Below are 41,924 nucleotides of genomic sequence, written 5' to 3' on the forward strand. Positions count from 1 at the left end.
GAAGACAAGAGACAAAAGCCTCATCGGCAGCATTTCAACAGAAACCGGAATTCCAACCATCATAAAATATATCATCAGGTACGGCAAATAAACATGGGTACCAAAAAGATTATAGGACGTGAAAGTAGTTGCAAAGACAACAACAAAGGTCAATATGCATCCAAAGATAGTCAAAGGATTATTCAAAAACGATGTAATGCCTAACACCAAGAGCAATAACAGTATTTTAATAAAAGAAGATTTTGCTTTAAATGACAAATCATTACCCAGATTCATGAACGCCGCCATGACTACCATCATACCGATTACTGCATTTTGACTTCCAAACAGCACCATATAAACAATCATGAACAACATCATTGAGACAAACATGATAATTTTTGATTTTATTGCCCTATTCATAATTACTCTAATAATATATTTTATTAAGAATTAAAATAAGTTAATTATTTTTAAACAGAATGAAAAAATTTTAATGAAAAAATTTCAAATCAACAAAATTTTTGAAAGAGTGCATAATATTCAAACTGGTACGATTACAGTTTTAAAAAAAGATACTGCTCAAAAAGATTATACAATACAGGAGCATGATATATCAAAGCCAAAACTATTAAAATAAATATTGAAGCCCAACCGAAATTACTGCGGACTTTTTTTGAAGATAATGGCGCAAATATTTTTATTCCTGCCGGAGTAAATGAGTCCAGTACGATATGTGAAAACAGTCCCAAAAATATTGCCACTATGATTTCAATATAGTTAACCTCACCAGTGTTGAAAATGAATAAACTAACAAAAAACACCGGTAAAAATATCATCAGCACCTTTTTGTTTAAAAATAAAAAGCTTAAAAGTGCAATTAGAATTGCCATTAGCAAATAATAATTTTGCAAATCAGTGAGGTTTGTAACCAGCTGAAATGCCCAAATTAGTATTAGACTAATAGCGGAGGTCAATATAATTGCACCAAAAATGGAGTGAGTGAAGCTCCTGTGTTCTGAAAAGTAAAAGCATGCTCCCAGAAACACAATGATTAAACCAATCAAATAAGGTAATTTAAGGATGTATAGTGATATAAACACTACTAATCCCAAAATAATCAACTTATAAACATTATCCTTTTTGAATTTATGGTCAAAATCAGGGACATTTGCACCAATCAGACTTAAAGCAAGTAACAGAGGACTATGAAAAAACATCAATGAAATAATCAATGCAAATATCGAATGTCCTTTATAAGTTGACATCTCATCACCTTACTAGTACATATAAAAAATATATTAAAAGTAATTTATCCGAGAGCATTTGATAAGTAATAGTGTGAAAAAATTAAGGTAATTTAACTCCAAAATAAGTTAAAAAACTTTTCATCTGTGCCAGAGATTTATCAATACTGCCAAAGGCCACATTACAGAATGGTGACAGCACTTCCCCTGTTATTGCAGGAGTTCCACGTAAATTACAGACATCTTCAACAGCACCTTTATATGAAGAGCCCGCAAAGTCAAATGAAATTATTTCAGACCCCATATCTTTTGAAATATAATTTGCTATTAAAAAGCTTTCAGGAGATGGAGATTTTGATGAAAAAATAGATTCAAATCCGGGATTCGCATTAAATGAAGTTGAATGAAAATCACCAACAAAATCAATTTCCAAACAGGCAACAGCTTTAACTATCAGATTGCTGACAGAATTTTTCATATGGGCAGACCTGTTCAAATCCATTGAATTGAAAGTTCGCTCATTGTTCATGGTTGCATTAGGAGCTGCAAACGGAATAAAATAAATAGTATGAGATAAGTCTTTACCAAGCATTTCATTCATTAACCTTAAGTTTGCACACTGAGGAGGCAGTTCATTGCCATGAATACCTGATAAGATTAATAATTTGGATTTGCCATCGCCCATTTTAAAAATTGGTGTTCCAAAAACAGATTTTTCTAAAATAAATTGATTAAATTTGTTTAGCTCGATGTGTTCAAAGATCTGTCGGTTTCTTGAAACATAACCTCCTGAAAAATTACAGACATAAGCCATTTCAAGATTTTCAAATTCATCAATTTTTTTAAAATGCATAATTAATTATACAGTGACGCTCTTATTTAAAACTAGGGATTGGATGAAAAAATATATAAAAAATTTAATAAGATTAGTCAATTACGAAAGAGATGCGGAAATTGAGCTGATGAGATTTGAAATAGCTCATATGTCCGGACAGAAAAGAGAAGAATTAGGCCGTGCCATCAATAAAGTTAAAGGAAAATATATTGGTGAGGAATTAGGCTTAAAAATTGTCCAGTTTGGAAGATCAGAAGTTATTGACACTGAAATTTCAGTGGGAGATATGGTTTTGGTAAGTACAGATAATCCTTTAAAAAGTGATTTTACAGGAACAGTTACCGAAAAAGGAGCCAGATTCATTAAAGTGGCTTTTGATAAAAGAATTCCAAAATGGGTAGTAAAAAAGAAAGTCCGACTTGATTTATATGCAAATGACGTTACTTTCAGAAGAATGGAAGACAATCTTAAACATTTAAGCTTAAAAGGAAAAAATGCTCTGGAATACATTTTAAATGAAAGAAACCCCAAGCCAAACCGTTCAACACCTTATATTAGCTATATTGATGAAAATTTAAATGAATCCCAAAAATCCGCTATTGAAAATGCTCTTTCATGTGAAAACTTCTTTTTAATACATGGTCCGTTCGGAACCGGAAAAACAAGAACTTTAGTTGAACTAATCTCACAGGAAACCCGTCAGAATCACAAAGTGCTGGCTACAGCCGAAAGCAATGCCGCTGTAGACAATATTTTAGAAAGGCTGATGGACAACAAAAAGTTAAATCTCACAAGACTCGGACATCCCCAAAGAGTTTCAAAACACAATATTACACAGACTTTAGCATATAAAGTTGAAAATCACAAATTAAACAAGAAAATATCCAAAATTCACAAAAAGATTGATAATCTGATTGAGAAAAGAAAAGTTTATACCAAACCGACACCACAATACCGCAGAGGCTTTGGAGATTATGATATTCTCTACAATGCTTCTAAAGGAAAAGGCGGACGGGGAATTAGTCCTGATAAAATGAAGTCAATGGCAAAGTGGATTGAATATAATCAGGAAATCGATGAACTGCATGATGAAATAAAAAGAATAGAAAACAAGATGATCAGAGATATAATTGAAACCAGTGATGTTATTTTGTCTACAAATTCATCAGCAGCCCTTGAATCAATTTCCAGAACAAAATTCGATGTTGCAATTATTGATGAAGCTTCACAGGCAACAATTCCAAGCGTTTTAATACCTATTGCGAAGGCCCATAGATTTATCCTTGCAGGAGACCATAAACAGCTTCCACCAACTATAATAAGCGATAAAGCTCAGAATTTGGAAAAAACATTATTTGAAGAGTTGATTAGAATATACCCATTTAAATCACAACTTTTGAATGTTCAATACCGTATGAATTCACTGTTAATGAAGTTTCCAAATGCTGAATTCTACAATAACGGCCTTAAAAGCGATTCAAGTGTTGATGACATTACCATTAACGACATTATAAATTCTAATGAAAAAGAAGAAGCAATATTATTTATTAATACTTCAAACAAAGATTTGGACGGTGAAAAACACCTGAAAGATTCAAAATCCATAATTAACCAGCTCGAGGCAGATATTGCAGTCAGTGTTGCCAATGATTATCTGCAGGCAGGACTTGAAGAGGACGACATCGGAATAATCAGCCCTTATGCAGACCAGGTGAAAATTATCCAGGACAGAACACCTGTTGAAGTTAAAACAGTTGACGGTTTTCAGGGAAGAGAAAAGGAAATTATTATAATTTCCACAGTCAGAAGTAATGAAAATGGAAATATTGGATTTTTAAGAGATTTAAGAAGATTAAACGTTGCAATCACAAGAGCTAAAAGAAAACTGATTATTATCGGCAACAAGGAGACATTGAAAAACAATCCGACATACCTGCGACTTATAGAATTTGTTGAAGAAAGAAAGTTATTGAGAAATATTTAGGCAAACCTAAACTTTTATATACTATGAAAAACTAACTAATAATCAAGACTCTTAATTGATGTTTCAATTTTTAAAGCCCATATAACTTTTCAACCTCAATTATATTCTTCAATTAAGAGTTTTCTTCTGTCTTATTTTCAAAATTATAAATACTATAAACTATAAAATAATTAACATAACTTATTTTTATATATGGTGATTAAATGACTGATAAAGTACTTTTAGCATTTAGTGGAGGATTAGATACCTCTGTTTGTGTTAAATTATTAGAAGAAAAATACAATGTAGAAGTTATTACAGCATGTGTAGATGTAGGACAAGGCGAAGAAGAAATGGAAAAAGCAAAAAATAGTGCAGCTAAAATTGGTGGATTAAAACACTACAATATAGATGCTAAAGAAGAATTTGCTAACGAATACATCGCACGTGGAATCAAAGCAAACGCAGAATACGAAGGATACCCATTAAGTACTGCTTTTGCAAGACCATTAATTGCTCAAAAACTTATAGAAGTAGCTGAAAAAGAAGGAGCAACTGCAATTGCACACGGTTGTACTGGAAAAGGAAACGACCAGTTCAGATTTGAAGCTATTATCCTTGCAATGTCCGATTTGGATATCATTGCACCAATCAGAGAAATGAACCTGACAAGAACTGAAGAAAAAGCATATGCAGAATCCAAAGGAATTGAGCTAAATTACGATAAAATTTACAGTATTGACGAAAACCTCTGGGGAAGAGCAATTGAAGGAGATGTCCTAGAAGACCCTGCAAATGAACCTCCGGAAGACATCTACGAATGGACTGCATCCTGGCAAGACGCTAAAGATGAGCCTGAAAAAGTATCTATCGAATTTGAAGAAGGTATTCCAGTAGCCATCAACGGCGAAATGATGCCGTTAATCGACATCATCCAAAAATCCAATGAAATTGCAGGATCACACGGTATCGGTAGAGTAGATACCATTGAAAACAGAATGATTGGTATTAAAAGTAGGGAAATCTACGAAACCCCTGGTGCAAAATTATTAATTGCAGCTCACCAGGCATTAGAAGAATTAGTCTTAACAACTGACGAGTTAAGATTTGCTGAATACATGTCCAGACTTTATGCTGACCTTGTATACAGAGCACTCTGGCAGGAACCTCTAAGAGAAGACCTTGACCAGGCAATCGACAATATGCAGGAAAGAGTAAGCGGAGAAGTTGTAATGAAACTATTTAAAGGTTCAATCCACCCAATTTCAAGAAAATCTCCATTCAGCTTACACAGCATAGAACAGATTACATTTGAAGACAAAGAAACTGACCAAAGAGACGTTGAAGGTATGATTAAGTACCACGGTCTTCAAGCTGCAAATTACCAAAAATTAAACAGATAGCTTTAACGCTATCACTTTACTTCTTTTTTTGAACAGCTTCAATGAAATATTCATTGAAAAATCCACGATTATAATCAAACAATTGTTTAAAGCTAGAATCGATTATATACATCACACACCAGTCATCGTGGTCCCTAATACCCCTACCATATGCCTGCATCAATGCCATAACAGTCTGATAATAGAACCATTTAGGATCAAGGTCACGACGATATTTTACCTGCTCATTCAGTTGAGGATAAGGAATCTTAAATACAATCTGGAAGCGGCACAAATCACCCTTAAAATCAACTCCATCTTTAATGGAAGCGCCGATAAGAACAATATCTTCATCAGATTCACTGAATTCCTTTAATGTATAATTCCTATCTTCACCGCCGACAAATACCAAATTGTAATCTTTTAATTTTTCAATTATCCAGAATGCCTGTGCATTGCTTGAGGTGTGAATAACTCCTTTCTGGCCATGATGCTTATCAAGCAAGTCTTTAATTTTTTGAATAGCCCTTTTACTTTTCCAATTGGGAATGCCCCTCCTAAAACCACTCATACGACCAACGAAATCCACATAAATCGGCCTGTTAGCTACTTCAAAAGGACTTTTTTCATAAATATAATATGTCTTTTCAGGGTCGATGTTATTCCATTCACAGAATTTATCCTTGCTTCCCAGAGTTCCTGTTAAAAAAATGCAGATATTTCCCATAGAAAGCAGTTTTTGAGTGTCATCAGATACTGAGAAAGGCTTGAATTCAGCAGAGATATCCATTTTTCCATCCAGAATGATTTTTCTGTCCGGTAAATCAATAATCAAATCATTATCCGCCAATCCCAATCCTATTGAAGCAAAATTTTTCACATCCTGTTCCAGATTCTGCTTTTCTACATAATCGTAATTGGAATACTTTGAAGGGTCGCTTTCAAATTCATCCAGACTAACCTGAACACTTTTGTTGGCATCGCCCTCAATTTTTTTAATTCTTTTCTTGCATTCTTTAATCAAATCATTGCACAGCTCAGTCCAGTACTTGGAGTTTCTCTTCAGCTCATTGATTGATTTTGTTGCATGCATTAAAGGTTCAAAAATATCGATTCCGAATTTTGTTGAAATATATTCCCGATTTAACTCTGAAGAAGACAGCATTAACATTTTACGTTCCAGATTATGAGCCTCATCCAAGATAAGCAATTCACGAGAGTCCAGAAGAGGATTTGCTACACCTGCATAGTACAGGTAATCATAATTTGTAATAACGTTTTTAGCTTCCTGAGCTTTTCTGAAAGCCAGATTATAGTCACAGTCACTGCATCGCCTTAAATTATACTCAGCTTTAATACAAAAATCACAGCTGCCCTTGTAGTTGCATTTATAATTGCCACGACCTTTAATTTCAACAAGCATGTCTGAAAAATCATCCAGATACTGTTCCTGAAGCTGTTTTGTCATTGTTAAAATATACGAGTCATCATACATGTTGGCGATAGTTGTAGCTATTGCAGACTTTCCAATACCAGTTCCGGCTTCGAGAATTATATATTTGTAACCGTTTTTTATGGCTACATTTATTTCATTAATTAGTTTAATTTGACTATTTCTGGGATTATACTTTGGCAGTGACCAGTACACCATCCAATCAAGATTAGAATTATTATTTTCCAAATTAAACCACACCTATTTGAAACAACATTATAATAATTAATATATTAAACAATTATATTTAAAAGTTTATACATAGAGTTAAACATGTCTAAAATTACCCAATTACAGGAAATAATCGATTCTTCAGACAATATTGTATTTTTTGGAGGAGCGGGAGTTTCAACAGAAAGCGGAATTCCGGATTTCAGGTCTGAAAGCGGAATCTTTAAAAGTCTGGAAAAATACGGAGACACCCCTGAAAATCTGGTTTCTCATAGCTATTACCTTGACCATACTGAGGAATTTTTTAACTATTACAAGGACAATCTCGTCTTTAATGATGCAGAACCCAATCCGGCACATATTAAACTGGCAGAACTTGAAAAAGCAGGAAAATTAAAAGCAGTGATTACTCAAAATGTTGACGGCCTGCATCAAAAAGCAGGAAGCAAAGAAGTTCTGGAACTTCACGGAAGCATTCATAGAAATTACTGCCAGATTTGCAATAAGGAGTACTCTCTGGAATATATTTTGGAAAGTGACGGAATTCCAAAATGTGAATGCGGAGGAACCGTTAAGCCCGATGTCGTACTATATGAAGAACCTTTAAACAATGCAGTCTTAAGCTTTGCAATAGATTATATTTCAAATGCAGATACATTAATCATCGGAGGAACATCACTTGTCGTATATCCTGCAGCAGGACTTATAAATTACTTTAACGGTACAAATCTTGTTCTAATCAACAAAAGTGAAACTCCATATGACAATCTTGCAAGCCTAGTCATCAACGATGCTATCGGAGAAACTCTTTCCCAAATCAAAGTCTAGAGATTCGGGAATTAAATCTATTCCATCCAGACGGTTATCACATCTATAGACCAGGATTTCCACACCTTTATCATAAGCTTCATTTAAGGTTTCGCTGAATTTTGGGTCATTTTCCCAGTTAGGTCTGAAAAATTTGCCTGCAGGATGCTGTATCAGGAAAAAGACAACACAGCGATTTCCATCTTTTTTAAGTTTTATTAGCTCCTTTAGATGTTTTGCCCCACGTTCTGTAGGAGCATCAGGAAATCTTGCCTCACCATCTACAATAAGTGTTACGCCCTTAACTTCAACAAAACATGAATCAACCAGAAAGTCAATCCCGCAACAATCGTCTTCATGGTTGGCCAAGTATATATCTATCCGTGAGTTATCAACAGTTTTTTCTCGCTGATGATAATCATAGCCGGAAAGTTCCTTTATCTGACCATTTACTATTGCATCATATACAATACTGTTAGCTTGTTGAGAGTAAAGTGATACCAGCTCACCATTGTTCTCAACAAAATGAAGTGAAAACTTGGTTTTGCGGTTGGGATTGTCTGAAGGTTTCAGCCATACCACAGCATCATCGACCAAAAGTTCCCTGCATCTTCCCGTATTTGGCACATGAGCTATTTCCAGATTTCCATCAACTTCAACTTCTGCAATGAATCTGTTTGGACGATTTTTAAAGATTCCTCTAACATAATCCATTTTTAATCACACTGCCAATGTATGAAACCAGATCTGTTGCTGAAAAACCGTTTCCTTTTACTTTAAAAGCCTCATCACCTGCAATACCATTGATGAACACACCTAAACAGGCACTGTCAAATGAATTCAATCCCTGTGAGAGAAGACTTGCGCAGATTCCGGCTAAGGCATCACCTGTTCCGCCAACAGTCATTCCTGCATTTCCACTTTTATTGATTCTGAACCGTGTGCCGTTTAAGATTAAATCATATTGTCCTTTAACAATGACACTGCCTTTAATCTGGCGGGAAATACGCTGAAACTCAGTAATGTTTTCATCGACTTTTTCAAAATCATATGAATCAATATCCAGTTTCAGGCTATCTTTAACATTGAAAAATGATTTGAACTCGAAAATATGTGGAGTCAGTATAATATCTTCACGGTTTTTAATTAATGATAAATCAACCTGTTTTAAGGCATCTGCATCTAAAACTACAGGCTTTTTGATTTTTGCAACAAGAACATTAAACAGTTTTGATGTATCTTCATCAATTCCCGCACCGGAACCAATCAGTACAGCATCGACTTTATCCGCAAGTGTTAAAATATCATTTAAATGTGTTAAAGAGAGTTTTTCACCTTCAAGTGAATTTACAATTAAATCAGGAGATGTAAATTTGATAGCCTGAGCCGCATCATATGGTGATGCAACATAAACTAGATCCGCTCCGGCACCGATAGCCGCCATTCCAGCAATTGCAGGAGCTCCTGAATAATCCTTGCTTCCGCCGACAATTAACAAACTGCCATTATTTCCCTTATGAGAAGACTTATCCCTGTTATTCAGCCTTAAAAAATCACCATAGCTGACAAAGTATTCCGCTTCAAAAGGTATTCCGATATCTGCAGTTACAAGTCCTCCGACAATTTCCTCTTCAGCCTGGCGAACACCGGTTTTAATTTTATGAAAACTTATTGTATAATCAGGAACCACAGCCAAATCATCTACATCGCCTGTTAACGGATCCATTCCTGAAGGCACATCCACACTGATTTTTACCCCACCTGCATCATTTATAATTTCAATAGCTCTTCTGATATTGGTCTGAAGTTTTCCTTTTATCCCCGTACCCAGAAGACCGTCAACAATGATATATTCTCCTTTTTCGTTTTTGGCCAATTCACAATTGTTAATGTCTTCCAATGTTTTCAAATTGAAAATCTTTAATCTGGATAAACGTGGCTTCATATTCTTCAATATTTCAAGATTGGTTTTTGCCTCTTTTGAGTGGATATTATCTTTAAGCATATATACATCCACATCATAGCCCCTGTTTAACAAGTATCTGGCTGCAACAAAACCGTCACCGCCGTTTCCCCCTGAACCTGTAAAAATTACTACCTTAACAGGTTTGGAAAATGTATAAACAGCAATTTTTCCCACTTCTTCTGCCAGAGACTTTCCGGCAGATTCCATTAAACATAAACGAGATAAACCTAAATATTCACAGTTATAGTCTGTTACCATCATATCAATTGGATTCAAAAAATCACCTTTAAATTAAAATATAACCACTTAAATAAATATAATTATCTTAATTTAAGGAAAATTTCTATGAGAAAAATTACATTAAAACTATTAACTGAACTGCCTCAAAAATACATTACAACGGGGCTTATTTTAGTAATCATATTATACATTTACGGAATCCTCGGGTCTTATTTTATAATGGATTTGAATCTGCTTGATTCAATTTATTATGCTACAATCACAATGGCAACAGTAGGTTATGGAGATTACATTCCAACCACAGGGGTTGAAAAGATATTTGCAACCACACTGGCACTTTCAGGAGTTGCACTGCTTGCTTATGTATTCAATGTTATACTGTCAACATTCCAGGAGCGAATGATTCTATATTCAAAGGGAGCTCGAAAAATGAAATCAATAGAAAGAATGGAAGATTATTATATTATTTGCGGTTACGGAAGAGTGGGAAAAGTTGTTTTCAAAGAATTAACCGAAAGAAATCAAAATGTTATCATTATCGATAAAGATGAAAAAATCACTGAAAAAATTGAGGACAGCAGTTCTGTTGTCGTTCTCAATAAAGATGCAACAGACAATGATTTAATCTCAAAATTAGCCGGAGAGAAATGCAGAAGCGTAATTCTATGTACAGGAGATGATGTGATTAACATTTTCATCGTTTTAACAATACGTGAAACCAATCCTAATGCATGGATTGTAACCAGATCAAGCAAATCAGAAAACGTTTCAAGATTAAAAAAAGCAGGTGCAAACAAAGTCATATCCCCTGAAGTGATTGGAGGACAGGGACTTTACTATGAATCCGCAAGACCTCACCTTTTAAGCATAACAGTAAAACACGATCTTGAGGGAATATTTCCGGAATTTAAATTGATTTCAAAACACGGATGCACTTTAGAAAATATCCAATACCATTTGCCGGGAATTGAAACACCATTTATTCGTGAAATTAAGAAAAAAGACTACGTAGACGGTGAAAACTACAAGAATTACTTAAACAGCAATGATGACAAAAGAGAAGCACTTGAAAATCTATATAAAACTGTCAATCATATCCACACTCATGTTATTTCAGGTCCAGACAATTCCACATTCGATGAATTAATCAAAGATTTGGAAAAAATAGAAACAGTCATCGGAATCAATTTAACACATGCGCAAATCGCTGAAATAACTAAAAAAGAAATGGAAAGTAAAATTACACAATAGTAATCTTACTTTTACCTGAAATCAGATATTTGTTAGTAGCAGGAGCTAAAACAACATTATAAGTTCCAGCGGACAAATCTTTTGTATCCAGTTTTGCCACACCCTTAGTGTCTGTTTTAACAGTGTAAGTTTTTGTTATTCCATTTGCTGTTAGTTTAACTTTAACTTTAAGTTTAGCTACTGCCTTAGCTGTGTTTTTATTTTTAATTGTAACTTTAAAGTATCCAGTGTTATTGAAAGTATTGGTAACACTTGGAGCTTTGATTGTTGTTGGAATTTTAACAAACTTATCAACGTTTCCAAAGCTGTGAGATCCCAGATATTTCATGTTTGGAACTTTTGGAAGTTTATGACTGCTTACAAATTTACCTTTGAACACTACATGATCAACACGCCAGCCTGAAGACACACCCACATACCTTCCGTTATCGTTTGCAGCATAAGCTTTTATTGATGAAGTAGATTTGAAGTTTTTATCTGTTTTAAGGTTCCAGTGAAGAACAACAACCTGTCTTCTGTTAACTCCATAACGGTCTGTAGCACCAACCTTGATTGCTGCTTTAGCAGGATTTGAGCTGTATTTTCCATAGGTACTGTGACGATAATACTCTTTAAAGTTAGGAGAACAGCTGAATTCACCAGGTTTCAATTTACCTGTGATAATCTTGTTTTTCCACACAACAGCATATCTTCCGTCCGGTGCCTTAATTGAAAAGTGACCGAAGTTTATGCTTCTTTTATAGCTGTAAATCTTTTTCAGGGAAGACATTTTTATTTTGTTGGATTTTACCATATCAACAGCTAATTTTTCCATTGAATTGATAAAGTCATGTGAATCAAGTCCTCCGTTACCAACTATCCAACCGTTAGCAAATACAATCAGGTGCACAAAACCATTGGCATTTGTATGTTTTATTACTGGTATACCACCTAATTTATAGTCTTTAACAGTAATAGTGGTCATAGCAACATTATCCCTTCTAAAACCTGCAACTGATTCAGTGTCACTTACCTGCAGGAAGAATGAACAGCAGTCTTCACCAGGAGAAGATTTCACTTTCATTGTTATCTTGTTATTAGAATCTTTATAAGAAATATAATTCTTATTTTTAGAGTCTTTAATCTGTGCAGCAATCTTATAAGTTCCCACTTTCAGATTTTTATTTAAAGTAACTACACCTTTGCTGTCAGTTGTTGCATAATAATTAGTGTATTTTTTAGTTTTAGTTGAATAAACTTTAAATAAAACCCTAATTCCACTGACAGGATTTCCAGTATTTTTGTTGTATACTTTTGCTTTAAGATATAATCCTGATTTATAATAAGTATTGAAATTGCTCATCTTAATAGCCAGAGGAGCCTTTTTAACTTTAACATAAGAATCAGATTCACATGAAGTGAAATTATCATCACCACTGAACTTGAATGTCAGTTTATAAGTGCTTGGCTTTAAATTGCTGTAAGACAAGATAAATTTACCATTAGAATCAGTAGTTTTATTATTTATTTTTCCATTAAAAATTACGCTGACGCTTTTATTTTCCAATGCAGCATTATTTGAATCTTTCAGCTGAACTTCAACATCTATTTTTTCCTTATAGTAAGAAGTAACGTTTTTTACTTCAAATTTACTTTGAATTTTTGAAGATTCCTGTTCGGCAGAATCATCATAACCATCATCAATTTCATCTATTTCTCCTTGAGATGAAACATCATCCAATATAACGTCAGAAGTTACATTTTCAGAAGCTGAAACGAAACTGAAACTCAACGTTATAATTGCAAGAATCATCAAGAATAAAAGAATTCCCTTATACGACTTTTTCATTAATCAAACCCCCATAAACCCCATGATTTTAGCAAAGTTAATTAATAATTTTAATAGTACTTTTAGCCGAAATCAAATATTTGTTAGTAACAGGATATACAACTACTTTGTGAGCACCAAGTAATAAATTTTTAGTATTGAATTTTGCAAGACCATTTTTATCAGTTTTAATTAAGTATGTTTTAGATTTATTTCCAGAGGTTATTTTTAGTTTAATTTTTAGATTAACAACTGCCTTACCTGTTTTTTTATTTTTAACAGTTACTTTGAAGTATTTTGTCTGATTAAACTGATTTGTTACAGCAGGAACTTTAATGACAGTTGGAACTTTAACCAGTTTATCTATATTTCCGAACTTATGAATTCCAAGATATTTCATGTTAGGACTGCTTGGAAGCTTATATTTGCTGATAAACATATTTTTATAATATATATTGTCCTTTAAAGCAGCTGTTGACCTTCCAACCAGTTTACCATTATCATTTGAAGCATAAGTCTTTACAACAGAAGTTATTTTGAAATTTTTATCCTCTGTTGACTTCCAGTGGAAAACAGTTATATCCCTTCTGTTAACACCATACACATCAGTTGCGCCTACTTTAACAGCCGCCTTCACTGGATCAGAAGAAAACTTGTCATAAGTGCCATGACGATAACAGGACTTCACGTTAGGAACGCTGATGTATTCTCCAGGCTTTAATTTACCAGTCCAGTAACCGTTTAACCATACAACTGCATATCTTCCATCAGGTGCCTTAATTGAAAAGTGTCCAAGGCCTAAACATTTTTCATAGTTTTGAATCTTTTTTAGATAAGATGATTTTATTTTGTTTGCCTTAACAATCTGCCCTGCAAGATTTTCAATTGCTCTGTTGATGGCAGGATTGTCAATTCCCCCTGTCCCAATCATCCAGCCGTCAGAGGTAGTTATTGAATGGAAAAAGTAGGAGTTACCTAATTTGTATTGTTTTATGGCAGTTCTACCATGCCATTTTACATTTTTTATGTAGATATTAAGGGCATTTGTAGCATCACGCCTGAATCCAGCCACACTTTCTGTTGCGCTAACCTGCAGATAGAATGAACAGCAGCCGGTCTCTGCAGTAGGCTTTACCTTCATGGTGACTTTTTTATTAGAGTTTTTATAGGAAATATACGGCTTATTTTTGGAATCATGGACATATGCAGAGATTTTATATGATCCTACTTTAAAGTTTTTATTCAATGTTGCAATACCATTTTTATCCGTTATTCGATAGAAATAATAATATTTTTTAGTTTTTGTAGAATAAACTTTAAATTTAACTTTGATTCCGGATATTGCGATGCCTGTGATGACATTATATACTTTGACTTTAAAAAACAAATCAGAATCAACATAAGTATTGTAATTGCTCATTTTAATAGCCACTGAAGCTTTTTTAACATTTACAAGAGATGATGATTCACTTGAAGTAAAATTTTCATCACCATCGAATTTTACAGTTAATTTATATGTATTCGGCTTCAAATTGCAGGATATTGAAATCTTACCAGAATCATCTGTAGTTTTATTGTACTTATTTCCATCTAAAAATACAGTTAACTGTTTGTTTTTAATAGGGGTGCCGTTAACATCCTTAAGATAAGTTATAACATTATTATCCTCATTATAATAAAAATCAGAATTATCCAGATCTATTTGACTTGTAATTTGAGAATCAGAAACCAAATCATAATTACCATCAATATCCATTTCATTTTCTAATTGCGATGAAATTAATTCCTCCGAAATCACCTCAGTGGTATTTTCCTGAGCTGAAACCATGCTCAGACTAACGGTTAAAATTAAAAGTACCAATACCAGATAAAAACTTTTTTTAAAATCTAACTTCAATATACCACCCAACACATAGATAACACTGTTAATATATTAAATAATATATAATTCATCATATAAAAATGAATATTTTTAAAAAAAGAATATTTAATGAAAAATAAGTAAAAAAAGAAAGTAAAAGAGAGTCAGACTCTCTAGAATAAGTCTTGTAAGTGGATTTGATAAGGTCCTAAGCTTCCGCCGTAGTTACCAGCACCGATTTCAAGAACACCAGGTACTTGGCAAGCAGCTTCGATACCTGCTTTCATAGCAGCTTTAACAGATTCTTCGTCAACACCGTCAATAACGATTTCCATGTTTCCGAATACGTTTTCTGGTAATTCAGTGTCCACTTGGTCTTTTAAGGTTACGCATTCTTTTTCATTGGTAGATGCACTCATGAAAGAGTATTTAGAACCGGTTTTGGAACCAGAAGCAACCATACCTCCGGAGAAAGGAGTGATTACACCAGCAACTGCGTGAATAGCATCTACAGCAGCTTCAGCAGCAACAATGGAAGCCATTTGACTGTCAGCCATGATGAAGAAGTTTCCACCAGCTACACCGTCTTTGTATCCCATTTCATCTTCTACTAAGAAGTCACCAGACATAATAGGAATTACGTGCATTTTTTTACCGTTTACTTCTTTTTCAGTTTCGTATCCGTCACCGAAGAATTTGAGTTGTTTTCCGGTTGGGAATGCTTCTTCACTTTCAAGAGCGTTGAATGCTGCAGCAGTAGGAGCAGTTAAAACACATTGACCGATTCTGTCCATAATTTGTCCGCCTAAAGCTTTTTTGGACATGTGACAAATCATAATTGCATAACCAGGTCTTCCATCTGGAGTTTCAGTTGGAGGAACATATTGGTCAATACCTGCTTCTGCAGGACATCCGATAACTGAAGTAGCAAATCCGGTAGCTTCAGTAGCTGCAATTTTAGCTAAATGTTTTTTCCATTTTTTCACCATTAAGTTGTTAAAAATTAGATTTAAAAAATAATTTAAAAATTATTAATTAAACTAATTTCTATACATTTAAAAATTATATTTTATTATTAAAATAAAGTTTTCTATTTAATTATTTAAGTATTGAAAAAGAGAATTAAAAGAAATTATTTCTTTATTCCACTTAGCAGTTTTATCAATTCAGCCTTATTATTGGATTCAAATTTTAAATTTCGGTTTATAATCGCATTTTCATTAATTCCAAAGAAAATATAATGGACCACCGGATGTAAAACGGAGCAGAATTTAGTATTTTTTAAATTTTTATTTTTAAGATAATAACCCAAATCAAAAATATCACTGTTTAAAAGATTATACAACCGAAGATTATCTCCTATGCTTTCATGAGATGAAATAGATTTAAAAACAATATATGCTTTAGAATTAAAACCTCTAAATAACCTATTAAAAGAAGACAAACTGGAATAATACTCAATTTCAAGATCTTTTTCATTTAACTTAGTTCTGAGATTTCTATTATGTTTTCTTGTTTTTTGAAATTCCTTTTTTATTTTACCCATTTTTTTCTCATCAAATCTCCTGTTGACATAATCGATTGAATCTTTTTTGTCCATATGCTGGTGATTGTCAATCGGCCTGATAACCAGTTTAATATTGTTTTCATTGTCATTTATTTGGAATATATTATACAAATCACCAATGAACTGAAGATACTGAGTATCAATGTCATAAGGACGGCAGCTTATAAATATCTGAGCATCAGGAACATAATTTTCCTTTTTCATCAATTCCATGAATGAAAATTTATAATTAACCTTAGAAAGTTCCTCTTCGGAGTATTGGCTATAAAGCTTGCCCAAGACTTTATTTGTAAAATGGCCAAAATTAAGTAGATACAACTGAGGAAGATCCGCCATAACCATTGAATCCCTAATCATTGTTCCGAGCATTAAAGAAGTGAAACCTCCCATACTGCTTCCATAAAATAGAATGTTATCATGAGAAAAATTAAAGAAATCTGAAATTTTGACAATCATGTCTGCAATATTTCTTAAAAAATAATCATCATAGGTCCCTACACTCCAACCGCCCTGCAAATCTTTTGTAAAATCATCATCAACATCAATATAACGTGTAGGGTCATTGAATAAAATTGTTGACTGCCTGAATTTCCAGGATAACCTATGAAACAGAGGTTTTTTGTGGAATTTTTCCAAATCATCAACTTTTAAAACACTTGAACTAAGACATAATAATTCATCTACATCCTTTTTGATGTTTAATAGAAATTCATATTTTGTGTCATTGTAATGCACAATAAGGCCAGTTTTTGTATCGTATTGTATTTTGCTTAATGCATCTCTCAAGCCATCGTAGTCAGTTTCAATTATGTCTTCTGCAATATCCTTCATCAATCTTCCCCAACAGATTTTACATTTAAATTTTAATCATGATTTTATATATATTTTAAGTAAAAAAAATACATTAGCAAAATTGTCTTAAAAAATAGAAAAGATTGTTATTCGGATTCTTCTTTAAGAGATTCTTCAATTTCTTCATCAGAAGATCCAAATGAAATCTTATCCAAAACGGATGAACCGAAGTACGGCAAAATAACCATACCTATGATAGTAGGCATCCAGTATGAAATTAATCTCTCGACAACAGTAGCCGCAGCACTGATTGAAGCAGTTATTCCTGCAGCAGAGTAAAAAACAATCATTACACTGTCAATTGCTCCGATACCTCCAGGTAAAAGAGGAATCATTCCAACAAGACAAGCAAGGATAAATACTTCACCTATTACAATCAGATTTACATTAGCTCCGAATGCCAAAAAGACCAGATAAACTCTGACAATTTCAGAAATCCATATGATGAAAGACAGTGAAATGGTTAATACCAATCCTTTTTTATTTGAAATCAGGATTTTCATTGTATCCTGAAATCCGAAAATGGCATCATGAATCTGTGCTTCCAAATTTTCAGAGTTTTTCTTATAAAATCTTCTTACAAGACCTATAATCCATCCTTCAACACGACCTCCAAAACTTGGATTAATACACATATAGATTAATATCACTAAAACTGCAACAATTCCTATTACAGCAACAATCATAACTGCAATCAACCATATAGGGAAGTCGAAAAACAATGCCATTGATGCAATTGTAACAGCCGCCAATACAACAAACGGGAATGTGTCTAAAGCCCTATCTGCCACAACTGTTGCAAATGTTTCTTCAAAACGATATTTATCGTTGTCCTGAGATAAAATATATGCCCTTACCGGTTCTCCTCCACCACGTCCAGAGGGAGTAATATTGTTTACTGCAAGACCGACCAATACCATAGGAAACAGTTTTTTGATTCCCACATTCATATCAGCCAGATTGTTAAGAATTTGCCACCTTAAAGTGTATAATACATAAGTAATTAACTGAGTTACGACAGCTAATGCGATAATATATATGTTTGCAATCTTTAAAGCATTGATAACATTATCAATCCCTACGAACCATAACATTACGGCCAAAATAAGCAAACTTATTCCTAATAAAATTATTGTTTTACGATCCATATTATCAACTATTAATTTAACTTATGTACTTTCTTAATATAAATTTATATAGATATTTATTCAAATTTATTAAACGATGAGATATATAACTAAAACAGATTTATTGATTGTTGCAAGAAACTCCGGATACATCATGATATGTATAGGAGTTATGTGCTTAATACCATTAATATTTGATTTAGTTTATTTTGAATTTGATATAATAAGTTTTATTATTCCAGCAGCCATTTCAATACTTTTAGGCTATGGTCTTTTAAAATATCTTGAAGATAAAGCTAAAAAAACAATACGGCTGAAACATGGAATGATGATATCATCTTTTGCATGGTTATGGGCAAGCCTTATCGGAGGACTTGTTTTTATGCTTGCCACACACATGCCTGCGATTGATGCAGTTTTTGAAAGTATGTCTGCATTAACCGGAACAGGAATAACCATGTTTGAAGACGTTGAAGTATTACCTCACAGCATACTATTTTTCAGATCAATAGAACAATGGATTGGAGGTTTAGGGGTTGTTGTTATGGTTTTAGGAGTATTGACAAAACCTGGATCAGTATCCTCAAAATTATACCAGTCCGAAGCGCGTGATGAACGTATAAAACCGAGTATTAAAACCACACTTGAAAAAACATTGCAGATTTATGTAATATATACCATTGCCGGAATAATCCTATATTTACTTGCGGGAATGCCTGTTTTTGATTCAATATGTAACACATTCAGCATCATTTCTACCGGAGGAATGAGTATTAAAAATGCAAATATGGGTTTTTACCAGAACGATTTGATTTATTTTATTTCAATAGTTTTGATGATACTGGGAGCGACAAGCTTTTTTGTCCATTATAAAGTTATTAAAACAAGAGGAAAATCACTGATTCAAGATCTTCAATTTAAAATCATTATCACAGTTATTGCATGCGTTACATTAATGCTTTATTTTGTATCAAATATTGTTCCAATCGATTTGCTTTTTACAGTAGTGTCTGCAATTACAACAACAGGAGCCAGTGTTGCATCACCGTTAGCCATGGGAAACTGGCCATCCTTTGTCATAATATGCATAATGTGTCTAATGATAACTGGAGGTTCCAACGGATCAACTGTAGGTGCGATAAAACTCGTGAGAATGATAACATTCTTTAAAGGAATCTACAGACACATCAGAGAAATTTTATCCCCTGAAGGCAGAGTAGTTCCAGTTAAATTGCACGGACATAAAATACCTGAAAAGGCAATATCACAGGCAGGAAACTACATTACACTTTATATGATGTTTATTATGTTTACATGGGCATTGTTCTGTTTGTTTGGATACGATCCTTTCAGAAGCCTGTTTGCAGCGATGTCCCTTCAGGGAAACAACGGTTTGGAACTTGGAGTTATAAATCATACATTACATCCTGCACTAAAATTAGTCAGCATGTTTGATATGTGGACAGGCAGACTTGAAATATATCCGGTTCTCATTACATTAAGAGCAGGATTCGAAATTTTTAAAAGATAAGTTTATATTATCCTAAACTAAATATTGATTATCAATTGTTAATGAGGCGATTTAATGTATGCAATTATTATGGGAGGAGGTCGTGTAGGACTTGCTCTTGCTAATTTATTAATAGATTCAGGAGCTGATATAACTTTAATCGAAAATGACGAATCATTATGTAATGAAATTGCATCAGAACTTGATGCTCTCGTTATCCACGGTAACGGGACAAATTCAAAAATGCTTGAAGAAATTAATATTGAAGATGCGGATTATTTTATAGCGACTACTGGTAACGACGAAGCAAACCTGCTTTCATGTATTTTAGTAAGAAAATATGATGTTCAGCACATTATTGCACGTGTAAGTAATCCTGACCACGAAGAGGCATTTAAAGAAGTCGGAATTGACAAAGTAATCAGTCCGGAAATAAGTGCTGCAAGGGAACTTGCACAGTATGTAATGAATCCGAATGTTTCCACATTGACCACACTTGGAGAAGGAGATGCTGAAATAAAAGAAATGACAATAACAAATGATAAAGTTGTTGGAAAACGTTTTAAAGACATCTCACCAACAAAAGACTACATCATAATTGCCAGTTACCAAAGCGGAAAATTTGTTATTCCACAACCGGACGACGTGATTTCCCGTGGAGAAAAAATATCCGTTGTAGTAAAAAGAGGAACATTCAATAAAGTTTCCAAAAAATTAGAAAAATAAAATTATAAATAGGAATAAGACAATTTAATATGGTCTTTTCCATTATTTTCCACTATTGGACCGTGGCCAGGGTAGATATTTTTAACATCCAGCTCAGTTAATCTGGATACACTTTTTTTCATATCTTCATAGCTTCCGCCAATGTCCATTCTACCAACACCACCACCTGCAAAAATTGTATCGCCACTAATCAGATTTTCACCGTCCCACAAACAGATTCCGCCAGCAGTATGGCCAGGAGTGTGAATTACTTTAAAACCTGCAATTTCATCACCGTCTTCAAGCTCGATATCCACTCTAGTGTTATCTTTATTGCCAAAAGCAGACATGGAAGTTCCTAAAGTGTCTTCATTTCTCATGGATATTGCATCCAATCTATGAACAGCAATTTTTGCATTTGGGAAAAAACAATTTCCACCAATATGGTCAAAATGACAATGAGTATTAACTATAAATTCAATATCCTCAGGTTCCACGCCATTTTCACGAAGTTTTGAAAACAAATAATCCTTATTTTGACCTGCACCAGTATCAACTAAAGTATTTCCATTAATTAAAAAACAATTTGAATCATAGTTGAATCCTATAATAAAAACAATATCTGACATGAAAAATAATATAATTAAGAAAGTTATTAAAAGTTTTGAAAAAAAGTTTAATATGAAAATGGGGTCACAGGGATTTGAACCCCGATCCTGGGATTTCTCTTGCCTCAGTACTCCAATTGATCATCACAACGGATACTGTTCAGTTACGCGTATATTTCTTCAAAGACAACTGGAGTCCCAGATGATGCCAGGTTACACCATAACCCCACATATAATATACATTATTAAATATATTTTAATGGTATATAAAGATTACCATTTATTCAAATTTCATTTGCTTATCGATACCGGCAATCTCATCAATTTCCAAACCTTTTTCCAGTGCATAATCCTTTTCAACCTTATAATTTCCATTCCTAGTTCTAGGAGTATTTTCTGGTTCCAAAAAAAGCCATTTTGTGTATTTGAACCTAACACCAATATATGGCTTTGCACCAAATATTTTTGAAAAATCGCATAATGCTAAAATCTGTGCCTCATCAATGTAAACTTTATCTTTGGTAGTGGTTTTAACTTCAATTGCCAGATAAATCTTTCCATTGCCTGCAACAACGTCAGGAAGCGGATTTTTAGTAGCTCCACCAGATGCCGGAGCCCTCATAGCTGCAAAATTCCTATCCCATAATTTATGCACCAAATCTCTTTCTTCAGCAGATCCTTTTTTAGCCATATTAACACTCAAAATTTCAGTAATATAATATAATTTTAAAATGATATATAAAATGAATGAGAGAGCATTTGAAAAGTAATATTAAAAAAAAAGTTTTATAAATAGGGCCGGGGCCGAGATTCGAACCCGAGTCCCGGGATCCACAGTCCCGGAGGATGACCACCTACCCTACCCCGGCATGATAGTATATAAAAAAATTGTTAAAGTGCGGGAGCAGGGATTCGAACCCTGGAAGACCTGCGTCAACAGGTCCTAAGCCTGTCCCCTTTGGCCTCTCGGGCACCCCCGCTTATAAAAAAAACAAAGGATACGTAGAAACCATGAAAAATCTTAACAAATTTTTAAAATGCTCCGGCCGGGATTTGAACCCGAGTCTTCGGCTCGAAAGGCCGAAATGATTGGCCGGACTACACCACCGGAGCAAACAAATACATATTTTTTTAATTAACATGGGCCCAATGGGCTTCGAACCCATGACCTTCCGGTTATGAGCCGGACGCTCTACCTGGCTAAGCTATGGGCCCAATTCAAGCGCCATCGACAGGGCTCGAACCTGTGACCAATCGGTTAACAGCCGAACGCTCTACCTACTGAGCTACGATGGCATAAGATACCCATCGAACTTAACCAAATAAAACCCATGTTTAAAAATCAAAAGACTTTAAACAGTAATTATGATTATGACTTTAATCATATATAAAGCTTTTGGTATTTTGTAATTTTAACAAAAAAATTCAAAATTCTATAAAATAATTTACTACGAACTAGTATATAAACTTTAAGAAAGTTAGGAAAAAATACCCCCCAAAATTTCAAGAAACAAAAAAAATATATAATAAAATAAATATAAAATAATCATAAAAGAGACATGAATTATATACCAATACCATAAATTAACCAAAATCAGTCACCATTCATAATAATCAACCAACACTGGAATGTCGAAAATGAAATTAACAATAGATTTACTTAAAAAAGAAGCTATTAATTTTTGTAAACGTGAAAGTAATATATCTCACGAAGAATTAGTCGGAATTACAGACGGCAAAGCTGTAGGAACATATATAGAACATAAATTTGAAGAATATATTAAAAATAAATATGAAGTTACAATAGGATCTAGTGCAAAAGGAATTGATTTACCAGATGAAAATATAAACACAGACATCAAAGTTACATCCATTACAAAGCCTCAAAGCTCTTCACCATTTAAAAATCTTGAACAAAAAATTTATGGACTGGGGCATAATCTGTTAATATTCATATATGAAAAAACTGACTACAACGATAAATGTTATATTGATTTTAAAAATTGTATCTTCCTTAAATCAGAAAATACAGGAGATTATAATTTAACAAAAGCATTACGTGAATTAAACGACTATACCTTTACAGAAGAAGAAATCATGAAAATTCTCAAAAAGACAAATATCCCTGGAGATACTCAAACATTGAAAAATCTTGCAAAAAAAATTATCTTAAATCCTCCACAACAAGGCTACTTAACAATATCAAACGCTTTTCAGTGGAGATTGAGATATAATAATCTTATACATTTAGAAAACAGAACAGATGAAATTTATTCTAATGAAAAAAATACAAATGAAACAAAAACTCCATTATATCTTACAGACAGTATTTTTGAATATTTGAAAAATGATTTAAAAATACTTCCAGATATCATTATTGAACCAATATTTAAAACAGATAACTTTTTAAAAAGTGCTAATAAAATTTTCCCAAATGCGACCTTTTTTAGGAAAAATAATAATCAACAACATTCAGATAAAACATATACGTCAACATTTGAATTTAAAATGAATGATGAAAATAGGAATTTGGAATTAGATACTCTTGATAAAGAAAAATCCTATTTAATCATTGAAAATTGTACTCAAATAAAAAATGTCGAATCATTTAAATTTTCAGATAAAATCATCGAAAAAATTAAAATGATAAAAAATAATAATGCAACATTAACATTATTATGTACAAACATTTTTTCTAGAGACATTTTTATAGATTTAATTAAAAATAATGTCCCTTACAGTTTTATAAAACAATTAAATTTTAATTTTTCAATTGATAAAAATAATGATATCTGTTTATTAATAATACAATTTGGTGGAAAAGCATTAATAAACAAAATTTGTGAAGTTTCAGAAATTTCAAATCCATCTAAAGTAATCAGAAAGTTCGGATTTGTAAAAAACCTATTTTATTTAGATATTGACAACATTACAAAAATTGATGGCAAATGTCCAGTTGAATGGAAAAACGGTATAAAACATGATTGTTCCAAAATAATGGAACTGACACAGGAAAATAAACAATTATTTAATAAGAATAATGAAAAAGTTTTTATTGAAAACACTTTATTATACCCCTTTTTAAAAGGAAGTCAACTTAAAGAACCAATAATCAATAAAACATCCAAATATACCATAGTTACTCAAGAAAAAATAAAACAGGACACAAACTCCATGAAAAATTATGCTCCAAAAACTTGGCAATATTTACAGGAACATGAAGAGTATTTTGAAAAAAGAAAAAGTGCAATATATAAAAATACACCCAAATTTAGTATTTTTGGCATTGGAAAGTATTCTTTTAAAAAATTCAAAGTAGCCATATATGGTTTTAATAAAAAACCTATTTTTTCATTAGTATACCATGAAAAACCAGTTATGTTAGATGATACTTGTTATTATTTGCCTTTTGACGATTATGATGAAGCATACCTAACCATGTTAATTTTAAATAGTTCATTAGTTAGAAAATTCCTTAAAAATATTGTTTTTCTTGATTCTAAAAGACCATTTTCAAAAAAGATATTAAAACGACTCGACATCGGCAAATGTTTAAAATATTTATCTTTCAGTGACTTAACTGAAACTGAAAAAAAATTAGGCCTTGATAACTATATCAGTCTTAAAAAATTTAGTGAATATGAGAAGAAATATATTGAAAAAAAAGTTTGACAACAATTCAAACTTATATAAACTTTAAAAAACTATATAAAACCATGGACTCTAACATATTTGACTTAATAAAAGATGCCAATGATATCACTTTAAAAAAACATGGAAATCTGATTACTCTTGAAAGAGCAGTATTCTTATCATGGTGGTGTGATAAGGGAGACTGTGCTTTTTGTTACATGTCAACACAGAAAGAAAAGATAAAAGATCCAAAAAAGGCCAGACGAAACATCAGCAACATTTATGCTGAAGCTGAAATGTGCAAACGTCTGGATTGGAATATTGAATTTCTATCCGGAGGATATGAATCTTTCACAACTCAGGAAATTAAAGAAATTGCCACTACAATTAAAAATATCACTGGCGACGGAGTCTGGTTAAATACTGGAATTACAGAGGAATTAAATGAATACGGCTCTGAAATTAAAGGAATAACAGGTGCAGTTGAAGTGGCAAATCCGCAGATTCATGAAAAAGTCTGTCCTTCCAAAAAACTTGATGATATAAGCAATATGTTAGATGTTGCCGGAGATTTAGGTTTTAAAAAAGCGATTACAATAATATTAGGTCTTGGAGAAACCCTAGATGATGTCCAATACATTATAGATTATATTAAAGATCATAAAATTGACAGAGTAATATTTTATTCCTTAAATCCTCACAAGGAAACAATTTATGCGAACTCCTCACAGCCGGCATCTCTTTACTATGCCCAGGTTGTAGCTCAGGTAAGACTGGCTTTCCCCGATATTGAAATTATTTGCGGAACCTGGATAGATAATTTAGCCAATATAGGAATATTGATTTTAAGCGGAGCTAACGGAATTACGAAATTCCCATTGTTCAAGATGTTTGGAACCAAATACGGAAAAAGAGTTGAAGAAGAAGTCAAATGGGCAGGCCGTGATTTAAAAGGAACATTCACTGATAAAGACATGTTAGGACCTCAGAAAAGTGAAGTTTCACCGGAACTTGATAAATTCATTAAAAGGTATATTAAAGAATCTTTAAAGAACAAATATTAGATTTACGTGATAACATGCTATTTTACATATTAAAAGAAAAAGGAAATATTAAAAAGGCTTATAAAATCTATAAAGCTTCTAAAAAAATTAAACAGCAAGATTTATTTAGCCCTGAATTTTACCTGAAAAAATATCCTAATATTAAAGATGCAAGAATAAGTCCTTTAAATCATTATTTGTATCATGGTTACAAGGAAGGAAAACAGCCTGGAAAATTATTTGACAACGATTATTATTTAAAGCAAAACCCTGACGTGAAGGAATCCGGAGAAAACCCTCTAGTCCATTATGTTTTGTACGGGAAAAGAGAAGGCAGACTTCCAATTAAACGCTCCAATAACAAAGAAGTTAATAAATTAAATAAAAGAATCAAAAACTACAAAAAAATAATTGATCGACAAGACCGCCAAATAAAAAGACTACAAAAAAATGTCACCAACCAGTTCTCAATTCTGGAGGCATATAATAAATTATTTAATGATTTATATATTTTTCACGAAACATTCCCTAAAGGACCTTTAAAAGACATTCAGGAGTTATGTATAGAACTGTTATTGTTTTTTGATAAGGTTTGTGAAAAATATGACATACCTTACTGGCTAGATTATGGAACTTTACTCGGGCCAGTCCGTCATGGCGGATTTCTGCCTTGGGATGATGACATTGATTTGGGAATGTTAAAGAATGATTTTGACAGATTTATTGAAGTCATGAACAAAGAAATTAAGGAATATGGCCTGGATGACGTCATAACAATTCTTGAAAAAAAGAAATATGATGATGCTATTACAGGATTTATCCAAGTGATATATACCGGTAAAATAAAACAGCCTAATATGTTGGCCTGTCTGGACATACTCCCATATAGCCATTTGGAAAATAAAGATAACCTTCCTAAAGAGGAATTGAAAAATAAGATATCAGACCAAATTGAAATAACACAAAAAGAATTCTTAGAAAAAGAACTCTTTAAAAAATCACCAATGAACGCTTATGAAAAACTCAATGAAATAGTTGGAATAGTTCCTCATGAATCAGATTATATTATCCCATCTTCAATGAATTTAAGGCCAAACAGAATAAGAATTTACAAAAATGAAGAGATGTTCCCCCTTAAAAGAATGAAATTTGAACAACATGAGTTCTTAGCTGCAAATAATGAAAAAGAATATCTGAAAATGACCTATGGTGAAAATTATATGACAATGCCGAAAAAAATTAAGATTCATGGAAGAATGCCCGCTTTAATAAAAATTCACGGCGACAACTTACACGAAATATTTGTAGAATCCATCGAAAAAATGAAAAAAATCAATGAAAATTTTAATTAAAATGCAGTTAATCTAAAATCATTTAAATTATTTTAATGCGAATTAATATCATACATTATGATAATTAAATGGTAATTAATGCTTAAAAATATCAACCACCATCATTTAAATCTTTAAAATTAATTTAACATGAAAATATCAAGTATTTAAGAACTTGTATTTTAAAAATGTTTATAAAGTTAATAAAACTAATATTATAATAATATAAAAATTAGCCTAGTATATGGAGGAATTATTATTAGTGATGATGTCGATATGATGTGTGGACTTGAAATCCACGTACAACTAGAAACCGAATCAAAATTATTCTGTGACTGTCCAACAAATTATCAGGAAGCGCCAATCAATACAAATATCTGTCCAGTTTGTTTAAACCAGCCTGGTGCAAAACCACACCCTACAAATGAAAAGGCACTGGAAAATGCTTTAATGATCGCATTAATGCTAAACTGTGAAATAGATCAAGGCGTTACCTACTTCATGAGAAAACATTATGATTATCCTGATTTGCCATCAGGTTACCAAAGAACATCCGTACCTATCGGAATAAACGGGGAATTAAACGGAATTAGAATTAGAGAAATTCACGTGGAAGAAGACCCTGGTCAATTTAAACCTGACAGAGGTACCGTTAACTTCAACCGTTCAGGTATTCCTTTAGTTGAAATTGTTACCGAACCAGACATAAAATCTCCGGAAGAAGCAAGAAACTTCTTAAACGAATTAATTCGTGTATTGCAATATAGTGGAGGGGCTCGTGGTGAAGGTACAATGAGAGCTGACGTAAACATCTCCATTAACGGAGGAAACAGAGTTGAAATGAAAAACGTTAACTCCATCAAAGGTGCTTACAGAGCTTTAATCTTTGAACGTAACAGACAAAAAAGGAATCTTGAAAGAGGAGTAGAAACCAAACAGGAAACTCGTGCATATGTAGAAAGTCAGATGATTACAACTGCAATGAGATTAAAAGAAGATGCAGACGATTACAGATTTATCACTGACCCGGACTTACCTCCAATGCAAATTTCTGATGAAACAATACAAAAAGTTTTAGACACCATGCCTGAAGCTCCTCACAATAAAGTAAAAAGATTCGTTAAAGATTACAATATTGATGAAGAGACTGCAAAAGTTTTAACATCAGAACTTGACTTAGCAATATCTTATGAAGAAGTAGTTAAAGAAATTGACCCTGTATTTGCAGCAAAATGGATGAGAGATGAACTTAAAAGAGTATTAACATATAACAAATTAGATTTCGCAAGCAGTGAAATAAGTGTTGAAAGTCTTATTGAATTATTAAACATGATACAATCCAAAGAGATTACTGTTAAAGCGGGCCAAAGAATCATTGAACAAATGCCTAACAATGAAAAATCTCCTAAAGCAATTGCAGAAGAATTAGGATTGCTTGGTGTTGTAAAAGATGATGAAATATTAGCTGCTGTAAAACAGGCTATTGAAGAGAATCCTAAAGCTGTTGATGACTACTTATCCGGTCAGAAAGCTTCAATCAATTTCTTAGTAGGGCAAGTAATGAGATTAACCCGTGGAAAAGCTGATCCTGGTGAAACTGTAAAACTATTAAAAGAAAATATTGAATAGGTGATGAAGATGGCTGGAAAAAAATCATTTGTGAAAGATTATATGACAGAAAATGTTATCAGTGTTTCTCCAGACACTCCTACTGACCATATCATCGATTTAATGAAAGAAAGTCATCACAACAGTTACCCAGTAGTGAAAGATGGAAAATTAGTTGGAATGGTAACCGCATTCGACATTGTTGCTAAAAAATGGCATGATACCGTTTCAGGAATAATGACTACAAGTTTAGTTGTAGCAAATCAAGATTTATCAATCAACGATGCATCTAGAGTCATGTTTAGAAGAGGCATATCCCGTATGCCTGTTGTTGATGAAACCGGAAAGCTTGTGGGAATCATAACCAACACAGACATGGTCCGTTCCCACATTGAAAGATCAACACCTAACAAAGTGGAATACTTCAAAAAGACTTTGGAACAATTATACGGCATCCACACAGTATTAAAACACATGGATGTGGAAACCAATAAATTAAGACCAACACAGGATAGAGTTTATGCTGATGAGCTTGAAGGAAGAGCTTATGAGCTGGAAAAAGGACTGGCTGAACCGGCAATTGTTGTTAAAACCGGAGACAGATGGATTCTGGTTGACGGACACCACAGAGCAGTAGCATCCGCACAAAGAGGATATGAAACTGTCGATTCATATGTAATTGATTTAGGCCAGGACATTAAGTTAGGAATGGAAAAAACTGCAGATAAAGCAGGAATAAAAACATTTGATGATATTGAAATCATTGATGATGATAAACATCCATTAATTGCACTTACAGAAAGTTTACAAGACCAAGAATCACATGGAGATGATTAAGTGGCTGATGAAAAAGTTATAAGGGAAGTCTACAAAGTTTTGGAGTCAAGACGAGACAAACCTATAGATTCATACACTTCAAAAATAATGCAGGACAGCGATAAAAAAGCTGAAGACAAGATTCTTGAAAAAATTGCAGAAGAAGCAGGAGAAGTATTAATAGCTGCAAAAAATGATGAAAATCTTGTATATGAATCTGTTGATTTAATATTCCATACTTTATTGATTTTAGTATACAAAGGCATTGAAATCGATGAAATTTTCGAAGAGTTTGCCAGAAGAAGAAAATAATTTTATAGGTTAAAAAATGTTTGATACTTATTCGGAAAAAAAGTTTTTATTAAAACAACTTGTTAAAAGAGATTTGACTTCAAAATATAAAGACTCAGTACTGGGTATTGCATGGAGTTTTTTAAATCCTCTTTTAATCATGATTGTATTTACAGCGATATTTTCAATGATTTTTGGACGTCAGATTGAAAATTATCCAGTTTATTTCTTATCCGGAAGAGTAATCTACGATTTATTTAAAGCAGGGACAACAGGTGCTATGAAATCAGTGAAAGCGAATTCATCAATCCTCAAAAAGGTTTATGTCCCAAGATACATGTTTGCCGTGAGTAAAGTATGCTATGAATTAATTAATTTCCTGATTACATTAATTATTTTAGCAGGAGTAATGTTCGTTACAGGAGCTGAATTCCATTTAACAAGTTTTTTAGCAATAATACCAATATTTTTCCTAATATTATTAATATTCGGAATCGGGTTAATTCTAGCTGTAGCAAATACTTATTTCACAGATGTAGGTTATTTATACAATGTATTTACATTAATTCTGATGTATGCTTCAGCATTGTTTTATCCAATTGAGATTGTGCCTACAACTGTCCAGAAGATATTTACATTAAACCCTATTTACAGCGCAATAACCAGTTTTAGAGAATGTGTTGTCTTTGGAGTATTTCCAAATATGAACTCAATTTTATATCTTGCAACCTTTTCTATAACCTTTTTTGCGGCAGGAATAATCATATTTAGTATTTATCAAAATAAATTAACATTAGAATTGTAGAATTAGGTTTTATTATGAGTTTAGAAGATAAAATAAAAAAGTTATTCAAAAGAGGGAATAAACAACTTTCAACTGATAAAGTTGAAATTCTTCCAAACACTAGCAAATATAAAAATATGACCCTCTTTGCACCGGACAGAGGTATGAATGCTGATACATTTTATATTCTCGCTAGAGATGAAAATAATGAACCTATAACCAATGAAACTATTAAAATTGAAATTGATGGCGAGATAATTGAAAAGAAAACAAATGCAAATGGAAATATAAATTTTGAAATGAATTTAAAACTCGGACAGTATGTTGCAAACGTTTTTTTCCCAAATGGAGAATATTCCCAATCCATTGAGACAAACATCACAAGACTAACTAAAAAGAAAAAAGCACAATTATCAAAAGTTATAAAAAAAGAGACTCCTAATGAGAAAAAAACTCATATTTATGCTCCCAATATGACCATGTATCGCCATAATGAAACACAATATTATGCCAGACTAAGAGATTATAAATTTGAACCTATACAGGGAGAAGAGGTCAAGTTCACTATCAATGATAAAGTACACACTGCCATTACAGATAAAGAGGGATATGCGAAAGTAGACATAGATTTATTCAGTGGAAAATATCCGGTTAAAATAGAATACGAAGGCAGTGACAAATACGACCCGCTTACTAAAAACTCACAATTAACAATACTTATCAGAGACATTGACAGGAAGCTTATGATTGATGTTGATCACTTAACAATGGAATTTAAAATCACTAATGATAAAATAGATACATTGAAAGAATTCATCATCAGAACAATAAAAAGAAACAAAAAAGAAAAAGAAAAAATCAAGATTTTAGACGACATTTCATTTAAAGTCTATGAAGGAGACAAACTGGGAATATTAGGTTACAACGGTGCCGGAAAAAGTACCCTGCTAAAAGTAATGTCCGGAATTTATGAACCGACTGAAGGAAGCATTACCACATATGGTAAAATTGCACCATTACTGGAACTGGGTGCGGGTTTTGATAAAAACTACACCGGAAAAAATAACATTTACCTGAATGGAGCCTTCTTAAGTATGAAAGAAAGCTTCATTGATGAAAAATATGATGAAATACTTGAATTTTCAGAGCTCGGTGAATTCATTAACTACCCTGTTAAAAATTATTCATCAGGTATGAGAGCCAAATTAGGTTTTTCAATAGCTACACTTGCCGAACCTGATATTTTAATCATTGATGAAATATTATCTGTCGGAGACATCAAATTCAAGAAGAAAAGTTCAGAAAAGATCAATTCAATGATGAAAGATGGAGTGACAGTTTTATTAGTTTCACATTCAATTTCACAAATCAAAAGAATCTGTAACAAATGCATATGGCTTGAAAACGGAAAAATAGCCATGCAAGGTGATGTTGATAAAGTTTGTGATGCATATTTATCTAATGCAAAAGGAACTTCTAAAAAAAAATAAAAAATAGGTTTTAATATGGATAAACGATGGATATATGTTATAATAATATTTATTTTTGGATTTACGGCAATGTTATACATTGTAGATACATCAACAACAGTAGGAAAAGCAGTTGTAGCAGTTAATACCCATTTAGTTACAGTGCCTAGTTCATTCAATATTGAAGGTAATGAATATAATTATGCGCTATTAGTCAATAGGCAAACAAAAGAACATATTTTCATAAAAGATTTAGGAAAAGGAGATACCATAGATGAAAACCTTAAAATGGAACGTGAAGATTTAGAAAGTAATGAAAATATTACTAAAATTAGTTTCGCTACTGAAAACCACAATAAAAAGGTATACCAAGTAATTAATTATGAAACAAAAGACAACAAATATAATAAAGTTTTATTCTTCACACAAACACATCACACGTTTAAAATTAAATCTACCGATTTTAAGGATTTAAAAACTTTAGAGAAAAAAACTAAGTTCGTTATCGATACATTCAAACAGGATTATAAAAAAACACAAGATTAATAGATGATTATAATGGCTGATTTTAAATTTTCAATTATAATAACAGCTTACAATGTGGAAGGATCGATTGAAAAAACAATCAGATCCATTATAAATCAGTCACTGAATTTCAATAAAAATACTCAAATAATTTTAATCAATGACGGCAGTAAAGACAACACAAAAGAAATTTGCGAAAAATATTCTTCTCTGTATCCTGAAAACATCAAATACATATATAAAGACTATGGAGGCAGAGGAATCAGCCAGAAATTAGGCTTAAAATTTGCAAAAGGAGAATATGTATCATTTTTAAATGCTGAAGATAACTATTCAAGAAACACATTAATCAGTGTTCTGGACCTATTTGAAAAACATGATGAAATCAATGTCATTTCCATCAAATCAAAATTTTATAACGATTTAATTGATAAAACTATAATCAACTCAAAATATGCGCAAACTCAGATACACAACCTGTTAAAAACACCGGAATTTTTTCAGCCTCAAGCAAAAACCTGCTTTTTTAGAAAATCTTCACTTGAAAATATCGAATTTTCCAAAGACTACAATCTCGCCGATGAAATTTTAATGGTAAACAAAATATTGCTGGACAATCCGAAACTTGGAGTCTGCAGTAACTGCGAATACAATATTACAATACCTCAAAACAAAAAATCATTATTAAACATAATTCCAAACCCGAAAGACCCTAAAAATGATAAGAACTATCCTCTTAATGATTTGCTTGAGCTGAGTTTGGAAAAATATGAGAGGATACCTGAATTTATTCAGCATACAATACTTAATTATTTCAATGAAGTAATTTTAAATGAATCTATAAACGATAAACTTAATAAAAAAGAAATCAGGCATATAAATGAAAGAATTAAAGAGATTTTAAAATATATTGATGAAGAAAATATCCTAAGCAATTATCAGATTGACATTAAAATAAAAGCATTTCTCCTATATTTAAAAAACGATTATTCTTATTCTGAAGACAATCAAATTAAATTAAATAAATACCTAAAATTAGACACAGTTTACATTGACATTTATGAAATTATTGATGATAAATTGTATATTCTTGCTAACATCAACTCCATTAATCAAAATGAAAGTGTTAATGTATATGTAAACAATATTAAAATTGAAAGCAGCACTGTTGAATTTCCGCAAAGGGAAAAATATTATCTAAACGAAAGATATCTTTCTAACCACACCTTTGAATTTTCCCTTCCGCTTGATGAAAATAAAGAATATAAACTCAAATTCAAAACATCAGACGGTCAGAAGCTGCACATTGACTTTTCAAGACCATGCAATTTCTCAAAAGTTGTGGGATATGCAAAGACTAAAAAATATCTGAGCTGTCTTGAAAATGATAAAATCATAATCAGCAAGAAAAAAACAACAACTTGGCTCAAAAAGGAAATAAAAACATTAGCCCATATGCTTATACACAGGGTTTCCGGTTTTGAAACCGCAATTCCAATAAGAATAATATATATGATTCTGTATCCCTTCCTTAAAAATAAACGCATATGGTTTTATATGGACTTTCCTACAATAGCTGATGACAATGGAATGCATCTTTTCAAATATTCCATAAAACAGGGTGATAAAGATATTAAAAAATATTTCATTGTAGATAAAAACACTCCTTACTATGAAAAAATGAAAAAAATCGGACCCACTATTGCTTATCACTCACTTAAGCACAGAATTCTAGGATTATTCACAGAAAAAATCATTACATCACATCCGGACAACAATTACATCTATGCTTTTTGGGGCCATTATCCTAATTTTGCAGGTCTTTTAAAATCAAGCACAATTTTTCTTCAGCACGGAATAACACTTAACAACATATCAAGCTGGTTAAATAAATATGATAAGAACCTTGATTTTCTCCTGACCGCTTCAAAAAAGGAATATGATTCCCTTTTCAAATATTATTATCATTACGATGAAAAAATTATCCAGCTTTTGGGATTTCCAAGATTTGACAATCTCACAGACGATAAGACAAAAACAATTCTTTTAATGCCTTCCTGGAGAAGATACCTGACAAATGAAAACAAATATACAATCAGTAATTCAAGCTACTTTAAGACATATAATGCGCTGATAAATAATGAGAAATTAATCCAAAAACTAAAAGAAAACAACTTTAAAATAATATTCAGACCGCATCCTCATGTTTATGATTTTATTGATCTTTTTGATGAAAATGAGTATGTTACAATAGACCATGAGAGAGGAAGTTATCAGGATCTGTTTAAAAAAGGAGCATTACTCGTAACAGATTATTCTTCAGTTTCATTTGATTTCGCCTATCTTAAAAAACCTGTGCTATATTACCATTACGGAGAAGATTATCATTTTAATCTGGAAGAAAGCTATTTTGATTATGAAACTATGGGTTTTGGTGAGGTCTGCCGTAGTGAAGATGAACTGGTTGAAATAATCGGTGAATATATGGAAAATGACTGTAAAATGAAAGACAAACACGTTAAAAATGTTGAAGATTATTTCCTGTTTACCGATAAAAACAACTGTATGAGAGTTCATGAAGCAATTAAAAAAATTCCCCCTAGAGAATGAACTCCATATTATACATTCCCCGCTCAAAACTACCTATTTTAACTCTTTTTTTATTGAACTGCCTAAATCCGATTGATTCATACAGTTTTTTTGCACCGGCATTTCTAAAATCAGCATCAAGGATTACCCGTTTATAATTTTTAGACCTGGCATAATCAATTACATCATGAAGGACTTTTTTGCCCATACCTTTACCCCTCTGGGACTCATCGATTGCAATTTCTGCAAGGTACAAATCATCCTTTTCAATATCGCATAAAACAAAATGGTCCAGGATATCTACAAGAATAAGCTGCCATGATTTGAAGTGGAACTCATGGCCACCACCTGACAGATAGATACTTACATAACCGATTATCTGATTGTTTTCATCTAAAATTACTTTAAAATAATTATTAGTATCCTTTTTTTGCAAATATTTTGAAATAGCTTTGACTGCTTTATCAGAGGATTTAAAAAACATGTCAAATGTTCTAAAATCAACATCATAAACCAAACGGGCAACATGGTTAACATCATGAATTTTAGGATCAAATGTCTCATAAATCAATTTAATCACTGTTTACAATAGTTAATGCAAAAACTCCTGCTCCAAAGCCATTATCTATATTTACAACAGCAATTCCCGGAGCACAGGACTGAAGCATTGCATCAAGTGCAACACGACCTCCTTCACCGACGCCGTAACCTACTGAAGTAGGAACACCGATTACCGGAACATCAACAAGACCTGCAACAACTGAAGGTAAAGCACCTTCCATTCCTGCACATACGATAAAGGCACGAACCCCTTCCTTAACCATATACGCTATTTGAGGAAAGAGCCTGTGAATTCCGGCAACTCCAATATCATATGAGGTAATGGCTTCACATCCACCTTCTTCAACGATTACACGGGCTTCTTCTGCAATGTTAATGTCAGATGTGCCTGCAGTAATAATTCCAATCTTTGCTGTTTTTTCATTTGTTTTTGGTTGCTTTCTAATAACCAGTATCTGTGCACGGGCGTTATAATCAAAAATAAATGAATCTTTTCCCACATCTTCTAAAATTTTTTCATATCTCTCTTGGGAAAGTTTTGTTATAATCAAATCATCATCGTTATTTTCCAGATATTTTTCAATTATTACAAGCAAATCGCCATAATCTTTGCTTGGTGAAAAAACTGCTTCGGGAAATCCTGTTCTCTCATTTCTTTTAATATCGAATTTGGCAATGTCATCAAATTCCAGAATATTATCCGCTTTCAGCAGATTTTCCGCCTCATCAATATTAATTTCGCCTTCAACCAATTTTTCAAGGATATCTTTCATATTATTATTATAGTATAAAATTTTATATAAAATTTAACTTAAATAATATATTTATGAAAGCTAGAAAGATTTTGACACAGGGCATAGTTCAGGGAGTGGGATTCAGGCCTTATGTATACAGGCTCGCATCCGAGTTGGGCCTTAAAGGATCCGTTAGAAACCTTGGAAATGTTGTTGAAATCATAGTTGAAGGCGAAAACAGTGAATTATTTATTGAAAGATTGCCTAAGGAACTGCCCCCAATTGCAAGAATCGACTCAATGAGTGTTGAAGATATTGAATCGGCGAATTACTCTAATTTTGAAATTATTGAAAGCAGGGATTCATATTCAGGAATCAGCGTGATTCCACCAGACATTGCAATCTGTGATAAATGTCTTGAAGAGATTAGAAATCCCAAAGACAGAAGATACAAATATCCTTTTAATGCATGTACAGACTGCGGTCCGAGATTTACAGTTATTGAAAGCGTTCCATATGACAGAATCCGAACATCAATGGAAGAATTTCCGTTATGTGACGACTGTCTTGTTGAATATAGAGAACCCCTAGACAGACGTTACCATGGAGAAGCCATTTGCTGCAGTGACTGCGGACCCCAAATGGCATTTTATGAAAAAAGCGAAAGAATCAACAGCGATAATCCTATTAAACTGGGAGCTCAAAAACTGGAAAACGGAGAAATCCTGGCAATAAAGGGAATCGGAGGAACACATCTGGTTGTTGATGCATATAACGATGAAGCAATAAAAGAGCTGAGAAGACGTCTGAACCGTCCGAACCAGGCCTTTGCAGTAATGACTAAAGATCTGGAGTCCGTTCAAAAATATGCCCGGCTATCCGAAAAAGAAATAAAAACAATGACCTCCAATAAAAGGCCAATTGTTATTTTAAAGAAAAATGAAGAATATCCGTTTCCGGAATCCTTGTCTCCGGGGCTTCACAACATCGGAGTGATGCTTCCATACTCACCTATGCATTATTTGCTATTTGATGAAAGCTCTATCGACACATTTGTTATGACATCTGCCAATACTCCCGGCGAACCGATGATGATTAAAAATGAAGATATAATCAACGGAGTCAATGATTATTCCCTGGTTCATAACCGTAAAATATTAAACAGATGCGATGATTCAGTTATCAGATTCAGAAACAATGAACTGTCATTTATAAGACGGTCCAGAGGTTACACCCCAGAACCTTACACAATAAACTACAAAGTCAACGATTCAAATGTCCTTGCGTTAGGCCCTGAGCTTGACGTGACATTTTCCATAGCTAAAGACAATATTGTTTATCCGTCACAGCATATCGGAAATACCAATAAACCTAAAACATTGGAATTTCTAAAACAGGCTATTGAGAATATGGAAAGGATTACAAAAATCAATGAGTTTGATGTTGTTGCATGTGATTTGCATCCTCATTTCTTTACAACAAGACTGGCTTATGATTTAGCTGAAAAATATGGCGCTGAAGTAAAACAGATTCAGCATCACCATGCACATTCCGTAGCTTTGGCTAATGATCATTCAATTGATGAAATGATTGTTATTGCAGCAGACGGCGTAGGTTACGGAAGTGACGGGACCAGCTGGGGAGGAGAAATCCTCTACACCAACATTAACGATTTCGAAAGAATGGGCCATCTTCAAAGCCAGCTGATGCCCGGAGGTGACGTTGCAACCAGATATCCTGCAAGAATGCTTGCAAGCATATTGGACGATTCCGATTTAATCATGTACTATTCAAAATATTTCAAATATGGAGATATGGAAATAAAAACATTATTCAAACAACTCGAATCCGGGCTTAATGTAGGCAAAACCACAAGTACCGGAAGAGTTCTTGATTCAATGGCAGTGGCTCTGGAAATTGCTCATGAACGAACCTATGAGGGAGAGTGCTCCATGAAACTTGAATCATGCGCATTTTACTCCAAAAAGGATATTGAAATCCCATACCATATTGAAGATAATGTTTTGAATACCACAGAAATCCTCAGAGAAGTTGTAAGGCTATATCAGAACGGAGAAAATAAGGCAGATGTTGCAAGGGCAGGCCAGAATGCAGTTGCTAACGGACTGGCTGAAATTGCAATTAATGCAGCTGATAAAAAGAATATTGCAGATATCGGAGCTACAGGCGGCGTATTTTACAACGAAGCCATTACAGATGCCATTAAAAATCGTATTGTCAGTGAAGGTTATAATTTTATCCAGCACACCAACACATGTGCGGGAGACGGTTCTGTCTCTTTAGGACAGGCAATAATTTCTAAAAAACAGGTTTAAATGGTTTAAATTTTAATTTAAACCATTAAATAATGACCACCAAATATTAGTTTTATCTATGTTTTAAAGTTCTCTCAAGAATGTACTCAGCTCTTTCCTTAAGATTTCCGTACAGTCTTATCTGATTTTTCAGCTCATCGATAGCTTCAAGCTGACCGGCATCAATTCTTTTTTCAATATCTAAAAGTTTTGACCATTCATCCCCTGAAGGCAATTGAAGAGTGTTGAGCATATCTTCTGAAAGGTTAACATCAAAAGTGTTCTTATTGATGGTAATGTGAATGTTTACTTCATGCTGCAAATCATAATATTTACGCGGACGACCTCTCAGGATTTTCTTGTAAGAAGAGTTTAAAATTCCGATATCTTCCATTGCTCGCAAATGTTCAATAATAGCTTTCTGACCAATATCCAGCTCATTGGATATTTCACTTACAAACATAGGCTCTTCTCTTAAAAGATTAATGATATCTCTTCTAGTTTTACAACCCATTACGTCAAGTATATCTTCTTTATCAATATCTCCCAATTGGTCGTTATAGTTTCCTCTAATTTCTATGTGGCCATTAGAAGAATTGACATCTCTATGATATTTATCATTTTTTTCAATGTCATTACTATGTGTCATGATTATAGATTATATTAACACTATTATATAAAACATTGCGTTTTTGTTACAAGTTGTAAGAAAAGTTAAAAAACGATTATAATCAGTTTAATTTGAATAAGTACAGCATAAATTTAATAAAATAATTTTATAAAATAATATTTTTATAATTTTAAAAAAATAAAAAATTTAAAATCTTTATATACTAAACAAACCTCATAAAATAGAAATAGACCTCAATTTTTTGGACTTTTTTTATCGAAAGGTTTATATAACTTTTTGTTACTATAATAATGTAAGAGAAAGATAACTTTTTGTTACTTTAATATTTGGTTCGGAAAAACTTGAAGTAATAACTCTGATTGATGAACCATTTTCCTATATGTCCATAAATTCCCAAAAACCAATATTAAAGAACAATAAGAAATATTCTCGGTAAAAAGAGTTATTGCCCAAGTTTTTCAAAAAAACACTAAAAGGTGTACATATGACTGACGAAAATAAAAGCGAAACTGAAGTTAGCAAAAAAGATCTTCAAGAAAAATACGAGGAACTTCTCGAAGAGGTAACTCAGAAAAGTGAAGAAATAGAAAAACTCAAAGAAGATCTTGAAAAACAAGAAGGTGAAACTCAAGAGTATATTTCACTATCCCAAAGACTCCAGGCAGATTTCGAAAATTTCAAAAAAATAACCGATAAACAAAACAAAGAAATCATTAAATTTGCTAATGAAAATATATTAAAAGAGTTTTTAGACTGTTATGAAGATTTCGGTAGAGCTTTAGAAGTTGAAGATGACAAAAACTTAAGAGAAGGCATAGAACTTACTTATAACAAATTTAAAGATATTTTAGCTAAAGAAGGCGTTGAAGAAATACCTGCAAAAGGTGAAAAATTCGATTTGAATAAACATGAAGCATTAATGGTTCAAAAATCAGATGATGTTGAAAACGGATACATCATTGAAGAATTGATGAAAGGCTACATGTATAAAGATAAAGTTCTGAAATACTCAAAAGTTATTGTTTGTAAAAAATAATGTTTATTAAATAATTCATGAAAAAATAATAAGGTGATAATTATGTCTGATACTAAAAAAGAAAAAATTATTGGAATTGATTTAGGTACAAGTAACTCAGCAGCATCTGTACTTGTAGGAGGAAAACCAACAACCATTCCTTCCGCTGAAGGAGCAAGCCAATACGGTAAATCTTTCCCAAGTTATGTTGCATTTACTGACGACGGACAAATGTTAGTTGGAGAACCAGCAAGAAGACAAGCAGTTACCAACCCGGAAAATACTATAAGCGCAATCAAAAGAAGTATGGGTACTGATCACAAAGTTACTGTAAACGGAAAACAATATTCTCCACAGGAAATTTCCGCATTCATCTTACAAAAAATTAAAAAAGATGCTGAAACCTTTTTAGGCGAACCTATTGAAAAAGCTGTAATTACCGTACCTGCATACTTTGACGATAACCAAAGAACCGCAACTAAAGACGCAGGTACCATTGCTGGACTTGACGTTGTAAGACTTGTAAACGAACCAACCGCAGCAAGTTTAGCTTACGGTCTTGATAAAGCTGAAGAAGACGACATGAACATCATGGTTTACGATTTAGGTGGAGGTACCTTAGACGTAACTATTATGGAATTCGGTGGAGGAGTATTTGAAGTAAGATCCACCAGCGGAGACACCCAACTCGGTGGTACCGATATGGATAATGTATTAATCAAATACCTGGCTGATGAATTCAAAGCACAGGAAGGTATTGACTTAATGGATAATGATCAAGCAGTACAAAGGTTAAGAGAAGCTGCTGAAAAAGCAAAAATCGAATTATCCACCACTACAACCACTGAAGTAAACTTACCATTCATTGCAATGGGAACTGATGGAACCCCTAAAAACTTAATCATTTCACTCACCAGAGCAAAATTAGAAGAATTAGTTGACCACATTGTTGAAAAATCAGGTAAACCAATGCAACAAGCATTAGATGATGCTAAAATGAGCAAATCTGAAATTGATAAAATCATCTTAGTTGGTGGACCTACCAGAATGCCAATTGTGCAAAAATATGTAGAAAAATTCATAGGAAAACCAGTAGAACGTGGTATTGATCCAATGGAATGTGTATCCATGGGTGCTGCTATTCAAGGAGGAGTATTAGCCGGTGAAATTAAAGACATCGTTCTTTTAGATGTAACTCCATTATCTTTA

The 41,924-nt window shown here is 32.8% G+C and carries 35 protein-coding genes and 6 tRNA genes (1 of these 41 only partly in view); 19 read left to right on the plus strand and 22 right to left on the minus strand.

Annotated features, from left to right (window positions below):
* From QZN33_RS02930 to QZN33_RS02940, 3 genes are all read right to left on the minus strand, one after another.
* A protein-coding gene (locus tag QZN33_RS02930) for an FUSC family protein (RefSeq protein ID WP_296789431.1) crosses the window boundary here: on the minus strand, nt 1-402 show its 5' end (the start). The gene continues 1,377 nt to the left of window position 1, outside the view; only the first 402 of its 1,779 coding nucleotides appear in the window; the start codon lies at nt 400-402; its stop codon lies beyond the left edge, outside the window.
* A gap of 134 nt (nt 403-536) precedes the next feature.
* Nucleotides 537-1,247 (minus strand): metal-dependent hydrolase, encoded by a 711-nt coding sequence (locus QZN33_RS02935; RefSeq protein ID WP_296789432.1) that lies wholly within the window; start codon nt 1,245-1,247, stop codon nt 537-539.
* A gap of 82 nt (nt 1,248-1,329) precedes the next feature.
* The gene (locus QZN33_RS02940; RefSeq protein WP_296789433.1) at nt 1,330-2,079 is read right to left on the minus strand and encodes a succinylglutamate desuccinylase/aspartoacylase family protein; all 750 of its coding nucleotides are present in this window, start codon (nt 2,077-2,079) and stop codon (nt 1,330-1,332) included.
* 43 nt (nt 2,080-2,122) lie between these two features.
* On the opposite strand from QZN33_RS02940, the gene QZN33_RS02945 reads away from it, so the two are divergent.
* A complete protein-coding gene (locus tag QZN33_RS02945; RefSeq protein WP_296789434.1) occupies nt 2,123-4,045 on the plus strand; it encodes an IGHMBP2 family helicase in 1,923 nt (640 codons plus the stop codon).
* A 203-nt stretch (nt 4,046-4,248) separates the two neighbouring features.
* The gene (locus QZN33_RS02950; protein ID WP_296789435.1) at nt 4,249-5,427 is read left to right on the plus strand and encodes an argininosuccinate synthase; all 1,179 of its coding nucleotides are present in this window, start codon (nt 4,249-4,251) and stop codon (nt 5,425-5,427) included.
* 16 nt (nt 5,428-5,443) lie between these two features.
* Here QZN33_RS02950 and QZN33_RS02955 read toward each other — a convergent pair whose 3' ends face one another.
* Nucleotides 5,444-7,087 (minus strand): helicase C-terminal domain-containing protein, encoded by a 1,644-nt coding sequence (locus QZN33_RS02955; protein WP_296789436.1) that lies wholly within the window; start codon nt 7,085-7,087, stop codon nt 5,444-5,446.
* Nucleotides 7,088-7,171: 84 nt separating this feature from the next.
* Here QZN33_RS02955 and QZN33_RS02960 point away from each other — a divergent pair, with 84 nt between their 5' ends.
* Nucleotides 7,172-7,897, plus strand: a complete 726-nt coding sequence (locus tag QZN33_RS02960; RefSeq protein ID WP_296789437.1) for an NAD-dependent protein deacylase — start codon at nt 7,172-7,174, stop codon at nt 7,895-7,897.
* On the opposite strand, the gene sfsA is transcribed toward QZN33_RS02960, so the two are convergent.
* Entirely contained in the window at nt 7,847-8,590 is a 744-nt protein-coding gene (sfsA, locus tag QZN33_RS02965) for a DNA/RNA nuclease SfsA (protein ID WP_296789438.1), read from the minus strand. The two genes, QZN33_RS02960 and sfsA, sit on opposite strands and share 51 nt — an antisense overlap.
* The gene (locus QZN33_RS02970) at nt 8,577-10,118 is read right to left on the minus strand and encodes an NAD(P)H-hydrate dehydratase (protein ID WP_296789439.1); all 1,542 of its coding nucleotides are present in this window, start codon (nt 10,116-10,118) and stop codon (nt 8,577-8,579) included. Before QZN33_RS02970 ends, sfsA begins: the two co-directional genes overlap by 14 nt.
* A 69-nt stretch (nt 10,119-10,187) precedes the next feature.
* Here QZN33_RS02970 and QZN33_RS02975 point away from each other — a divergent pair, with 69 nt between their 5' ends.
* On the plus strand, nt 10,188-11,333 hold the full coding sequence (locus QZN33_RS02975; RefSeq protein WP_296789440.1) for an NAD-binding protein: 1,146 nt from the start codon (nt 10,188-10,190) through the stop codon (nt 11,331-11,333).
* Here the strand turns inward: QZN33_RS02975 and QZN33_RS02980 are convergent.
* The 5 genes from QZN33_RS02980 to QZN33_RS03000 form a co-directional block, all read right to left on the minus strand.
* On the minus strand, nt 11,323-13,161 hold the full coding sequence (locus tag QZN33_RS02980) for an Ig-like domain repeat protein (protein WP_296789441.1): 1,839 nt from the start codon (nt 13,159-13,161) through the stop codon (nt 11,323-11,325). The genes QZN33_RS02975 and QZN33_RS02980 overlap by 11 nt on opposite strands.
* A gap of 37 nt (nt 13,162-13,198) precedes the next feature.
* Nucleotides 13,199-15,037 carry a carboxypeptidase-like regulatory domain-containing protein gene (locus QZN33_RS02985; protein ID WP_296789442.1) on the minus strand — a complete coding sequence of 613 codons (1,839 nt, stop codon included), beginning with the start codon at nt 15,035-15,037 and terminating at the stop codon, nt 13,199-13,201.
* 137 nt (nt 15,038-15,174) lie between these two features.
* A complete protein-coding gene (fhcD, locus tag QZN33_RS02990) occupies nt 15,175-16,005 on the minus strand; it encodes a formylmethanofuran--tetrahydromethanopterin N-formyltransferase (RefSeq protein WP_394347040.1) in 831 nt (276 codons plus the stop codon).
* 128 nt (nt 16,006-16,133) lie between these two features.
* Nucleotides 16,134-17,399 (minus strand): hypothetical protein, encoded by a 1,266-nt coding sequence (locus QZN33_RS02995; RefSeq protein ID WP_296789446.1) that lies wholly within the window; start codon nt 17,397-17,399, stop codon nt 16,134-16,136.
* 107 nt (nt 17,400-17,506) lie between these two features.
* Nucleotides 17,507-18,568 carry a UPF0104 family protein gene (locus QZN33_RS03000; RefSeq protein ID WP_296789447.1) on the minus strand — a complete coding sequence of 354 codons (1,062 nt, stop codon included), beginning with the start codon at nt 18,566-18,568 and terminating at the stop codon, nt 17,507-17,509.
* A gap of 76 nt (nt 18,569-18,644) precedes the next feature.
* Here QZN33_RS03000 and QZN33_RS03005 point away from each other — a divergent pair, with 76 nt between their 5' ends.
* Nucleotides 18,645-20,078 carry a TrkH family potassium uptake protein gene (locus QZN33_RS03005; protein WP_296789448.1) on the plus strand — a complete coding sequence of 478 codons (1,434 nt, stop codon included), beginning with the start codon at nt 18,645-18,647 and terminating at the stop codon, nt 20,076-20,078.
* Between the two features lie 54 nt (nt 20,079-20,132).
* Nucleotides 20,133-20,783: a TrkA family potassium uptake protein gene (locus QZN33_RS03010; RefSeq protein ID WP_296789449.1), complete on the plus strand. Its 651-nt coding sequence runs from the start codon at nt 20,133-20,135 to the stop codon at nt 20,781-20,783.
* A 2-nt stretch (nt 20,784-20,785) separates the two neighbouring features.
* Here the strand turns inward: QZN33_RS03010 and QZN33_RS03015 are convergent, their stop codons facing one another.
* The 8 genes from QZN33_RS03015 to QZN33_RS03050 form a co-directional block, all read right to left on the minus strand.
* The gene (locus QZN33_RS03015; protein ID WP_296789450.1) at nt 20,786-21,391 is read right to left on the minus strand and encodes an MBL fold metallo-hydrolase; all 606 of its coding nucleotides are present in this window, start codon (nt 21,389-21,391) and stop codon (nt 20,786-20,788) included.
* Between the two features lie 59 nt (nt 21,392-21,450).
* Nucleotides 21,451-21,598 (minus strand) — tRNA-Trp (locus tag QZN33_RS03020).
* Nucleotides 21,599-21,650: 52 nt separating this feature from the next.
* Complete coding sequence (gene hjc / locus QZN33_RS03025; RefSeq protein ID WP_296789451.1) at nt 21,651-22,061, minus strand: Holliday junction resolvase Hjc; 411 nt, start codon at nt 22,059-22,061, stop codon at nt 21,651-21,653.
* 105 nt (nt 22,062-22,166) lie between these two features.
* Nucleotides 22,167-22,239, minus strand: a tRNA-His gene (locus tag QZN33_RS03030).
* 28 nt (nt 22,240-22,267) lie between these two features.
* Nucleotides 22,268-22,350, minus strand: a tRNA-Leu gene (locus QZN33_RS03035).
* A gap of 58 nt (nt 22,351-22,408) precedes the next feature.
* Nucleotides 22,409-22,483: transfer RNA gene (locus QZN33_RS03040), tRNA-Glu, on the minus strand.
* A gap of 28 nt (nt 22,484-22,511) precedes the next feature.
* Nucleotides 22,512-22,585 (minus strand) — tRNA-Ile (locus QZN33_RS03045).
* An 8-nt stretch (nt 22,586-22,593) separates the two neighbouring features.
* Nucleotides 22,594-22,666: transfer RNA gene (locus tag QZN33_RS03050), tRNA-Asn, on the minus strand.
* A gap of 342 nt (nt 22,667-23,008) precedes the next feature.
* Between QZN33_RS03050 and QZN33_RS03055 the strand changes: the two genes are divergently transcribed.
* The 10 genes from QZN33_RS03055 to QZN33_RS03100 all read left to right on the plus strand — a co-directional run bounded on the left by QZN33_RS03055 (nt 23,009) and on the right by QZN33_RS03100 (nt 35,480).
* Complete coding sequence (locus tag QZN33_RS03055) at nt 23,009-25,042, plus strand: hypothetical protein (RefSeq protein WP_296789452.1); 2,034 nt, start codon at nt 23,009-23,011, stop codon at nt 25,040-25,042.
* A gap of 44 nt (nt 25,043-25,086) precedes the next feature.
* Complete coding sequence (locus tag QZN33_RS03060) at nt 25,087-26,067, plus strand: radical SAM protein (RefSeq protein WP_296789453.1); 981 nt, start codon at nt 25,087-25,089, stop codon at nt 26,065-26,067.
* A gap of 14 nt (nt 26,068-26,081) precedes the next feature.
* Complete coding sequence (locus QZN33_RS03065) at nt 26,082-27,398, plus strand: phosphorylcholine transferase LicD (RefSeq protein ID WP_296789455.1); 1,317 nt, start codon at nt 26,082-26,084, stop codon at nt 27,396-27,398.
* Between the two features lie 255 nt (nt 27,399-27,653).
* Entirely contained in the window at nt 27,654-29,006 is a 1,353-nt protein-coding gene (gene gatB, locus QZN33_RS03070; RefSeq protein ID WP_296789456.1) for an Asp-tRNA(Asn)/Glu-tRNA(Gln) amidotransferase subunit GatB, read from the plus strand.
* 9 nt (nt 29,007-29,015) lie between these two features.
* On the plus strand, nt 29,016-29,822 hold the full coding sequence (locus QZN33_RS03075; RefSeq protein WP_296789457.1) for a CBS domain-containing protein: 807 nt from the start codon (nt 29,016-29,018) through the stop codon (nt 29,820-29,822).
* Nucleotides 29,823-30,113: a phosphoribosyl-ATP diphosphatase gene (hisE, locus tag QZN33_RS03080; RefSeq protein ID WP_296789458.1), complete on the plus strand. Its 291-nt coding sequence runs from the start codon at nt 29,823-29,825 to the stop codon at nt 30,111-30,113.
* A 16-nt stretch (nt 30,114-30,129) separates the two neighbouring features.
* Nucleotides 30,130-30,897: an ABC transporter permease gene (locus QZN33_RS03085; protein ID WP_296789459.1), complete on the plus strand. Its 768-nt coding sequence runs from the start codon at nt 30,130-30,132 to the stop codon at nt 30,895-30,897.
* A gap of 452 nt (nt 30,898-31,349) precedes the next feature.
* Nucleotides 31,350-32,366, plus strand: coding sequence for an ATP-binding cassette domain-containing protein (locus QZN33_RS03090; RefSeq protein ID WP_394347041.1), 1,017 nt, complete (start codon nt 31,350-31,352; stop codon nt 32,364-32,366).
* A gap of 69 nt (nt 32,367-32,435) precedes the next feature.
* Nucleotides 32,436-32,891, plus strand: a complete 456-nt coding sequence (locus QZN33_RS03095) for a hypothetical protein (protein ID WP_296789462.1) — start codon at nt 32,436-32,438, stop codon at nt 32,889-32,891.
* A gap of 12 nt (nt 32,892-32,903) precedes the next feature.
* Nucleotides 32,904-35,480 (plus strand): CDP-glycerol:glycerophosphate glycerophosphotransferase, encoded by a 2,577-nt coding sequence (locus QZN33_RS03100; RefSeq protein WP_296789463.1) that lies wholly within the window; start codon nt 32,904-32,906, stop codon nt 35,478-35,480.
* On the opposite strand, the gene QZN33_RS03105 is transcribed toward QZN33_RS03100, so the two are convergent.
* Both QZN33_RS03105 and larB read right to left on the minus strand, forming a co-directional pair.
* Entirely contained in the window at nt 35,470-36,030 is a 561-nt protein-coding gene (locus tag QZN33_RS03105) for a GNAT family N-acetyltransferase (RefSeq protein ID WP_296789464.1), read from the minus strand. The two genes, QZN33_RS03100 and QZN33_RS03105, sit on opposite strands and share 11 nt — an antisense overlap.
* 1 nt (nt 36,031) lies before the next feature.
* Complete coding sequence (larB, locus tag QZN33_RS03110) at nt 36,032-36,793, minus strand: nickel pincer cofactor biosynthesis protein LarB (RefSeq protein WP_296789466.1); 762 nt, start codon at nt 36,791-36,793, stop codon at nt 36,032-36,034.
* A 53-nt stretch (nt 36,794-36,846) separates the two neighbouring features.
* Between larB and hypF the strand changes: the two genes are divergently transcribed.
* Nucleotides 36,847-39,090 (plus strand): carbamoyltransferase HypF, encoded by a 2,244-nt coding sequence (hypF, locus tag QZN33_RS03115; RefSeq protein WP_296789467.1) that lies wholly within the window; start codon nt 36,847-36,849, stop codon nt 39,088-39,090.
* A gap of 52 nt (nt 39,091-39,142) precedes the next feature.
* Here hypF and QZN33_RS03120 read toward each other — a convergent pair whose 3' ends face one another.
* Complete coding sequence (locus QZN33_RS03120) at nt 39,143-39,718, minus strand: ArsR family transcriptional regulator (protein WP_296789468.1); 576 nt, start codon at nt 39,716-39,718, stop codon at nt 39,143-39,145.
* 466 nt (nt 39,719-40,184) lie between these two features.
* Between QZN33_RS03120 and grpE the strand changes: the two genes are divergently transcribed.
* Nucleotides 40,185-40,736 (plus strand): nucleotide exchange factor GrpE, encoded by a 552-nt coding sequence (gene grpE, locus QZN33_RS03125; RefSeq protein WP_296789469.1) that lies wholly within the window; start codon nt 40,185-40,187, stop codon nt 40,734-40,736.
* Between the two features lie 42 nt (nt 40,737-40,778).
* Nucleotides 40,779-41,924: Hsp70 family protein (locus QZN33_RS03130; protein WP_296789470.1), on the plus strand; the 1,146-nt coding region annotated here is incomplete at its 3' end.

It is taken from the genome of uncultured Methanobrevibacter sp., assembly GCF_900314615.1.
In the GTDB taxonomy this organism is placed as follows: domain Archaea; phylum Methanobacteriota; class Methanobacteria; order Methanobacteriales; family Methanobacteriaceae; genus Methanocatella.

Excerpts from the sequence above, each read along its gene's own strand:
- QZN33_RS03095 (WP_296789462.1), top strand. The coding sequence starts at position 32,436 with ATGTTATACATTGTAGATACATCAACAACAGTAGGAAAAGCAGTTGTA.
- QZN33_RS03015 (WP_296789450.1), bottom strand. The coding sequence starts at position 21,391 with ATGTCAGATATTGTTTTTATTATAGGATTCAACTATGATTCAAATTGT.
- QZN33_RS02995 (WP_296789446.1), bottom strand. The coding sequence starts at position 17,399 with ATGAAGGATATTGCAGAAGACATAATTGAAACTGACTACGATGGCTTG.
- QZN33_RS02940 (WP_296789433.1), bottom strand. The coding sequence starts at position 2,079 with ATGCATTTTAAAAAAATTGATGAATTTGAAAATCTTGAAATGGCTTAT.
- QZN33_RS03075 (WP_296789457.1), top strand. The coding sequence starts at position 29,016 with ATGGCTGGAAAAAAATCATTTGTGAAAGATTATATGACAGAAAATGTT.
- QZN33_RS02980 (WP_296789441.1), bottom strand. The coding sequence starts at position 13,161 with ATGAAAAAGTCGTATAAGGGAATTCTTTTATTCTTGATGATTCTTGCA.
- QZN33_RS03100 (WP_296789463.1), top strand. The coding sequence starts at position 32,904 with ATGGCTGATTTTAAATTTTCAATTATAATAACAGCTTACAATGTGGAA.
- hypF (WP_296789467.1), top strand. The coding sequence starts at position 36,847 with ATGAAAGCTAGAAAGATTTTGACACAGGGCATAGTTCAGGGAGTGGGA.
- QZN33_RS03120 (WP_296789468.1), bottom strand. The coding sequence starts at position 39,718 with ATGACACATAGTAATGACATTGAAAAAAATGATAAATATCATAGAGAT.
- QZN33_RS02960 (WP_296789437.1), top strand. The coding sequence starts at position 7,172 with ATGTCTAAAATTACCCAATTACAGGAAATAATCGATTCTTCAGACAAT.
- QZN33_RS02945 (WP_296789434.1), top strand. The coding sequence starts at position 2,123 with ATGAAAAAATATATAAAAAATTTAATAAGATTAGTCAATTACGAAAGA.
- sfsA (WP_296789438.1), bottom strand. The coding sequence starts at position 8,590 with ATGGATTATGTTAGAGGAATCTTTAAAAATCGTCCAAACAGATTCATT.
- hjc (WP_296789451.1), bottom strand. The coding sequence starts at position 22,061 with ATGGCTAAAAAAGGATCTGCTGAAGAAAGAGATTTGGTGCATAAATTA.
- QZN33_RS03005 (WP_296789448.1), top strand. The coding sequence starts at position 18,645 with ATGAGATATATAACTAAAACAGATTTATTGATTGTTGCAAGAAACTCC.
- QZN33_RS02950 (WP_296789435.1), top strand. The coding sequence starts at position 4,249 with ATGACTGATAAAGTACTTTTAGCATTTAGTGGAGGATTAGATACCTCT.
- QZN33_RS03065 (WP_296789455.1), top strand. The coding sequence starts at position 26,082 with ATGCTATTTTACATATTAAAAGAAAAAGGAAATATTAAAAAGGCTTAT.
- QZN33_RS03090 (WP_394347041.1), top strand. The coding sequence starts at position 31,350 with ATGACCATGTATCGCCATAATGAAACACAATATTATGCCAGACTAAGA.
- QZN33_RS03085 (WP_296789459.1), top strand. The coding sequence starts at position 30,130 with ATGTTTGATACTTATTCGGAAAAAAAGTTTTTATTAAAACAACTTGTT.
- QZN33_RS03000 (WP_296789447.1), bottom strand. The coding sequence starts at position 18,568 with ATGGATCGTAAAACAATAATTTTATTAGGAATAAGTTTGCTTATTTTG.
- gatB (WP_296789456.1), top strand. The coding sequence starts at position 27,654 with ATGATGTGTGGACTTGAAATCCACGTACAACTAGAAACCGAATCAAAA.
- QZN33_RS03055 (WP_296789452.1), top strand. The coding sequence starts at position 23,009 with ATGAAATTAACAATAGATTTACTTAAAAAAGAAGCTATTAATTTTTGT.
- QZN33_RS03010 (WP_296789449.1), top strand. The coding sequence starts at position 20,133 with ATGTATGCAATTATTATGGGAGGAGGTCGTGTAGGACTTGCTCTTGCT.
- larB (WP_296789466.1), bottom strand. The coding sequence starts at position 36,793 with ATGAAAGATATCCTTGAAAAATTGGTTGAAGGCGAAATTAATATTGAT.
- QZN33_RS03060 (WP_296789453.1), top strand. The coding sequence starts at position 25,087 with ATGGACTCTAACATATTTGACTTAATAAAAGATGCCAATGATATCACT.
- grpE (WP_296789469.1), top strand. The coding sequence starts at position 40,185 with ATGACTGACGAAAATAAAAGCGAAACTGAAGTTAGCAAAAAAGATCTT.
- QZN33_RS02975 (WP_296789440.1), top strand. The coding sequence starts at position 10,188 with ATGAGAAAAATTACATTAAAACTATTAACTGAACTGCCTCAAAAATAC.
- QZN33_RS02935 (WP_296789432.1), bottom strand. The coding sequence starts at position 1,247 with ATGTCAACTTATAAAGGACATTCGATATTTGCATTGATTATTTCATTG.